Genomic DNA, 56,476 nt, shown 5'->3' with positions numbered 1-56,476 from the left:
CAGATAGGGCCCGTTGACCTTGGACGAGGGCGCGTACGCGATGACGTCCCGCACCAGTTCGGGACGCCGCTGCCCGAGCAACTGGGCGACCTCGCTGCCGCGCGAGTTGCCCATCACGGCCAGCTTGCCGGGATCGGCCGAGGGCTGCTTGTTCAGCGTCTTCATGGCGCGGGTGAAGTAGTCGAGGTCGATCTTGTTGAGCGCGTCGGGGCGCCCCGAGCCCTCGCCGCAGCGGAAGTAGCAGAGGGACAGCGTCGGATGGCCGTGCGCGGCCAGCAGCGCCGCCGCGTATTCGCCCGCGTTGCCGCCTTCGGAGCCGCCGAAGACGAGCACGGGCGCCTTCCGCTTCTCGCCCTTGCCGCGCGCGGGCGAGTACAGCTCGCCGTCGACCCCGTCCTCGTCGACGGTCAGCTTCCGGTGCTGGACGTCGCCGTGCAGCCACTGGCGGCTGAGCACCCGGGTGGCCAGCTTCTTGCCCTCGCCGCCGCTCTTGCCGCGCTCGGCGACGGTCAGCCGCACCTGGTAGCCGGACTGCTTGTCGGGGGTGGCCGGGTGGTAGGAGAACGCCTTGCCGCTGCCGATCATCTTCTTCACGGTGCCGTTCCGCGGCAGCATGCTGCTCAGCAGGCCCATGCTGTCCGCGCCCTCGTACGGCTCGCCGCCCTGCGGCGCCCGCTCGCCGAGGTCGAGTACCCCGTCGCCGTCGGCCGTATAGGCACCGCGTGCCGCCCAGGACGCGTCGCGCTGGTCCTTCGCGTCGGCGGCGACGGTGACCCGCTGGCCGGGTTCAAGTCCTGTGACCTTGATCTCCACGGCCTTGTCGGCCGTCGTGACGGGGTCGCTCACCTTGACCTGGACGCCGTCCCGCGACGTCTTCTTCTGGGGTGCCGAAGCACCGTCGCCGCCGGAGCACGCCGCCGCACCGGCGAGAACGGCCAGTGCCACGGGTGCCGCGACGGCTGCCCGTACGTTCCGCTTACGTCCCATCCGCCGCACCCTACGCATGCACCGGGTGCCACCGCGAACGACCCCCGGGTGGAAATCGAACCGATTTTCCGTCACTCTGGCCTCCATGCTGCCCGCAGAGCGTGACTTCTATTTGACGCAGAGCGTCCAGGACGAGCCCGGTGCCATGGCGGACAAGCTGGCGCAACTCCCCACGGGCCCGGACGAACTGGCGCTGCTCGTGCGGCGGTTGCTCATGCACCGTGAGGAGACGGGCAGCTTCGGGTGCGCCCTCCCCGACTCCCGGCACCGCGCGGAGGCGGAGGCCCGCTGCGTCGACGGCATCCTGGAGATCGTGGCCGGGCTCGGCGGCGTGCGGCCGACGGCCCCGCGCCGTCCCGCCGACCGGTTCGCGGGCACCTGCCGGGACTTCGCGCTCCTGCACTGCGCCCTGCTGCGGCATTCGGGTACGCCCGCGCGCGTGCGCTGCGGCTACGCCACCTACTTCGCCCCCGGTTTCCACGACGACCACTGGGTCACCGAGTACGCGCACCCGGAGCGCGGCTGGACCCTCTGCGATCCGCAGGTGGTCCCGGACCGCGCGGAGAAGGGGTACGAGCTGGACTTTGACCCGCTGGACGTGCCCCGCGAGCGCTTCCTCGTCGCGGGCGAGGCATGGCGCCTGTGCCGTACGGGGGCGGCCGACGCGGCGACGTTCGGGGTCAGCGTCCTCGGGCTCACCGGCCTGTGGACGGTGCGCGCCAACGTCGTACGGGATCTCGCGGCGCTCAACAGGGCCGAGGTGCTGCCCTGGGACACGTGGGGCGTGGGTGACAGCGAGCCCGCCTCCGCGCCCGACGACGAGGAGCTGACGGTGCTCGACGAGGCGGCCCGGATCATGGCCGAGGGCGGCTTCGCCGATCTGCGCGAGCTGTACCTCACCACTCCGTCCCTGCGCGTCCCGCGCACCCTCACAGCGCACGCGGCCTTCGCGGGCGACGCGGGCCCCGGCTCCCGCGAGAACGCCGGAGCGTGACGGGGCCCGGCTCCCTGATTCCCCTGCCGTCTTCCCTGACGCCGTGTGCGGGTCACGTCCCGCTCGGCGACGGCGTCTTCGGCACCGTGAAGCGCCGCACTCCGGGAACGGCGGCCGTCGCGAGACAGGCAGCCCCCACCAGCGCCGCCGAGGCCGCGAGCGGGGTGCCCGCGCCCCAGGCGTCGGCGGCGAGCGGGGCGAGGGCGTATCCGAGCGGCATGGCGCCCAGGGAGACGAGCCAGTCGTAGGACGTGACGCGGGCCAGGACGTGCTCGGGCACGGCGTTCTGGACCGTCGTGCGCCAGAGCGGATTGAGGAAGCCGAGCCCGGCCATGGCCAGCGCGTACGCGCCCACCACCACGGGTGCCGGTGCGGGGACGGCGAAGAGCGCGAGCGGGAGGACGTAGAGCAGCCCGGCCAGGTTGGCGGCCAGCACCGGGCGGCGCGGGTGCGCACGGGCCGCGATCAGCGAGCCGACGAGCAGCCCGACGGCCCCCGCCTGGAGCACCGCGATCCAGACGCCCTCCCCGCCCAGTTCCTCGACGGCGAGCGCCGGGCCGAGGGTCATCAGCACGCTGGCGGTGAAGTTCCATATGGCGTGGACGACGAGGCTGCTCCAGTACCAGTCACGTGCGCGCACCTCGGCCCAGCCCTCGGCCAGGTCGGCGCGCAGCGACCGCTTCGGCAGCGCGACCCGGCGCACGCGCACGAGCAGGAGCGTGACCGCGCTGACGGCGAAGGTGGCCGCGTCCAGGAGGAACGCCCAGCCGGGGCCCGCCGCCCAGATGGTCAGCCCCGCCAGCGCGGGCCCGCCCAGCCGCGCGGCGCTCTCCGCCGTGCCCAGCAGCCCGTTGGCGCGCGCCCTGCCCTCCTTGGCGACGGTTCCGGTGATCAGCGGCGAGAGTGTGGGGACGGAGAAGGCCGAGGCCGCGCCGCCCGCCGCCTCGGCGCCCGCGATGAGGGCGAGCGAGGGGTCCCCGCCCAGTAACTGGACGCCGACGAAGAGCTGCGACGCGCAGCGCACCACGTCGGTGACGAGCGCGACCCGGCGGGCACCGACCCGGTCGGCGACCACCCCGCCGAGCGGCAGCAGCACCAGCTTCGGCACCATCGCGCAGGCCAGGACGAGGGCGAGCGCGGACGCTGACCCCGTGGCGCGCAGCACGGCGAGGGCGAGCGCGGCCGGGATGACGGCGTCGCCGAGCAGGGTGAGGGAGCGGCCGAGGAAGAGCAGCCGGAAGTCGCGGGTGCGCAGGGGGTGTTGGGGGCGCTGGAGACGCTGGGTGTGTTCGGGGTGCGGCATGGCCGGAATGTATTTCGGCGCCGAAGTATTCGTCAACGAAATATCGCGATGGGCGGACGTACGATCGGCGCATGGGTGCCACGCGGAAGCCGGACGACGACAGCCTTGACCGAGGGGAGCCGGACCCCGGGGTGCGGGACTGGACGGACGGGCACATCGCGCGCTGGTCGCCCGTCCTCCCCCTCGACCCCGACATCGAGGGCGCGGCCACCCGCATGTACCGCTTCACCAAGCATCTGCGCCGCGTCAAGGAGCGCGGGCTTTCCGACTACGGGCTCCAGCAGTACGAGTACGACACGCTCCAGGCCCTCGCGGGCCGCGAGGGCCGGGCCACACCCTCGGCGCTGGCCGCCGATCTCGACATGGCCCCCGCCTCCATCACGGGCCGCCTCGACGCGCTGGAGCGGCGCGGCTATGTGCGCCGTACGCCCTCGTCCACGGACCGCCGCCGGGTCGACGTCGAGCTGACGGAGGAGGGCCGCGCCGCCTGGCTGGGTGCGATGGGCACCGTCGGGCACGAGGAGTACCGGCTGCTGGGCGCCCTCAGCGAGGAGGAGCGGCGCACGCTGTCCGGTCTGCTGCGCCGCGTCATGTACGAGGCGGAGGCGGGCGGGGAGGAGTGACGGCGGGACGGGCACACCGAACCGCGCCGCGCCGCACCGGAGCCCGGCGACGGGCGTGGCCGTCGCCGGGCTCTGTGGGTGTGGGGGGTGGGGCTGTGCGGCGGAGTCGGTCTAACCCGGCTGCGTCGTCTGCGCCGTCTCGTAGAGGTTCTGCGCGTCGGCGCCGAAGTAGGGGCCGAACATCGTGCCGGGGAGGAACGTGTAGCCGAAGCTGTTGACGGAGGACTGGAGTCCCGTGCCCGCCGTCTCGTCGAACTCCGTGAACCACGGGCCGCCGCTGGAGCCGCCCGTCATGTCGCAGCCGAGGCCGTGGTCGTCCGAGAGCAGGAAGTCGCGGAACGTCGTGCCGGAGCAGTAGATCAACTGCTCACCGTCGTACGGCGCCGCTGCGGGGAAGCCGAACGCGTACATGTCCTTGTTGTAGCCCGTGTTGAAGGCCAGGCCCTGGGCGCCGACGACGTCGGTCAGCCGCTGCCCGTCCAGGGGTGCGACGACGGCCGCGCCCACGTCGTAGTTGATGTCCTCACTGGCCTCCCACTGCGGGGTGGTCAGCGTCTCGGCGGCCGTCCACTTGCCGTAGGGGGCCTGTCCGTCGTGGTAGCCGGGGACGAACACCCAGTCGGTGTGCCAGGCGCCGTCCAGCTTGACGCAGTGGCCCGCGGTGATCACCGTGCTGTCGTTCTCGCTGGTCACCGCGTTGCCCGAGCAGGAGGCCGTGCGGCCCTGGTAGGTGAAGAAGACGCGGCCAGAGGTCTGCTCGACCGCGCCGCCGCCCGTCCAGGGGCCGCCGCCCTCGGGGAAGGCCAGGGGGCCTGCCGCGCGTCGCTCGGCGCGCTCGCCGGGGACCTTCAGCTCCGGGCCCCTGGGAACGGCCCTCTCCGGGGAGCCCGTACCCGTTCCGGAACCGGAGCCTCCGCCGGGCCCGAGCAGGTCCAGGGGCTCGGCCTCCCGCATCCGCTCCGGGGTCCAGAAGCGTGCCGTGTCCTCGCGCGCCGTGCTCCCGGGGCCGCCGGGGCCCGCGCCGCCCGTCTCGGCGCCCGCCGGAACGGTCTGCGCGACGAGCCCGAGCAGGGCGCCGACGGCGACCAGGGCCCCGGCTGCCGCACGGCAGTGCTGTCCTGTGTGTCTCACGCGTACTCCTTCTGCGGTGGGGGTGGCAGATGAGTGGTGCGAGGTGAACCGGGCAGGGCGTCGGTGTCGCCCGGTGCGTAGAGAGGGTGCCCTCAATTCGCGCGCCGCGAACGGGAGTTGACGCCTCATGGTGTGAACCCGTCGCGCGTTACGGGGCGCCGGGTGACGCGGCGACGGGGGAGGAGGAAGGGGCACGGACCCGGGACCCGGACACACGCGAGGGCCCCTCCCGCACGGCGGAAGGGGCCCTCGTCGCGAGGCGAGCGTGACCGGGGCTCAGAAGCGCCGGGTGATCAGCGCCTTCTTGACCTCCTGGATCGCCTTGGTGACCTCGATGCCGCGCGGGCAGGCGTCCGTGCAGTTGAAGGTGGTGCGGCAGCGCCACACACCGTCACGGTCGTTGAGGATCTCCAGCCGCTGCTCCCCGGCCTCGTCGCGCGAGTCGAAGATGAAGCGGTGCGCGTTGACGATCGCCGCCGGGCCGAAGTACTGCCCGTCGTTCCAGAACACCGGGCACGAGGACGTGCACGCGGCGCACAGGATGCACTTGGTGGTGTCGTCGAAGCGCTCGCGGTCCTCGGCGGACTGGAGGCGCTCGCGCGTCGGCTCGTTCCCCGTGGTGACCAGGAACGGCATGACGTCCCGGTACGCCTGGAAGAACGGGTCCATGTCCACCACGAGGTCCTTGAGGACCGTGAGGCCCTTGATGGCCTCGATCGTGATCGGCTTCTCGGGGTTGATGTCCTTGATCAGCGTCTTGCACGCCAGCCGGTTACGGCCGTTGATGCGCATGGCGTCCGAACCGCAGATGCCGTGCGCGCAGGAGCGGCGGAACGTGAGCGTCCCGTCGATCTCCCACTTGATCTTGTGCAGGACGTCGAGGACACGGTCCTTCGGGTCCACGTCCACGGCGAAGTCTTCCCACCGGGACTCGTCCGAGATCTCCGAGTTGAACCGGCGGATCCGGAAGGTGACCGTGATCAGGTGCGAGGCGGCGGCCTTGTCGTCCGCCTCGGCCTTGTCCATGACAGCGGTGCTCATCAGTACTTACGCTCCATCGGCTGGTAGCGGGTCTGCACGACCGGCTTGTAGTCCAGCCGGATCGACTCGGTGCCGTCGTCGCCCACCTCGCGGTACGCCATCGTGTGGCGCATGAAGTTGACGTCGTCGCGGTTCGGGTAGTCCTCGCGGTAGTGACCGCCGCGGGACTCCTTGCGGGCCAGCGCGGACGTCGCCGTGACCTCGGCCAGATCGAGCAGGTTGCCCAGCTCAAGGGCCTCCAGCAGGTCGGTGTTGAACCGCTTGCCCTTGTCCTGGACGCTGATGTTGCGGTAGCGCTTGCGCAGCGCCGCGATCTCCTCGACCGCTTCCTTCAGCGTCTGCTCCGTGCGGAAGACCATGACGTTCTTGTCCATGCACTCCTGGAGCGCCTTGCGGATCTCGGTGACCCGCTCGTTGCCCGTCGCGTCCCGCAGGTTCTCGACCTCGCCCTCGACGAACGCCGTCGGATTCTCCGGCAGCTCGACGAAGTCCGCCGTCGCCGCGTACTCGGCGGCCGCGATACCGGCTCGCCGCCCGAAGACGTTGATGTCCAGCAGCGAGTTGGTGCCCAGGCGGTTCGCGCCGTGCACGGACACGCAGGCGACCTCGCCCGCCGCGTACAGGCCCGGCACCACCGTGGTGTTGTCGAGCAGCGCCTCGCCCTGGACGTTCGTCGGGATGCCGCCCATCGCGTAGTGCGCGGTCGGCTGGATCGGCACCGGGTCGGTGTACGGCTCGATGCCCAGGTACGTCCGCGCGAACTCGGTGATGTCCGGGAGCTTGGCGTCGAGCTGCTCCGGCGGCAGGTGGGTGAGGTCCAGGTAGACGTGGTCGGCGTCGGGGCCGCAGCCGCGTCCCTCCCGGATCTCGGTGTAGATCGAGCGCGAGACGACGTCGCGCGAGGCGAGGTCCTTCATGACCGGCGCGTACTTCTCCATGAAGCGCTCGCCGTCCTTGTTCCGGAGGATGCCGCCCTCACCGCGGGCGCCCTCCGTGAGCAGGATGCCCATCTTGTAGATGCCGGTCGGGTGGAACTGGAAGAACTCCATGTCCTCCAGCGGCAGCCCGCGCCGGAAGGCCGCCGCCTGCCCGTCACCGGTGAGGGTGTGGGCGTTGGAGGTGACCTTGAAGAACTTGCCGTTGCCGCCCGAGGCGAAGACGACCGCCTTGGCCTGGAAGACGTGGATCTCGCCGGTGGTCAGCTCGTACGCGACGACGCCCGCGGTCTTCTTGACCCCGTCGACGTCGTTGAGCAGCAGGTCCAGGACGTAGAACTCGTTGTAGAACTCCACGCCCTCCTTGACGCAGTTCTGGTACAGCGTCTGGAGGATCATGTGCCCTGTGCGGTCGGCTGCGTAGCAGGACCGGCGCACCGGGGCCTCGCCGTGGTTGCGCGAGTGCCCGCCGAACCGCCGCTGGTCGATCTTGCCCTGCGGGGTGCGGTTGAAGGGCAGGCCCATCTTCTCCAGGTCGAGGACCGAGTCGATGGCCTCCTTCGCCAGGATCTCGGCGGCGTCCTGGTCGACCAGGTAGTCGCCGCCCTTGATCGTGTCGAAGGTGTGCCACTCCCAGTTGTCCTCCTCGACGTTGGCCAGGGCCGCGGCCATGCCGCCCTGCGCCGCGCCGGTGTGGGAGCGGGTCGGGTAGAGCTTCGTCAGCACGGCGGTGCGGCTGCGCTTGGTCGACTCGATGGCCGCGCGCATGCCCGCGCCGCCGGCGCCGACGATGACGGTGTCGTACTTGTGAATCTTCATGGGGGTTACCTCAGCCTCAGCCCGTTACGTCTGCCCGTTACGTCAGCCACGTCAGCGAATGTTCGGGTCGAAGGTGAAGATCACCAGCGTGCCCAGCAGGACGGTGAACACCGTGGCGGTGTACAGCAGCATCTTCAGCCAGAAGCGGGTGTTGTCCCGCTCCGCGTAGTCGTTGATGACGGTGCGCAGGCCGTTGGCGCCGTGCAGCATGGCGAGCCACAGCATGGCCAGGTCCCAGATCTGCCAGAACGGGGAGGCCCAGCGGCCCGCGACGAACGCGAAGCCGATCTTGCTGACGCCGCCGTCCAGCACGAGCTGGATCAGCAGGTGCCCGATGACCAGCACCACGAGCACGATCCCGGACAGCCGCATGAACAGCCATCCGTACATCTCGAAGTTGGTCTTCGACGCCTTGGGCGTCTTCGCGGTACGGGCGCGAGGGGGCTCGATGTAGGGAGCCGGGTTGTCCACGTCGTAGAGGCGGACACCCTCGGTGCCCTGGCCCTCGGCGGTCCCGGTGGCCTCGGCGGTGGCCTTGGCGTTGGCGGTCTCGGTCGACATCATGCATCAGCTCCCGAACAGCGAACGCAGCGTGTGCTGAAGGACGGGGTAGAAGGCGCCGACCATGAGGACGAGCCAGATCCCCATCACGGTCCACAGCATCTGCTTCTGGTACCTCGCGCCCTTCGACCAGAAGTCCACGGCGATGACCCGCAGGCCGTTGAGCGCGTGGAAGAGGATGGCGGCCACGAGGCCGTACTCCATCAGATTGACGAGCGGAGTCTTGTAGATCGCGACAGTGTCGTCGTACGCCTCGGGCGAGACGCGGACGAGCGCGGTGTCCAGGACGTGCACGAACAGGAAGAAGAAGATGAGGACGCCGGTGACTCGATGAGCCACCCATGACCACATTCCTTCCCGGCCGCGGTACAGCGTTCCAGCCGGCACGGAAAAACCCTCCGGGAGCGGATATCGGGGCCTGCCGGCTTCGGTGTCGGTCGGCCCGGCCGGGTACGGTCCACCGGCCGCGGCCATCGTAGCGACGCTTTGTCGGCACACTGGTGCCGGGTGCGGTGGTGTGATCAATCAGGCACGGACGGCCCAGTCTCTTCCCAGTCCCGGACCGGCCTCTCCGGGGTCCGTCAGGACCGCAGGAGATGGGTGAGGCGGGCGCGGGTGAGGGCGCGGAGTTCGTCCGCCGTCACGTCCCACTCCCGCTCCACCTCGTTCCCCAGCCGCACCCGCACCGAGGCCAGCGCCTGGTCCATCCGCTCCTCCGCCGCGTACCCGTCGAGGCAGACGAGGAACGCGTGTCCGAACCTGCTCTCGTACGCCGCGTGCGCCGCCCGCAGGGCCATGTGCGCGGCCGGCGTCCCGGGCTGGTCGCTGAGCGGATGGTGCGCCGTCTCCTCGGCCAGCGCCTCGGCGAGGTCGGCGAAGGTGAGGTCGTAGCACGCCTCGTCGGACGCGGCGAGCAGCGCCTCGTGGTCCGGGTACGGGCGGTGCGCCGCGACACGCGCCGCCCACCTGCGGCTGCCGCAGCAGCGCAGCAGCACCTCCTCCGCCTCGGCCGCGGGGACCGTGTTGAGCCACGCCAGCTTCGGCCCGGCGGACCGGGGCTCGTGCTCGCTTCGCTCGGGCGTCAGGCGCATGGCTCCTCGTAACGGGGCGGGACGGGATGGGATGGGGCGGGGACACCATGGTCCACGCATCCGGGGTGGCTCGGATGTGACGTCGGATACAGCAGTGGTGGGAGATTGGCCGTCACCGTAGCGACGAGTGTGATCAACGGTCCGACGGATGCGCGAATTTCACCCGTACGGGACCGGATTGTCACGCATGACTGACGACGGTAGGCAGGAAGGGGGCCATACCGTATCGGTATGGGACGTATGTGGCCAAAAAAGCTGGCTGTTTCGAGAGTGTCGAAGGCGTCGAAGGCGTCGAGGGCTGCGCGGGGTCCGCGGGCTTCGCGGGCTTCGCGTGCCGTGCTCGGCGCGAGCGCCTGCGCCGTGCTCGCGCTGAGCGCCTGTTCCGGCGGCGGTGACGAGCCGGGCGGCTCAGCGAGCAGTGCGGGGGGCCACCGGACATCGTCGTCGCCCACGTCCGACGCCCCCTCGCCCACGGCTCCCGCCAAGATCGGCCCGGCGCCCTCCGCCGTTCCGGCCGTGCGCGAGTGGAAGGCCGTGCGCGGTCCTGGCTGGGAGCCGGCCGACGGCACCCGGGTCGTGGCCCGCGACGAAGCCGTCGCCGATGAGGCCAGGCTGCTGGCCGGCGAGATGAAGGTGCCCTACGGGAAGGGCTACGGCAAGGGAGGGGAGAAGGCCCGCACCGGGGACATCGAGCTGGGCCTGGACAAGGGCGCTGAGGCGAAGAAGGCCGGGCGCGAGGCGTACGTCCTCAACAGCCGCGACGGCAAGGTGACCATCACGGGCGCCTCGGACGCCGGGGTCTTCTACGGGACCCGCACGCTGCTCCAGACCGTCCGCGACAAGGGGCGTTTCTCGGACGGCGTGGTCGAGGACCGGCCCGACCGCGCCCAGCGCGGCTTCATGCTCGACATCGCCCGCAAGCACTTCGACGCGGAGTGGATCGAGCAGCGGATCAAGGAGATGGGCGACCTCAAGCTCAACCAGCTCCAGCTCCACCTCTCGGACGACCAGGCGTTCCGCGTCGAGAGCGAGTCCCACCCCGAGGTGGTCTCCGAGCCGCACCTGACCAAGGACCAGCTCCGCCGCATCATCGAGCTGGCCAAGGCCCGGCACATCGAGGTCATCCCCGAGATCGACTCGCCGGGCCACCTCGGCGCGGTCATCAAGGCGCACCCTGGCCTCCAGCTCAAGAACGCCTCAGGCCAGGCGACCAGGGGAGCCGTGGACATCTCGGACCCGAAGGCGGCGAAGATCGTCGACGATCTGCTGCGCGAGTACGCCAAGCTCTTCCCCGGCACGTACGCGCACCTCGGCGGCGACGAGTACCGCGCTCTGACGGTGAAGGACCCGGCCGCCTCGTACCCCCAGCTGGCCTCGGCCGCGCGTAAGAAGTACGGGAAGGGCGCGGACGTCCAGGATCTGGCGACGGCCTGGCTCAACGACCGCGCCGACACCCTGCGCAAGGCGGGGAAGACCCCGCAGGTGTGGAACGACGGCATCCACAAGGGCGGCAGCGTGCGCGCGGACAAGGACCGCCAGGTGACGTACTGGACGGGCAAGGAGATCGGCGCCCGCGAGCCCGTGGAGTACCTGAAGGAGGGCTGGAAGGTCGTCAACCTGAACGACGAGTACCTCTACTACGTCCTGGGCGAGCCGAACGACTTCACGTATCCGACGGGCGAGCGGATCTACGAGGAGTGGACGCCCGCCGTGCTGCGCGGCAAGAAGGCGGTGCCCTCGTCGCTGTCGGGCCCCGACCGCATCCTGGGCGGGCGCTTCGCGGTGTGGTGCGACATCGCCGACGCGCAGTCGACGGACCAGATCGCGAAGGCCGTCAAGGCGCCGCTGGCGGCGACGTCGCAGAAGCTGTGGAACCCGGAGAAGCCGAAGATGGGCTGGGCGGAGTTCAAGGCGCTCTCGGAGCGGGTGGGCTGACGGCGCGGAGAGGCTAGCGGACGGGTGTGAGGGCGGGCGCGGCCGGGATCAGCCGGTACGCGCCCGCCTCGCGTCGCACGTGCCCCGCGGTCGGCGCCGCGAAGTGGCTGCCGAGCAGGAGCGTCGGCGTACCGGCGAGCGAGCCGAGCAGTTCGTGCCGGGTCCTGGCGGCGACGTCGGGCGCGATGTCCACGCAGCTGCACAGCGCCGGGTGCGACATCTGGACCGGGTGGTGGATGCTGTCCCCTGTGATCAGTGCGCTCTCGCCCCGGCTGCTGAGGCGGACGGCCACCTGGCCCGGTGTGTGCCCCGGCGTGGGCAGCAGGCGGATGCCCGGGGCGATGTCCGTGCCGCCGTCCACGCCGCCGTCCGCGACGTCGACGAGGTCGAACAGCCCCGCTTCCCGTACCGGGTGCACCGAGTCGCGGAACATCTGACGGCGCGCCTCCTCCATCTCGACACCGGCCCAGTAGTCCCATTCGGTGCGGGTGGTGACGTAGCGCGCGTTCGGGAAGGTGGGCACCCAGTCGTCGCCTTCGGCCCGCGTGTTCCATCCGACGTGGTCGGCGTGGAGATGGGTCAGGACGACGAGGTCCACGCTCTCCGGCGCGAAGCCCGTGGCGCGGAGCCGCGACGCGTAGTCGCTGTCCAGGTTGTGCCAGGCGGGGTTGGCGCGCCGCTTCCCGTTGCCGATGCCGGTGTCGATCAGCACGCGCATGCCGTCCGCCTCGAAGGCGAAGCTGTGGCTCGCGAGGCGCAGGACGCCCTGTTCGTCGGCGAAGTCGGGGTGCAGCCAGGGGGTGCCTGTCACGAGCTCTGCGGTCGCTTCCGGGAGCAGCCACGGGCCGGTCTGCGGGGGCAGGGCGACCTCGTCGACGCGGTGGACGGTGAGGTCGCCCACGGCCCAGGCGGGGGCGGGGGTGGGGGTTGTCGTGTGCATGGAGGTTCCTCCTGGATCGAGGCGGCTAAAAGCTATTGGTTTGCGTTAAGTCAGCGTAGGCCCTACTGTCGGCTAAAGCAAACAATTAGCTTTTAACTCGGAAGGGGCACCATGACCAGCGAACTCACTCCCCAGGAGGCGGCCCGAGTGGCGCTCCGGGCGGGGCTGCCTCTCGGGGGAGACCGCCACGAAGGAGTGGCCATGACCGCCAACCACATCCACTCCGTCATCACCACACTGCGCGAGCTGGACTTCGGCGACATCGCGCCCGCGGCCTCCTACCGGCCCGTACACGGACAGGAGCACGCCGATGCGACCGTTTGAGCCGTTTGAGCTGTCGCTCACCGAAGCGTCCAGGGCACTGCGCGCACGCGAACTGTCCCCCGTCGAACTCACCGCGTCCGTGCTGGACCGCATCGGCGCGGTCGAAGGACGGCTCGGCGCCTACGTCACCGTCGCCGCCGACGCGGCACGCGCCGCCGCAGCCCGCGCCGAACGCGAGATCGCGCGAGGCGGCCCGCGCGGGCCGCTGCACGGAATCCCCATGGGGCTGAAGGACCTGATCGACGCCGAGGGGCTTCCCACTACGGCGAGTTCGGACGTCCGGGCCGGACATGTGGCGGAGCGCGACAGCGCGGTCGCCGAACGGCTCGCCGCCGCCGGTGCCGTCCTGCTGGGCAAGACGCACACGCACGAGTTCGCCTACGGCCTGACCACGCCGCAGACGCGCAACGCCTGGGACCACAGCCGGGTCGCGGGAGGGTCGAGCGGCGGCTCGGCGGTGGCCGTCGCGGCGGGCGGGGCCACCTTCGCCATGGGCACGGACACGGGCGGCTCCATCCGGGTCCCGGCGGCGCTGAACGGCGTGGTGGGCCTCAAGCCGACGTACGGCCTCGTCCCGCGCTACGGCGTGACCTCGCTGTCCTGGTCCCTGGACCACGTGGGCCCGCTCACCCGCACCGTCGAGGACGCGGCACTGGTCCTCGCGGCGACGGCCGGTCACGACCCGCGCGACCCGGCGAGCGTCATGCGGGCCCCGTCGGCGGACCTCGCCGACGGAGACGGCCTCGGCGGCCTCGACGACCTCAAGGGGCTGCGGGTCGGGGTGCCCCGCAACCACTACTTCGAGCGGGTCATGCCCGAGGTGGAGGAGGCCGTACGCCGGGCGATCGGGCGGCTCGCGGAACTCGGGGCGACGCTCGTCGACGTCGAGATCCCGATGGCGCGCTACGTCCAGGCCGTGCAGTGGGGGCTGATGGTGCCCGAGGCCACGGCGTACCACGAGCGGTCGCTGCGGGCCGCCGCAGACCTGTACGCGCCGGACGTCCGCATCCTCCTGGAGGCCGGCGAACTCACCTCGGCGGGCGACTACCTCCGCGCCCAGCGGGCCCGCACGATGATGCGCGACGCCTGGGCCCGCATGTTCGACGGGGCCGACGGGGCAGGCAGGACCGGCGGCATCGACGTCCTCGCCGCGCCGACGGTGCCGATGACCGCCGCGGCGGCGGGCCAGGAAACGGTCGAGTGGCCCGACGGCACGACCGAGGCCGTCTCCGACAGCTACGTCCGCCTCTCGGCCCCGGCCAACATCACCGGCGTCCCGTCCCTCACCCTGCCGGTCGGCCACGACCGGTCCGGGCTGCCGATCGGCATGCAGCTCATGGCCCGCGCCTTCCACGACACGACGGCACTCCGGGTGGGCCGGGCCTACGAGAGGTCCACCGTCGGCCTCGGAACCCTGGCCCCGGTCGCGGCTTGACGGCCCCTTCGCGGGGTGCGGAAGGAAACGGGGGGTCACCGCTTCACCGGGGTGTCGCGCGGGACGGTTCGCCCGTGAAGGGGTTGCCGTAGGGTCCCGCGCTGGGTTTTGTGCCGCGGCACGTGGTGCGGGGCGGGTCGGTGCCGTGCCGGAGAGGGCCCAGCGGGACGCTAGACGCAACGGATTCGCATTAAGGTGGGCACATGAGCCGCAAGCCCATGACCCGACCCGGCGGACGCAGCGCACGCGTGCAGGAAGCCGTCCACGCCGCGGTCCGTGAGCTTCTCGGCGAAGTGGGCCGTGACGCGCTCACCGTCCCCATGGTCGCGGCTCGCGCGGGCGTGACACCGTCCACCGTCTACCGCCGCTGGGGGGACCTTCAGGAACTCCTCTCCGACGTCGCGGTGGAGCGGCTGCGGCCGGAGACGGACCCCGCCGACCTCGGCAGCCTCCGGGACGACCTCGACGCCTGGGCGGAACAGTTCCTCGACGAGATGGCCTCCCCGTCCGGGCGCGCCTACATCAGGGACGCGCTCCTCGGAGACCCGGACGGCACCAACGCGGGCCAGTGCTCCGCCTACGCGGCCGAGCAGATCGACACGGTGCTGGACCGCGCGGCCCGGCGCGGTGAGCGGGTGCCGGACACGGAGCTGATGCTGGACGACATCGTGGCCCCGATCATGTACCGCATCCTCTTCCGCCCCGACGGCCTGAACGCCGCCTACGCCCGCGACCTGGTGTCCCACGCCCTGGACCGGCTCTGACCGGCTGATGTGACTGGTGACCGACGAGTTGCCGTACGGCGCCCGGCACCGCCTAACCGGTCCTGGGAGGTGTCAGCTCGTCGAGGGCGAGGCTGATCTCGAAGGGCACCAAGCGCTGAAGGGAGCCCCGGAAGATACCGGCAGGCGCGTAGGCGCCCGTCGGTTCGTCCAGCTCGTACACGTGGACGGCGGGTGCGCCGTCCTCGTCCTCGACGCACCAGTAATGCGGGATACCGGCCTCCGCGTATTTGCGGAGCTTGACCGTGCGGTCACGGTGGGCGGACTCCGGAGAGACGACTTCCACGACGAGCTGTACGTCATCGGGCGCGTACCACGTGCGGTCGGGATCGTAGGGCACGGTCGTCAGCAGGAGGTCCGGCTCGGGACGGTTGCGGGCGTCGAGGCGGATCGTGATTTCGCGCTCGACCTCGACGCCGACCGGTACCTGCGCCATGAGCGTGGTGGTCAGAGCGGTGATGAGGCGGCTGTGCCAGGACCGCTGGGGGGACATCATGAATACGAGGGCTCCGTCGATCAGCTCGGTGTGGCGCGGTGCCTCGGGGAGATGATCCAGATCCTCCGCGAACCAGCCTTCCGCGCGGGGAGGGCGCATCCAGTCGGGCAGTGCGGTCATGGCTTCACGGTAGCGGCTGCGGCCGAAACGGGCCCGGAACTCCCCGGAGCCTCGGCTGCGGCTCTCGCCGTCACCGCCGTGAGTGCCTACCGCGCGGGGACGATGCCCCCAGCCAGCGCGTCATGACGGATGCGTTGCGTCAGGGCAAGCTGTTCACGCAGGAGGCGCTCGTGCTCGTCCAGCTGCTTCATCGTTTCGGCGACCGTCAACTGTGTCGCGAGGCCGGGCAGCGCCACGGGCAGATCGCCGAGCACGTCAAGGGAGATGGTCTTCATCTTCATGCTCCCCGTGGAATGAGCTTCCAGCCACGCACGTGCCTCCGGGCCGCGCAGGTACGCGGCGAAGTAGTCGGCGTCGAGCCCGGTGGGGGGCCGCAGCAGAAAGCAGCCTGTGCCGCACACCCAGCCGGACTGCTCCTCGCGGACGACGGCGGCTCGTCCCAGCTCTCCGCGGCGCGCGAGAACGACATCGCCGGGGTGGAGGTGAAAGCGCTCCAGCCCCCTGGCCTGTCGCTCGCTGATGCGCCGGATGCTCGCCGTGCTGAAGCCGCTTCCCGACAGGTCCTTGGGCATTACGACGGGGACGCCGCCGTCATCGACGTAGTGGTCGGCACGGATCAGACTTCCCGACGGGCCCGCGAGCAGCAGGCCCGGCGTCTCGAACAGTCCTTCCGCGGTGCCCTTCAACATGTGCCGGAGCGGCACACGCGGGATGCTGGTCTCGCCGCGCGCCACTCGTTCGCTCCGTTCGAAGCTCTTGGAGAGGAGACTCGTCGCGCTGGCTGTTGCTCCGGCCCGCTCGGCCAACTCGGCGAGCAGGTGGCGGGTGTCCAGTGCTGCGGTCGGCTGCTCCTGGGCAGGAGCTACGTACATCTGGGGGGCAAGGGGGCAGCCGTCGTTCTCCAGGATCTCGTCGTACGAGACCGAGCAGGAGAACCCGGATTCGTCGGGGGTGGCGCGGGGAGACCGCAGCCAGTCGTGGAACCGGCCGTTGATGCGGTCTCTGTCCGCCGGGCCGAGGACAAGAGCGCGGCGCGGAGTCCGAGTGCCGAGCCGGCTCGCGTCGACGAAGAGGACGGACCTGGTTTCTCCGGCGGGGAGGTGGCGGGTTTTGTCCCGAGCGAGAAGCCAGACGTGCACAGGGACAGACGTGCCGGGGAATAGATCGGCAGGCAACGCGACCACGGCGAGAAGCGCCCCTTTGGCCAGCATCGCCTTGCGGGTCTCCGCGCCGTGGCGTGCGTAGGCGGCGCCCGTCGGCATGATCAGGGCCGCCTTCCCCTTCTCGCTGAGCCTGGTCCATACGAGCTGTATCCAGGCGAAGTTCGCGTTCGCCTCGGGGGGCAGTCCGAAGGGCCAGGCCAGATGCTCAAGGCCCTGGACGCGCTGGTTGAACGGCGGGTTGCACAGCACGAACTCGGCCTTGCCGTCGCCCGGGCTCCGGAAGAGTGACCCGGGATCGGAGGCTCGTACCAAGGGCCGGTCGATCCCGTGCAGGGCCAGGTTCAGCTTGGCCAGGTGGAGATTGCGGTGATCCATGGCGTAGCCCTCGAACGAGACGCCGCCGACGTGTCCCTGCTGTGCGATGTGCTGCGCTGCTGCGGCGAGGAGCCCCCCGGTTCCGCATGCGGGGTCGAGCACCCGATCGCCGGGCTGGGGGGACAGGGATTCCGCGAGCAGCCGCGTAAGCGTGTGCGGAGTATTGTGTTCGCCCATCTGAGCGCCGCTCTCCGCGAAGGACCGTTCCAGGAGCAGGCCGGTGACCTCTTCGAGCCCGGCCTCGACGGCTGTAGGGGGCTGCTGGAGCGCCATGAGGAACGCCGCCGTCCAGGGCAGATCGTTCGCCTCGCCCTTGTCGGCGAACGGGCTCTCCGGTTCCCAGGGTGTGAGCACGGGGAACTGGTCGTGCTGGGAAGCGAGGAGGAACGCGTCCTTGAGATCCCTCAGCGGTGGATGACCGGTTCCTGCCTCAGCGACGGCTCTGGACCACCGTTTGACCAGCTCGTCACCCGGGTCGTCCGCGGATTCGATGAACTTCGCGAGCAAGAGGATGGCGAGCATCGCGACGAGGTCGCGGTCCGTGCTCCGGCCTCGCTGAAAGGGCGCATACGCCCGCCACAGCCGGTCCACGACCTCTGCCGCGTGGCCATTCGTGTCCTTGCTCTCCACTGGGGGCTCCTCGCTCGCGGGTTCCACTTGGGTCGATTGACCACATACTTGACTGCCGGTATGTAGGTGCGCAGTAGGTCTGCGCAGAATATGAGAGGGGGAGAACGAATCGACCGATCTCCCTTCTCTCTGCGGAAGTGCCAGAAAGATAGCAGTGCCCGCTTGTTGATAAGGGAGGAGTGGGGGGCGCCCGCAGGACCGAAAACGGGATGCGCAGCTTGACTGCGCGAAGTTCCCTTTAGGTTCGCGCAGCTTGCGGGCCGGGGGAGGAGTCGTGGCGTGGGGAGAGGTGGCCGCACGGAAACCCTGGCGAGTGGCGCACGTCACTACCGTGTCGGCGTTCCAGGCCCCGCGAGGCGTTGGCGCCGAGGGTGTGAACAGCCTGGGGCCGATGCGGAGTTGCGGGAAGACGCCCGCGAACCGGCCGTCGGCGCGGCTCGGGTCATCGGCCGGAAGGGCATCGCGTGAGGCGTCCGGCCGGTTGGTCAGCACTGGTCGCGCTGGTCACGGAAATCCGCGCATCGCCCCAGCACGGAGCCGGAAAAGGCGAAGACGACCGGGGTCGCCACCCCCCACAGGAGAGACCCCGGCCGCCGTCGAGTACGGGCACACCACGCCAGGGTGGGCCCGTACTCTCCTCAGCGCCTCGGCCGCGCATTCTGTTACGCGGTGCACTACCCGCTGGTCCGGCATGGACGAGGGCGCACACTTGGCCTTAGCGTGCTGCATCGCATCGACGTTGGTCGATGCACCGGAAGGACACCGGAGACACGGTGGGAGAAGCGCCCGACCAGGGGCGCGGCCAGATCCGTCGCGACATCGCGGAGTGGGGCGAGACACGAGCGTGCAGGGGGACGACGCGGAGCTGACCGCCGCCGTGCGCGCGGCACAGGAGGGCGACGAGGGCGCCTTCCGTACTGTGTACCGCGCGGTGCACCCGCGGCTGCTCGGCTATGTGCGGACGCTGGTCGCCGACCCGGACGCGGAGGACGTCGCGTCCGAGGCGTGGCTCCAGATAGCCAGGGACCTCTCCCGCTTCCGCGGCGACGCCGACCGCTTCCGCGGCTGGGCCGCGCGGATAGCCAGGAACCGTGCCCTGGATCACATCAGGATGCGGGGCCGCCGCCCCGCCGTCGGCGGGGACGAGAGCGAACTGGCCGTGCTGCCGGGCGGCGCCGACACGGCGGACGAGGCGCTGGAGGCGCTGGGCACGAACCGGACGATGGCCCTCATCTCCCGGTTGCCGCACGACCAGGCCGAGGCCGTGGTGCTGAGGGTGGTCGTGGGGCTGGACGCGAAGAGCGCGGCGCAGGTGCTGGGCAAGCGGCCCGGCGCGGTCCGTACGGCGGCGCACCGGGGCTTGCGGAAGCTCGCGGAATGGCTGGACGAGCCCTCCGAAGAACCCCAGGAGGGGCGCGGCGCGGCGCAGCGGGACATGGCGCGCGGTGTGACGCATAAAGCCTCGCGAACGCTGAGGGAAACGTGATGGCGGACGACCGGTACAAGTGGCTGGACGGAGAAGCCGCGGAGCGCCTGCTCCGTGGCATGCCGGTCGATGCGCGTAGCGCCGCGCGCGACGGAGCGGACATCGGGGGCGCTACCAGGACCGATCCGGCCTCGGCGCCCTCCGCCGAATCGGCCGACACGCTGGCGGCGGCGCTCGAAGCACTCGCCGCCGAGTACGCGCCGTCCCCCGCGGCCCGGCCCGGCGAACTTCCCGGGGAGGCCGCGGCGCTGGACGCCTTCCGTTCCGTGTACGCCGGGGTGCTGCGCAGCGGCTCGGTCGGCGTGCCGGGCGCCGGGGAAGGCGCCGACGGCGGCGGCGAAGGAAACGGAACCGGAGCCGGGAGCCCCGCCGCGCAGCCGCACGGTGCGCCGGGCCTGCCCGGTGGCGTCCCTGGTGCCCCTGGCGCCGTGGGCGCGGCGGGCGTCGGGCCGCGCGGCAGACCCGGCAGGGGTCGGGGCCGCATGGCGGCCCGCCGCACCCCGATGGGGGGCCTGGCGGGGAGACCACTGCGCGCCGGTTTCGCGATGGCGGTGGCCGGATGCGCGCTGGGCGGGGTCGCGGTGGCGGCAGGAACGGGCGTGCTGCACATGCCGTTCGGCGACGGCGGAACCCCGGCGTCCAGCGTGTCGCCCCTGATCAGCCCGACGGGCCCCGACGGCGAGGCGGCGCAGGGCGGCACGAGCGCCACGCCGGGCGAGGGGCGGGGGCACGACCGGGACGCGGACGGCGGCCACGGGGACAAGGACCGCTCGGCCTCCCCGGACGACGAGAGCGCGGACTCCGGCAGGAACGACGAGAGCGCGGGCCGCCACGGCTCGACGGACTCGGCGGGCCGTGAGGGCTCGCAGCGGGATCAGAAGTGGGACGGCCGGGGGCAGGGCTCCTCCGCCGACAAGAAGGCGATGGCCCGGGAGCTGTGCGAGGCGTACAGCGGGAACAAGCTCCCGGCCGACGACCGCAGGAAGCTGGAGCGCGCGGCCGGAGGCGCCGCGACGGTGCAGAAGTTCTGCGCGAAGTACGGGTTCGGCTCGGGCTCCAACAGCGGCTCGGGCGGCTCGGGCAGCAACAGTTCGGGCAGCGGCTCGGGCAGCGGCGGTTCGAGCGGTGGCTCGCACGGCGGCAACTCCGGCGGGGACTCCGAGGACGGCGGTTCCAGCGGTTCGGGGGGCTCGGGCGGCTCCGACGGCGACGAAGGTGACGGCTCAGGCGGGTCGGGCGGCTCCATGCCAAGCGCACCGGGCGACGACGGCTCCCTCGCGGGCCCGGACGACGGCTCCGGCGCCGAGAAGGACGCGGGCTCGGGCGCCGAGAAGGGCGCGGGCTCGGACACCGACGACGAAGCCCCTGTGACGAGCGCCACCCCCACCCCCTGAACAGGTGGTGTGACACTTTCGCGCGGCCCGGCGCAGTGAGAAGTGAGCCGACTGGTCATCGGCTGCGCGATATACCCGAGGTTCCCCCCGTACCTCAGGGTTCGCGCGAATGGCGCGGGCGGGACACGTTCCCCCGGTCCCGCCCGCGCCCCCTCTCCTTCACGCGCCCCGCCGTCACTTGTAGACGACGACCTTGTCGCCCTTGCGCACCTGCTCGAAGAGGGCCGCGATCTTCTTCTTGTCCCGGACGTTGACGCACCCGTGCGAGGCCCCGCCGTAGCCGTTGGCCGCGAAGTCCGCCGAGTAGTGCACCGCTTGGCCGCCGCTGAAGAACATCGCGTACGGCATGGGCGTGTCGTAGATCGTCGAGTGGTGGTTCCGGCTCTTGAAGTCCACCTTGAACTCGCCCTCACGGGTCGGCGTGTACGCGGACCCGAAGCGCACGTCCATCGCCGAGCGCACCTTCCCGTCCACCATCCACGCCAGCGTCCTGCTCTTCTTGCTGACGCACAGCGCCCGCCCCGTCAGACAGCGCGGGTCGGGGTCGTCCAGCGGCCTGGTGGTCGGCGGGTACAGCTCGGAGCGCGTCGGCTCGTGGGTACGGGCGCCGAGCGCCGTCCACGCCCGCTGGGTCACGGTGCCGGTGCGGTCCATGCCCTGCTGCCGCTGGAAGCCCTTGACGGAGGCGGCGGTGACGGTGCCGTAGTAGCCCGTCGGGTTGAGGTCGAAGAGGCCGAGCTGGCGCAGCCGCGCCTGGAGTTCGCGCACCTTGCGGCCCTCGGCGCCCGGGCTCAGCACGACCGGGTCTGCGGGCGCCGACGTCGCGGGCTTCGGGGCCGCGGGTGCCGGGGCCTTCGAGGTGTTGGCCGCCGGGCTCTCGCGCCCGGCGGGCGCGGAGGGCGTGGCCCTCGTCGCCTCCTCGGGCAGCTTGGAGACGCGTATGGGAGCGTCTCCCGCCGCGCCCGCGCCGCCCTTGCACCCCGTGAGGGCCGTGACGCCCATGACCAGCGACGCAGCGACGAGCGCCGCGCGCCGTGTGTTTCTCCGTACCCCCGCCATCCGAACCCCCGGACAGTCCGCGGAAATCAACTCCCCATCACTGCCCAGCGTGCCCCGTGCACGAACCTTGGCCGCCATGGGCATGCTGTGAGCAAGGTCCCAGTCCGTGGACCTCCACCGCACGCACGACGGTCGCTACAGTCCGTCGCAACTGGTCAGTAACAAAGCCGTTCTCCCGGCTGCGAGGTACGGAGGCACGACCATGGCACGCGACGAGCACGGCGCGCGGACGGACGGCGCCGCGCGCACGAACGAGAGCGGGCTGCCCGTCGAGCCGGTCTACGGCCCCGACGACCTGCGCGACTGGGACCCGGCCGAGCGGCTCGGCGAGCCCGGCGGCTACCCGTACACGCGGGGCGTCTACCCCTCGATGTACACCGGGCGCCCCTGGACGATGCGCCAGTACGCGGGCTTCGGCACCGCCACCGAGTCCAACGCGCGCTACAAGCAGCTCATCGCCAACGGCACCATGGGCCTCTCCGTCGCCTTCGACCTGCCGACGCAGATGGGCCACGACTCGGACGCCGTCATCGCCTCGGGCGAGGTCGGTAAGGTCGGCGTCGCCATCGACTCCATCGACGACATGCGGGTGCTCTTCGACGGCATCCCGCTGGAGCGGGTCTCCACGTCGATGACGATCAACGCGCCCGCCGCGCTGCTCCTGCTGCTCTACCAACTCGTCGCCGAGGAGCAGGGCGCCGACCCCGCGAAACTCACCGGGACCATCCAGAACGACGTGCTCAAGGAGTACATCGCGCGGGGCACGTACATCTTCCCGCCCAAGCCGTCGCTGCGGCTGATCGCGGACATCTTCAAATACTGCAAGGCCGAGATCCCGAAGTGGAACACCATCTCGATCTCCGGCTACCACATGGCGGAGGCGGGCGCGACGCCCGCGCAGGAGATCGCGTTCACGCTGGCCGACGGCATCGAGTACGTGCGCACGGCCGTCGCCGCCGGTATGGACGTGGACGACTTCGCGCCCCGGCTCTCGTTCTTCTTCGTCGCGCGCACGACGATCCTGGAGGAGGTCGCCAAGTTCCGCGCGGCACGCAGGATCTGGGCGCGGGTGATGCGTGAGGAGTTCGGCGCGAAGAACCCCAAGTCGCTGATGCTGCGCTTCCACACCCAGACGGCGGGCGTCCAGCTCACCGCACAGCAGCCCGAGGTCAACCTCGCGCGCGTCACGGTGCAGGCGCTCGGCGCGGTGCTGGGCGGCACCCAGTCGCTGCACACCAACTCCTACGACGAGGCCATCGCGCTGCCCACCGACAAGTCCGCGCGCCTGGCCCTGCGCACCCAGCAGGTCCTCGCCTACGAGACGGACGTGACGGCGACCGTCGACCCGTTCGCCGGTTCCTACGCCGTCGAGGCGATGACGGACGACGTGGAGGCCGCGGCCGTCGAGCTGATGCGGCAGGTGGAGGAGCGGGGCGGCGCCGTCGAGGCGATCGAGCAGGGCTACCAGAAGGGCGAGATCGAGCGCAGCGCGTACGCCGTCGCGCGGGAGACGGACGAGGGCGAGCGCGTCGTCGTCGGCGTCAACCGCTACCAGCTCGACGAGGAGGAGCCGTACGAGCCGCTGCGCGTCGACCCCGCGATCGAGCGCCAGCAGGCCGACCGCCTCGCCCGCCTGCGCGCCGAACGCGACCAGGGCGCGGTGAACTCCGCGCTGGTCACGCTGCGCAAGGCGGCCGAGGGCAGCACGGACAACGTCCTCTACCCGATGAAGGAAGCGCTGCGCGCCCGCGCGACGGTGGGTGAGGTCTGCGACACGCTCCGCGAGGTGTGGGGCGCGTACGTGCCGACGGACGCGTTCTGACGCGTCCGCGGTACGCGTGCCCCCCCGGCCCCGGGCCTTCGTCCGGGCCCTTGCCCCGGTTTGGGCTCGCGTCCGGGGTCGGCTCACGCCCCGGGCCGGGCTTGCGTCCGGGTTCGGCTCGCGCCTGGGTTTGGGCTCGTGCCCCGGGCTCGGGCTCGCGCCTGGGTTTGGGCTCGCGCTCGGGTTCGGGTCATGTCCGGGTTCGGGCTCGCGCCCCGGTTTGGGCTCGCGCTCGGGTTCGGGTCACGCCTGGGTTCGGGTTCGCGCCTGGGTTTGGGCTCACGCCCGGGTTCGGGTCACGCCTGGGTTTGGGCTCGCGCCTGGGTTCGGCTCACGCCCCGGTCCGGGCTCACGTTCGGGTTCGGGCTCGGGTTTGGGCTCGCGCCCCGGTTCCGGTTCGGGTGCGGGTCACGCCCCGGGTCCGAGTGCGGCCTCGGGGGCCGACTCGGCGGCGCGCGGTTCCGGCGCGGGACGTGCGGCGCTCCCTGCACGGGGCGGCCGTCCCGCGCGACGCCCATGTCAACGGGGCGGCATCGCGTGCCCCTTGCCGTCAGGTGAGGCCGCGTTGTCGGGGCGGGCGGGGGCGCGGAGTAGGCGTCTGCGGGGCTCACTGCGCCGGGCCGGGCCCGGCCGTCGTGAGGCCACGTTGCCGGGACGGGCGGGGGCGCGGAGGATGGGTGGAGTGCTTACCCGCGAGTACAGGGGGTGTTCGTGATCACCGAGGACGACACGGCGGGACCGCGCGGCCTCGCGGCCCAGGCCAGGGCGCTGGCCGACGGCGAGGCCACCTCGCGCGCGCTCACGGAACGCGCGCTCGCCAGGATCGAGGAGACCAGGACCACGCTGAACGCCTTCCGCCGGGTGTGCACCGACGCCGCGCTCGCCGAGGCGGACGCGGCCGACGCGGCGCTGGCACGTGGCGAGCGGCTGCCGCTGCTCGGGGTGCCGGTCGCCGTGAAGGACGACACGGACGTGTGCGGCGAGCCCACCGCGTTCGGCTGCCCAGGCGAGTTCCCCGTCAAGGAGGCCGACGCGGAGGCCGTACGCAGACTCCGGGCGGCCGGCGCCGTGGTGGTCGGCAAGACGAACAGCCCCGAGCTGGGCCAGTGGCCCTTCACGGAGGGCCCCGCCTTCGGCGACACCCGCAACGCGTGGAGCCCGGACCACACGCCCGGCGGTTCCTCCGGGGGCTCGGCGACGGCCGTGGCCGCCGGGCTGGTCGCGGGGGCGCTGGGCTCCGACGGCGCCGGGTCGATCCGTATCCCCGCGGCGTGGAGCCACCTCGTGGGCATCAAGCCGCAGCGCGGGCGCGTCTCGACATGGCCGGACGCGGAGGCGTTCAACGGGATCACGGTCATCGGCCCGCTCGCGCGCACCGTCGAGGACGCGGCGCTGCTGCTGGACGTGGCGGCGGGCAACGTCGAGGGCGATCTGCACAGGCCGCCGCGCGTGGACGTGCGCGGCGCTGTCGGACGGGACCCGGGGCGGCTGCGGATCGCGCTGTCGACCCGTACCGCGTTCACGGCGACGTCCAAGCGGCTCGATCCTGTCGTCGGGTCCGCCGTGCGGGCGCTCGCGGAGCGGCTCGCCGGGCTCGGGCACGAGGTGACGGAGGCCGATCCTCCGTACGGGCCGATAGGGCTCACCTTCGTGCCGCGTGCCACGGCGGGCATCGCCGCGTGGAGCGCACGCGCCCCCGACCCGGCCCTGCTGGACCCGCGCACCCGGGGCGCAGCGCGCACCGGGAAGCTGCTGGGCGGGCGGGTGCTGCGCGCGGCGCGGGCCGCCGAGGCGCCGCTCCAGCGCCGGATCGGCCGGATCTTCCGGGACTACGACGTGGTGCTCGCGCCCACGACGGCCACCCCGCCCCCGCGCGTCGGCGATCTGGCCGCGCTCTCGGGCTGGCAGACGGACCGGGCGATGATCGCGCACTGCCCGTACGCCTGGCCGTGGAACGTGCTGGGCTGGCCGGGCGTCAACGTGCCCGCGGGCTTCACGCCGGACGGGCTGCCGCTCGGCGCCCAGTTGCTCGGCCCGGCCAACAGCGAACCCCTCCTCGTCGCGCTCGCCTCCCAGTTGGAGGCTGACCGGCGCTGGTACGAGCACTGGCCGTCCTCGGCTTGGCCAACAGTGAACCCCTCCTCGGCGCGCTGAGCCCACCGAGTCCCGCTGCGGTGCTCTGAGTGAGGCGTGACGCTTTTCGTGCCCCCGGCGCAGTGGAACGTGCGCCGACTGGTCACAGCGCCGTACGGAGAACTCACTCGACGCCGAGGGGGGCGCCATGGGACGGGAATTCTGGCGGACGGTCCAGCTGGCGGTGGAGAAGGACAACTGGACGGCCCGCCTCGTCGTGCTCTTCTGCGGTGCGGGCGCCGTGCTGCTGGGCACCTGCGTGAGCGGGCTCGTGCGGTGACGGTGACGGTGACCTGGCGCGCCGCTCAGTCGCACCGGGTGCCCGGGGCGAGCCCGAACCGCTCCAGTGCTCCGGACGGCAGTGCGGTGTCGCCCGTCGCGCCGAGGTAGCCGTCGGGGCGGATCAAGAAGAGGCCGGGTGCCGTGCCGTAGGCGGCGGCGCCGTGTTCGTCCAGCTCGGCGAGGGTGTGGGCGTGGACGAGGTGGGCGTCGGCGTCGATGCGGGGGAGCGTCGCGCCGCCGCGGGCCAGCAGGGTGAAGTGGGGTCCGCGCAGCAGGTCGAAGAGGCGCACCTGCTCGCCCCCGCCCGTCACGCACCGTGCGTCGGGCACGCGGTCTCCCGCGCGCAGGGTGCCGTCGGGCGCGGTGCGGCCCTCGAAGGCGAGGGGGCCCTCGCGGTAGCCGAGCGCGAGCTGGTTCGTCTCCTTGCCGCGTCGCGCGCCCTCCGTCGCGCCGCCGTGCCCGGCCCGGTGGATGCGGGTGCTGAGGCCGAGCACACCGGCGGCCACGGGGGCGCGCTCCTCCTCGTAGGAGTCGAGCAGCGCGTCGGGCGCGCCGTGCCGCAGCACCTGGCCCAGCTTCCAGCCGAGGTTGTAGGCGTCCTGGACGCTGGTGTTGAGGCCCTGGCCGCCCGCGGGGGAGTGGACGTGGGCCGCGTCGCCGGTGAGGAAGACCCGGCCCTGGCGGAAGCGGTCGGCCATGGCGGCGCGGGCGCGGAATCCGGAGGCCCACAGGACCTCGGTGACCTGGGCCGGGGCGAGGTGGGTGCGGGCCGCGATCAGGGCGCGTACGGCCTCGGGCGAGGTGTCCGCGTCGGGCGCCGGGGCGTCGGAGGCCGTCGCGGGGGCCGAGGGGGAGGCCGTCGCGGGGGAGCCGTCGCCCGTGAACCGGGCCGCGAGCTGGAAGTGGTCCGTCCCCGCGAGGGGGCACAGGGCGATCCCGCCGCCCGGCGCGTCGGGCCAGATGTGCCAGTTGTCCCGGTCCAGGTCCGTCAGCCGGACGTCGGCGACGAGCATGGGCGCCGGGTCAACCGTCTCGCCCGTCATGCCGACGCCCAGCGCGCGGCGCACGGTGCTGCGCCCGCCGTCGGCGCCGACGAGCCACCGCGCCCGCACGGCTATGGCTGCGCCGTCCGCGCCGGTGAGCCGGGCCGTGACGCCGTCCGCGTCCTGGTCCAGCCCTGTCAGCGCGGCGCCGAAGACGACCTCGCCGCCCAGCTCGCGCAGCCGCCCGTACAGCACCTCCTGGGTGCGCCACTGCGGCACCATCCACCCGTCGTGGTACGGCGCGCCGGGCTCGGGCCCGGTGCGCTCGGCCATGTCCCACTCCTCGCCGGGCTCGCCGTCGCGCCAGGTGCGCATGCGCGGGTACGGGCCGCCCGCTGCCTCGATCTCCTTGCCGACGCCCAGGTCGTCCAGTACCTCGCGGGTGCGCGGCTGGAGGCCCTTGCCGCGCGAGCCGGGGAAGAGTGCGGTGGCGCGCTCGACGAGCAGGACGCGTACCCCGCGTCGCAGCAGGTCGAGCGCGAGGGTGAGCCCGGCGGGGCCCGCGCCCGCCACGAGCACGTCGACAGTCCGTCCGTCCTTAACGCTGTTAAATTCCATGTCTGCGAGAGTGCGCTTATCGGTGTTAAGTTGTCAAGCATGGGAACGACCCGGCTGGATCGCGCACAGGTGGCCGAGGTGGCGCTGCGGCTGCTGAACGAGGTGGGCCTGGAGGCGCTGAGCCTGCGCCGCATCGCCAAGGAGCTGAACGTGCAGGCGCCCGCGCTCTACTGGCACTTCAAGAGCAAGCAGGCGCTGCTCGACGAGATGGCCACCCTGATGACGGCCCGGCTCACCGAGGAGGCGCCCGCGCCCTCGCCGGGCGAGAGCTGGCAGGAGTCGCTGACCGGCGTGGCGCGGCTGCTGCGCCGGGGGCTGCTGGCCTACCGCGACGGCGCGAAGGTCTACAGCGGCACCCGGCTCACCAGCACGGGGCACGCGCGGCGCCAGGAGGAGTTCCTGCGCAAGCTCGTCGACTCGGGCTTCACGCCGAGTGCGGCGGCCCGCGCCTTCTCCATCGTGTTCACCTTCACCCTCGGCTTCGTGACCGAGGAGCAGGCGGTGCACCCCATGCCGGGCGAGCGTGCGCCCGGCTACGACGTCGAGGAGCGCAGGGCCGCGCTCGCCGCCGACCATCCGCTCGCGGCGCAGGTCAGCGCGGATCTCTTCGGCGACTACGAGGCACGCTTCGAGGAGGGCCTGGCCGCGGTGGTGGCGGGAGTGGGGGCGACGCTGCGGTGACGGCGTGGTGAGGGGTGCCGTGGCCCGCGTCCCGTAACGGGCGCTACGGCTTGGGCGCGAGCACGTCCAGCTCGGCCATCGCGTCGACGGTGATGGTCCGCATGATCTCCTCCGCGCGGGCACCGTCGCCCTCGCGCACCGCCTCCGCGACCCGCACATGCAGGGTGACGGCCTCCTGGCGGGGGTCGCTGAACATCACCTCGTGCTCGGTGCGTCCGGTGAGCACCGCGGCGACGACGTCCCCGAGCCGCGCGAACATCTCGTTGCGCGAGGCCCGCAGCACCACGCGGTGGAAGTTGATGTCGTGCACCAGGTAGTTGGCGAGCTGCTGGCCGCGCGAGGTGGCGACCATCCCGAGCGCGTGCTCCGTCAGCTCGGCGCACTCCTGCGGCGTGGCGTTCTCGGCGGCGAGCCGCGCCGCGACGGGCTCGACGGAGGAGCGCAGCACCGTGAGCGAACGCAACTGGCGCGGCCGGTCGGCGCCCGCGAGGCGCCAGGTGATGACCTGCGGGTCGTATACGTTCCACTCCTCGGTGGGACGGACCTTCACGCCCACCCTGCGCCGGGACTCGACCAGGTGCATGGACTCCAGGACCCGGACCGCCTCGCGGACGACGGTGCGCGAGACCTCGTAGCGCTCGGCCAGCTCGTCGGCCCGCAGCACCGTGCCCGGCGGGTACTCGCCCGCGGTGATCGCGAGGCCGAGCGCGCTGAGCAGCCGCGCGTGCAGCCCCGGCCCGCGGCTGTCCTCCGCCTGGCTGGTCATGGGTCTCCCGTTTTCGTTCTCCGCCCCCCGGCGTGACCAGCCTACGTGCTGACCGTCACATCGATTAAGTATGACTTTTTAATTGCGAACCATTGAATACGTGTGACCTATGAGGTTGAGTGTGCTCGTCGCCGGGGGTCGAAGAAGACAGCGAGGTGTGCGATGAGTGCCAGTGCCGTGCGGGCCACAGACGTGGTGGTCGTCATGGGAGTGGCCGGGACGGGAAAGTCCACGGTGGGTGAACTGCTCGCGCGGGAACTGGGCGTTCCGTACGCTGAGGCCGACGCCTTCCATCCCCCCGCCAACATCGCCAAGATGACCGCAGGAACCCCCCTCGACGACACCGACCGCGCCCCCTGGCTCGACGCCATCGGCGCGTGGGCCCGCGAGCGCGACGGACTCGGGGGAGTGGTGAGCTGCTCCGCGCTCAAGCGCGCCTACCGCGACCGGCTGCGGACCGCCGAGCCCGGCCTCTTCTTCCTCCACCTCACCGGTGACCGCGCCCTGATCGCGGACCGGATGGGCCAGCGGCAGGACCACTTCATGCCGCTGACCCTGCTGGACTCGCAGTTCGCCACCCTGGAACCCCTCCAGCCAGGCGAGGACGGCCTCACGGTTCCGATCACCGAGGACCCGTCGGCCATCGTCGGCAGCGCCGTGGCCGCGCTGGGCGCGCGGCGGACCGCGTCCGTCCACTCGTAGGACGGTCCGGGGGACCACCATGGCTGTGACGCCACAGCCGTCACAGCCGTACCCCCGTCCCCCCACTTCCGTAAAGAATCCCCACTTCCCCCACCCCCTCCGTACGAAGGAACAGCCGTGCGTCATCTCAGTGCCGAGATGCTGGCCGCGGGCCCGGAACCGGTCGATCCGATCACCTCCGCGGGCAGCGCCCAGCTCGGGATCGCCGTTCTGGTCGGCATCGCCGTCATCGTCCTCCTCATCACCCGGTTCAAGCTCCACGCCTTCCTGGCGCTGACCATCGGCTCCCTGGCCCTCGGCGCTGCCGCGTCGGCGCCCCTGGACAAGGTGATCGAGAGCTTCTCCGCCGGACTCGGCGACACGGTCTCCGGCGTCGGCGTCCTCATCGCGCTCGGCGCGATCCTCGGCAAGCTGCTCGCCGACTCGGGCGGCGCCGACCAGATCGTCGACACGATCCTGGCCAGGGCGGGCAAGCGCAGCATGCCGTGGGCGATGGCGCTGATCGCGGGCATCATCGGGCTGCCGCTCTTCTTCGAGGTCGGCATCGTGCTGCTGATCCCGGTCGTCCTGCTGGTCGCCAAGCGCGGCAACTACTCGCTGATGCGCATCGGCATCCCGGCCCTCGCGGGCCTGTCCGTGATGCACGGCCTCGTGCCCCCGCACCCCGGGCCGCTCGCCGCGATCGACGCCATCGGCGCCAACCTGGGCGTCACGCTCGCCTTCGGCGTACTCGTCGGCATCCCGACCCTGGTCATCGCGGGGCCGCTGTTCGGGCGGATCGCCGGGCGCTGGGTGGACACCGAGCCGCCCGAGGGCCTGATCCCGCAGCGCCCGTCCGAGGACCTGGACAAGCGCCCCAGCTTCGGGGCCACCCTGACCACGGTGCTGCTGCCCGTCGTGCTGATGCTGGCCAAGGCGCTCTCCGACATCGTGATCGACGACGCGGACAACCACGTCCAGCGCGTCCTGGACGTCATCGGCTCCCCGATGATCGCCCTGCTGGTCGCCGTCATCGTCGGCATGTTCACGCTGGGCAGGGCTGCCGGGTTCGGCAAGGACCGGATCACCAAGACCGTCGAGAAGTCGCTGCTGCCGATCGCGGGCATCCTGCTGATCGTCGGCGCGGGCGGCGGGTTCAAGCAGACGCTGATCGACATCGGCGTCGGCGAGATGATCCTCGACTTCTCCAAGGACTGGTCCATCCCGACGCTGCTGCTCGCCTGGCTGATCGCGGTCGCCATCCGCCTCGCGACCGGCTCCGCGACGGTGGCCACCATCTCGGCCGCGGGACTCGTCGCCCCGCTCGCCGCCGACATGGGCACCGCGGAGGCGGCACTGCTGGTCCTGGCGGTCGGCGCGGGGTCGCTCTTCTTCAGCCACGTCAACGACGCGGGTTTCTGGCTGGTGAAGGAGTACTTCGGCATGGACGTCGGCCAGACCGTCAAGACCTGGTCGCTGATGGAGACGATCATCTCCGTCGTCTCGCTGATCTTCCTGCTGCTGCTCTCGCTGGTCGTCTAGACGAGTTATTCCGATGTCGGTGGTCGTAGGCGATCAGGGATCGTATGACCGGCTGTCCGATCTTGTGGGTGTGCCAGATCGCTGCGGCCATCGCGAGGATGTGTTGGGTGACGCGGACAGCGACGCCTTCGAAGGTGCGGCCACCGTGCTGTTCCAGGTCGAGCTGGCCTTTGAGGGTGTCGTTGACCGACTCGATCAGATGCCGCACCGACTTCAGGAGACTCTCGCCCTTGCGCTTCTTCTCGCGCTTGAACAAAGGACGCGGCAACTCCGCGCCACGGAAGGGCAGGCCGGCCTCGAACTCCTTGGACGTGAAACCCTTGTCCGCGATCACCAGCAGCCCGGGCCGGTCGCAGACCATCTCCGGTTCGCGATCGAGTATCGCGGTCAGTACCTCGCGCTCGTCGAGCTTCGGATTCGCCAGGGTCCACAGGATCGGCATGCCCGTCGGGGTGCACACCAGGTACAGGCGCAGGCCCCAGAAGAACCGGCTGTGGCTGGCGCGGTACCCGTAGCCGGCCCATCCGGCCATGTCCGACCGTTTCACCGTGGGACGCGAGCGACCGCACTCCACCGGCGTGGAATCGAGGATCCAGTGGCTGTCGAACCAGAAGTCCGTATCGACGTCGGCGTGCAGTTGGTTGATCGGGTCGGTCTGCCGTCCAGCGTTTTCGCGCTCTCCCGAGGAGGAGACGTAGACGAGGCGGCGGGCGCGTCCCGCGATCGCCTTCAGCACGGCGGGTGCACCCTCGGCCGTGAGGAACGGCCAGATCAGGAACACCGTATCGGCCCCCGTCAGGGCCTCGTCCAGCGTGTCCGGGGCCGCCAGATCTCCGCCGTCGGCCTTGGCCCCCTCCGGCAGTACGGCCGTTCCGGGGTCGCGCACGAGGGCCCGCACGGAGGCGCCCGCCGCCAGAAGCTGATGGACGACCTGGCTGCCCACGTGGCCGGTCGCACCGGTCACAAGGATCTCGTTCATGCCGGCTCAAGCGCCGGACGTGCGCCCATATTCCCGCCAACGGACGGCACCCTGGACGAGGTCGACGGCTCCACGCCGCCGTCCGCTCAGCGGACGGGCGGACGGGGTGGCAACTACGGCGACCGGCCCGGCACCCGCGCGGCCCTCCGCACGCGCGGCCCGCTCAGCAGTCCCGGCCCGTGAGCCCTCGGTAGACGAAGCGGGTCATGATCTCGACCACCTCCTCCTCGCTGAGGTCCAGCGACTGCTGCTGCCACATCTGGAGGAAGGTGTCGCTCAGCGCGTACATCATCCGGATGCTGACCCGGGGTGAGGCGGGCAGCTCGTACCCGGCATCCGTGAGGAACTGGACGTGGCTCAAGAGGTCGGCCATCTCGGCGGTGTTGAAGTCGGCCAGCTTCCGCGCGAAGCCCTCGCTGACCAGCGCCGCCTGCTGGACGGCCCGCATCGTCACCGCGTGCTCCCGGTAGAAGCGCACGTAGTAGGCGAGGTGCCAGCGGACCGCTTCCGGGTCGGTGAAGTCCTCCAAGTGGTCGGTGGCCGTCGCCGCCTCTTCGCTGTACGCCGCGAGGTCCGTCAGGAGCGCTTCGAGCAGCTCCTCCTTGCCCGTGAAGTGGTTGTAGAAGGAGCCCGCCGAGCGGCCGGCCTCGGCGGTGATGTCGGTGATCTTCGCGTTCAGGTAGCCGCGCTCCGCGAAGACCCGCTTGGCCGCTTCCTTCAGCGCGGCCTCGGTCTCCGCCGCCCTCTCCTTGCGCTTCACGGCACCTCCTTGACGCGAACGGTATCAAGACAACATGATGAATATAGATTCAGTGAATGGAGATTCAGGCATGACTGTGCTCATCACGGGCGCCGGGCCGACCGGCCTGACCCTGGCCATCGACCTCGCCCGGCGCGGGTGTGACGTGCGCATCGTCGACAAGGCGGCCAAGTGCTTCGCCGGTTCACGGGGCGACTCGCTACAGCCCCGCACGCTGGAGGTCTTCGAAGACCTCGGCGTCCTGGAAACGGTGCTCGGCCGGGGCAGGTCCCTGCCGGTGACCCACGTGTACCTCGACGGGGAGTTCACGATGGAGCGGCGGATTGCCGAGCCGCTCCGGCCGACCCCGGATGTGCCCTACCCGAACGGGTGGGTCCTGGGTCAGTCCCAGACCGAGGCCGTGCTCCGTGACCGGCTCGCGGAGTTCGGGGTGCGGGTGGAACAGGCCACCGAACTGGTCGGCTTCGAGCAGGACGCGGATCGGATCACGGCCCGCCTGTCCACCGGCGAGAGCGTGCGCGCCGCCTACCTGGTGGGGGCCGACGGCGGGCGCAGCATCGTCCGCAAGACGCTGGGCATCGCGTTCGAGGGGAGGACGGACGACTCCCTGCGCGTGCTGCTCGGGGATGTGGCGGCGGACGGACTCGACCACGAGTACGGCTACTGGTTCGCCCGTGCCTCCGCTCCGATGTCCGGGGTCCATCTCAGCCCGCTGCCGGACACGGACGGGCTGTTCCAGTTCGTCGCGCCCCTGACCGGCCAGGAGAGCGAGGCCTCGCTGGACACCTTGCAGAGCAAGCTCGACGCGCTCCACGCGGGCGTGCGGCTGAACAGGCTGACGTGGTCGACGGTGTGGCGGCCGAACGTCCGGCTGGCCGAGCGCTTCCGCGTCGGCCGCGTCTTCCTCGCGGGCGACGCCGCGCACGTGCACCCCCCGACCGGCGGGCAGGGGCTGAACACCGGCGTGCAGGACGCCTACAACCTGGGCTGGAAGCTGGCCGACGGCTCCCCTGACCTGCTCGACACGTACGAGACCGAGCGGCGCACGGTCGCGGCCAGGGTGCTCGGCATCAGCGAGGAACTGATGCGGCGGCACAGGGACGGCGCCGAGGACGCGCACGAGCGCGGCGAGAACACCCGGCAGCTTGACGTGAGTTACCGTACGGAAGAGGGTCGGCTCGTCCCGGGGGACCGCGCCCCGGACGCCCCGGTGGCGGACGCGGACGGCAAGCCGGTCCGGCTGTTCGACCTCTACCGGGGTCCGCACGCGACCCGCCTGGTGTTCGGCGCGCCCGCCCCGGACGAGCCGCACACCTACGCGGTGCTCCGGCCCGGCCAGACCGCACCGGGGCCCTACGTCGTCGACGCCGAGGGGCACGCGTTCGCCGCGTACGACGCCTCGGACGGCACCGTCGTCCTCATCCGCCCGGACGGCTACCTCGGCCGGGCCCCGGCCGTCCCGTCCGCACGCGCCCTGGCGGAGGCACCGTCGGGACGGAACACCGCTCGGCGGCCTGCCGGGGACCTCGCTTAGAGGTCATCTCATTTGGTTTGTTCGATAGCTGCAGAAGTGGGGATCGTTGAACGGCTGGTGCCGGATGAGTTGTGGGAGTTGTTCCAGCGGGTGGTGCCGGAGGTGCCAACACGTCCGCAGGGCGGTGGCCGCCGTCGGCGCCACCGCTGGACAATCAAATGCAGCATGGCCTGGCTCGCCGGCTGCCGCCGACTCCATCGCCGCTACGAGCGCAAAGCTGCCCGCCGTCGCGTCACATCAGGCCGAGCCTGGTCGCCAGCACCGCGACCAGGACGGTCAGGGTCCAGCCCGCGATCTGTTCGATCAGTTTGCGGCGCTCCTCGTCGGAGGGGCCGCCGGTGCCGGTGCGGGCCTGGGTGAGCCTCAGTGCCATGGACTGTGCGGTCGTGGTGGCGGTCATCGTGCTGCTCCGTGCGTCAGGGTGCGTGCTTCCATGGCCGGTCACAGGCGTCGGCCGGTCACCGGCGTACGAGGTCCCCCCGCAGTCACACCCTGCGGGGGACCACCCCGTTCTGGCTAGGGAGTGTGGCGCGTCCCCCATGTGGCGAAGGACCGTTTCAGCAGAGGCGTCAGAGGCCGCTCGACCAGGCGATACAGCAGCCAGGCCAGCACCAGCATCGCCCCCGTCGTGAGAAGGAACACGCTCCACGACGGCAGCCCCAGCCACCGGTGCAGCGCGCGGATGGCGACCCAGCCCAGGTGCTCGTGCACCAGGTAGAAGGGGTACGTCAGCGCCCCGGCCGTCGTCAGCCAGCGCCAGTCCGCCCAGCGCAGCGTGCCCAGGGCCACGGCAGCGACGGCGGCGAAACCGAGCGTGACGAAGGCGATGATCCCCAGCGACGGGCGGTACGAGAAGCCCTCGCCGCCCGAGTGCCACAGCTCGGCCACCGCGTAGTGCTGCCCCAGCAGCCAGCTCACGCCGACGATCGCCCAGGCCGTCACGTCGTGCCCGAAGCGGTGCACCAGATAGAGGCCGACGCCGCCGATGAAGAACGGCGCGTACTCCGGCATCAGCACGAGGTCGAGCAGCGGCTCGTCCGCCGCCTCCGCGATCACCGAGGCCAGCGTCCACGCCGCGCAGAACCGCACCACGCGCCCCCTCGTGGCGCCCGGCAGGACGACGAGCAGCGCGAACAGCGCGTAGAAGCGCAGCTCAGCCCACAGCGTCCAGCACACGCCCAGCACCCGGTCGGCGCCCAGCGGCTCCTGGAGCATCGTGAGGTTGACCAGCGCGTCGCTGGGCGAGACCGCCTCGTAGACCACCCAGGGCAGCGCGAAGACGAGGGTGACCAGCAGGACCGCCGCCCAGTAGGCGGGCATCAGCCGCGAGATCCGGGAGGCGGCGAAGGCGCGCAGGGAGCGCCCCCAGCCGCTCATGCAGATCACGAAGCCGCTGATGACGAAGAAGATCTGCACGCCCAGGCAGCCGTAGGCGAACAGCGGGGAGAGGAAGGGGAACTGCTGCGCGGGGGAGGTGCCCCACGCCTGGCTGATCTCGCCGTCCCGGCCGCCGTAGTGGTACGCGGCGACGAGCAGCGCGGCGAGCAGCCGCAGGCCGTCGAGGGCCCGGAGCCGGGAGCGGGGTCTCGGCGGCGCCCCCTCCGTGGTCCCCGAGGGGGAGGAGGCGGCGGCCGACGTGGGGGAAGTGGGGGGCGTGGGGGAGGACGGGGGGAGGAGTGCGGTGCTCACGTGCCTGCCCCGGTCAGCCGAGCGCGGCCCGCTTCAGGGCCCTGGCACGCCGGGCGACTCTTCGTACGGTCCGGTTGCGCGGGACGAAGGCGAGCTGCTGCGGCACGGCGCCCGGCAGGGCCAGCGCGGTGAGGCGTCGCCGCTTGAAGTAGCGCCAGGTGGAGGCGTCCAGATGGTGCCTCAGATAGCGCTCGGCGTCGGCCCGCAGGTTCGGGTAGATCTGCGACTGCATGCAGAAGCCCACGGCACGCACCAGCCCCGTCAGCTCCCGCTCCACCGTCTTCGCGTCCGGGGTGCTCCAGTCGCCGACGGCCACCGCGTCCTCCAGGTCGGGCAGCACGGCGTCCACGAGCGTGACCGGGACGCGGTTGCTGTTCTGGTACGGGGCGACCCGCTCCAGCAGCAGCCCCGTGCCGGTGCGCGCTACGCGCAGCCCGTAGAAGGCGGAGGCGGTCAGCAGCGCGGTGGAGAAGCAGCCGATCACGAGCGCAGGGCGCACCCGCTCGTAGAGCACCTCGGCCAGCACCGGGGCCTCCAGGACGGTCAGCTCGACGCCCAGCTCGCCCGCCTCCTTCTCCAGCGCGCGCGAGAAGCGGGCCGGGGCGACGGGGTGCGGCTTGAAGACCACGTCGCGGTGGCCGAGCGCGGCGGCGCCGCGCAGCATCCGCACGTGGAGCTGCTCCTCCTCCTCCGCGGTGAGGATGTCGAGCGCCGACATGTACTGGCCCAGCAGCAGCGCCGCCTCACGGGGCGCGGCCGACACGCTCGGCGGCACGTCCAGCGACAGCTCGGACAGCACGGAGCGGAACGCGTCCGTGGGCACGACCTCGCCCCGCACGCCGAACTCCGTGAGCAGCAGCGGCTCCAGCCCTGGCAGCAGGTCCAGGTGGAGCAGCCGCCGCACGCGCGTGCCGACGAGCGGGTCGAGCTTGTTGCGGGTGGGGCCGTAGCTCATGAGGCCGTCGGCGTAGACGTCGATCGGCGCGTCGGGGAAGAGCCGGGCGACGGCGAGTGCGGGCTCCACCTGGATCGACTCCAGGACGATCTCGACGTCGTCGTCCCCCAGGCCCCACAGCATCCGCGCGTAGCGCTCCCACATGGGCACGTCGTCCGTGCGCGGGGACCAGCCGCCGGGGTGGAAGGGGGCGATGGCCTCGTTCCACGACAGCACCCGGTCGAAGCGCGGGCGCAGCCGCTCGAAGCCCGGCATGGCGTCCAGCGAGGGCGTGGTCTCCGGGTTGGCCGCGTTGTTGCTGACCAGCAGCAGCCGACGGTCCGCGTGCTCGAAGCACCTGGCGTCCAGTGCGGCGGCGAGGGTGGCCGCGCCGTAGAGAGTGGAGGCGAAGAAGATCTGCGTACGCATCGTGCCCTGTCCTCGTCCTCGGTCTCGTTCTCGTCGGTCTCGTCGTTGTTGGTCGGCGGCGGTGTCCGGTGTTTCGTGCGGGGTGCTCACGCCGCCTCCGCCGCTGAGACGGGACGGCGGCGCAGCCTGCGCAGGCGGGAGGCGCGCTCGGCGTCCATGGAGTCCAGGGCCTCGTCGAGGACGCCGGAGGGCAGCCGCTTGAGCGCGGCGGCGCTGAGCGAGCGCAGCTTGCGGGCCACCTGGGGCTCGAACCTGCCGCTGGTCAGGTGGTGCGAGATGATCGCACAGTAGGTGCGCACGGCCTTCGGCAGCAGCGTCTCCGCGTCCTTGTCCCGCGAGGTCTCCTCGACGACCTGGTCGAAGGCGCGCAGGAAGTCGAGCTGGCGCACGTCGCCGATCTGCGTCAGTGAGGAGGCGACGCCGCGCCGGTAGAAGACGCCGAGCAGGCCCACGGCGGCGAAGGACTCCGCCTCGCGGTGCAGCCGCCAGATCCACGGCCGGTCCTCGGCCGTGCGCAGTCCGTCCCTGAAGTGCAGCACGCCGTCGTCCAGCAGCCTGCGGTGGTAGATACCGGCCCAGGCGTACGCGTAGTCGACGGAGGTCGTGCGGTCGGCGGGCAGGATCGCCTCCCGGGGGTCCATGACCACGCCGCGTCGCCCGTGCGGCACCCGCGAGAGCGTGCGGGCCCGCGCGGTGCACTGGACGTGGTCGGTGCGGACGAAGTCGCAGCCCAGGCGCTGAATGGTCCCGAGGAGTTCCTCGTAGTAGCCGGGCGCCAGCCAGTCGTCACCGTCGAGAAAGGTGAGGAATTCGCCGTTGGCCGCGTCGAGACCGGTGTTACGGGCTGTCGCCAGACCGCCATTCTGTTCGTGCCGTACGAGAACGGCACCCGGGAGTTCGCGCTCGGCGCGTTCCAGAATCTCTGGTGTCCCATCGGTCGAGCAGTCGTCGACCAGAATGAACTCGAAATCCTCCCGCGCGTTCGCGCGGAGGCTTCTCAGGGTGTCCGGCGCATAGGACTGCACGTTGTAGAACGGCACGATGACGGAGAGCTTAACCACCCGGGTGACGTTAGGTGTCCGCCCGGCATTCGTCTTGACCTGGGGCGTACGCAGCGGTGAACGCCACATGGCGGAATGGTTAACGCGCACTCGGATCGGGCCGGTTAGCCGTTCGTCGGTGCGCTGTTAACCGTCTGTTGTATTTGAGTTGGGCCGGGAATCGGAATGCCTTCCTAGCGTCATCGACGTGCCATCACGTACTTCTGGTTCCGCTTCCGGTACCACCGATTCCGGTTCCCCGGGCCCGGCGCGGGTAGCCGTGCTCGCCGATTCCGACACGCGTTGGAAATGGGGGGCGCTGACCGCCCGCAGGCTGGCCCCCGAGGCCCGCATCGACGGGCTGCTGCTGCGTGGCCGCGCGACCCCGACCCCCCGGCAGCTCGCCGAGGTCGGCGTCACCGTGGACACGCTGCGCGAGGTCAGCGGCGTGGGGTTCGTGCGGGAGGCGGCGCACCGGGACGCGTACGACATGGTGGTGCTCGCCTGTGTGGGTGGAGCCGTACAGGCGATGCTGCACGGACTGGCCCGCGCCTCGGTATCCGGCACCCACGGCGCGGGCCCTTCCGGCGACGACGCGGGCCCCGGTACCGGTACCGGCACCGATGCGGACGCCGATTCCGTGGACGTCACCGTCGCGGACCCAGCGGACCCCGCCGCGCCCGTCCGCCGCCCCGTCTACGTCACCGGCTACGTCGGCGTCGTCTACGAGAAGCTCGCCGACGGCCTCCTGCTGCGGCACGGCGCGGACGTCGTGCTGGCCAACTCCCGCTACGACGCCGAGCGCTTCCGGGCCGTCTACGCGGGCGTCGGCGCCGACGACTCCGCCGTCACCGAGTGCGCGCTGCCCTTCCTGGGCGGCGCCGCCTACGCGGGGCCCACGGCTGACCGGCCCTTCACCGTCACCTTCGCGGCCCAGCCCTCGGTGCCCGCCTCGCGGGGCGACCGGACGTACCTGCTGCGGCGCGCCGCCGAGCACGCCCGCAGGCACCCGGACCGCGAGGTCCTCATCAAGCTCCGCAGCAGACCGGGTGAGCACACCACCCACATCGAGGAGCAGCCCTACCAGAAGCTCTCGGGCCGCGTCCCCGGCGGACTGCCCGCCAACTGCCGCCTCGTCTACGGGAACATGGGCGAGGTACTGGACCGTACGGACCTGCTCGTCACCGTCAGCTCGACGGCGGCCCTGGAGTCCCTGCACCGCTCGGTGCCCACCGCGATCCTGACCGACCTCGGCGTCCGCGAGGCACTGGGCAACCACCACTTCCTCGGCTCCGGCTGCCTCGCCTCCTGGGACGAGCTGGACGCGGGCCACCTGCCCGAGGCCGACCCCGTCTGGACGGCGCGCCAGGGCGTTTGCGCGGCGGGCAAGGGCGGCGCGGACGGCGGCACCGACAGCACCGGCGGCGACTCCTACGCGCACGCCTTCGACGCGGCCCGCGACCGCGTCACCGAGCTGGCCTCCCGCGCGGGGCTCCCCCCGGTGGCGCCGTACTACACGCCCCGCACGGCCCCCGGCTACCTCCCCGGCGTCCTGGCCCGCTACGGCTTCGACCCCCACGGCACCCCCCTCCCCGGCGCGGCCACGACAGCCGCCGCCGAACCCTCCGGCCTGCGCGGAGCCGTCCGCGGCGCTGTGCGCGACGCGGCACGCGGCGCCTACCGGCACGGCGTCCAGCGCGTGGCCCCGGTCATCCGCCGCATGGGGGAGCTGTGACGGGCGGCGGCCCCCGCGAAGCGCGCACGCCGCGCCGGGCGCGCACGTCCACCTCTCCTTCCTCCACCCCTCCTCTAGGAGCCGACATGGCGAATTCGCGGCCCGACAGCGGGCAGAACGGGGCCGGCCCTTCGCAGGCGCCGGGTGCCGTGGGCAGCGCGGGGCAGCTCGCGGGGGCCCACCCGGCGGCGCGGCACGTCCTCGCCGTGATCCCCGCACGCGGGGGGTCCAAGGGCGTGCCCGCGAAGAACCTCGCCCCCGTGGGCGGCGTGCCCCTCGTGGCGCGGGCCGCACGCGAGTGCCTCGCGGCGCGCCTCGTCACCGGGGTCGTCGTCTCCACCGACGACACGGCCATCTCGGCCGCGGCGCGCGCCACGGGCGCCGAGGTCGTCGAGCGCCCCGTCGACATCGCGGGCGACACCGCCACCAGCGAGGCGGCCGTGCTGCACGCGATGGACGCGTACGAGGCCAGGCACGGGCACGCCGTGGACGTGGTCCTGCTCGTCCAGTGCACGAGCCCCTTCGTCACGGCGGCCGACGTCGACGGCGTGGCCCGCGCGGTCGTGGACGGCGCGGACAGCGCGCTCACCGTCGCCGAGTTCCACGGCTTCGTGTGGCGCGACGCCACCGACCAGCCGGCCGGGGACGGGCACGGGGCCGGGCACGGGGCCGGGCACGAGGGCGGACACGGGGCCGGGCACGAGGGCGGCGGGCACGGCGTCAACCACGACAAGTCCTTCCGCCCGCGCCGCCAGGACCGCCCGCAGGACCTGCTGGAGACCGGCGCCGCCTACGCGATGGACGCGCCCGGCTTCCGCAAGGCGGGCCACCGCTTCTTCGGCCGCACCGAACTGGTGCGCACCGACCCGGCGCGTGTGCTGGAGGTCGACGATCCGCACGACCTCGCCCGCGCCCGCGCGCTCGCGCCGCTGCTGGACGTGGCGGGCCCCGGCGCGCTGCCGACCCGCGCCGACATCGACGCGGTCGTACTCGACTTCGACGGCACCCAGACGGACGACCGGGTGCTCGTCGACTCCGACGGACGGGAGACCGTCGCCGTGCACCGCGGCGACGGGCTCGGGATCGCCGCGCTCCGGCGCGCCGAGCTGGAGCTGCTGATCCTGTCCACGGAACAGAACCCGGTCGTCGCCGCACGGGCCACCAAGCTCAAGGTCCCCGTGCTGCACGGCATCGACCGGAAAGACCTCGCCCTGAAGCAGTGGTGCGAGGAGCGGGGAATCGCGCCCGAGCGCGTGCTCTACGTCGGCAACGACGTCAACGACCTCCCGTGCTTCGGCCTCGTCGGCTGGCCCGTCGCGGTCGCGGGAGCCCACGACGTGGTGCGCGGCGCCGCCCGCGCCGTCACCTCCGCACCCGGCGGTGCGGGCGCGATCCGGGAGATCGCCGCGTGGATCCTCGGCCCCTCCCTGCAACCCTCCCTCTAGCAGAAAGAACACCGTCACCATGAGCACCAACCGTCTGCGCACCCTCGGCGACAAGACCGTCGGCCCCGGCCACCCCGTCTACGTGACCGGCGAGATCGGCATCAACCACAACGGCGACATCGAGAACGCCTTCGCCCTGATCGACGCCGCGGCCGACGCGGGCTGCGACGCCGTCAAGTTCCAGAAGCGCACCCCCGAGGTCTGCACCCCGCGCGACCAGTGGGAGATCGAGCGCGACACCCCCTGGGGCCGGATGACCTACATCGACTACCGCCACCGCGTGGAGTTCGACGAGGAGGGCTACCGCGCCATCTCCGAGTACTGCAAGAAGCGCGGCATCGACTGGTTCGCCTCCCCGTGGGACGTCGAGTCCGTCGCCTTCCTGGAGAAGTTCGACGTGCCCTGCTACAAGGTCGCCTCCGCCTCGCTCACCGACGACGAGCTGCTGCGCGCCATGCGCGCCACAGGCCGCACCGTCATCCTCTCGACGGGCATGTCCACCCCGAAGCAGATCCGCCACGCGGTCGAGGTCCTGGGCAGCGAGAACATCGTGCTCTGCCACGCCACCTCGACGTACCCGGCCAAGGCCGAGGAACTGAACCTGCGGATGATCCACACCCTCCAGGGCGAGTTCCCGAACGTCCCGATCGGCTACAGCGGCCACGAGACCGGCCTCCAGACCACCCTGGCCGCCGTCGCGCTCGGCGCCGTCTTCGTCGAGCGGCACATCACCCTCGACCGCGCCATGTGGGGCTCGGACCAGGCCGCCTCCGTCGAGCCGCAGGGCCTCCAGCGCCTGGTGCGCGACATCCGCACCATCGAGGAGTCGCTGGGCGACGGCGTCAAGAAGGTCTACGACAGCGAGCTGAAGCCGATGGAGAAGCTGCGCCGCGTCAAGGGTGTCGTCGCGGAGGCCGAGGAGGCCAACGACGGCGAGCCGGTCGCGGTCTGACCGCCGAAGGATCAACCGGACCATGGAGCAGCCGAGTTGAGCCACACCCACGGGCCCGTCGGCCCGACCCCGGAGACGGCGGACACTCCCATCCGCCGTCTCCGGGGCGTGCCTTGGGCGACGACGCCCTCTGACGCGGACGGGGCAGCCGAGGCGTACGGGGCGGACGGGACAGCCAGGGCGGACGACGTGGCGGCCAAGGCGGCCAAGGCAGCCAAGGCGGACGGGGAAGCGGTGGAAGCGCGCACCCTCGCCTTCGTCGAGAGCCCCGTCCAGCTCCTCAACGTCCTCGAATGGGCCCACACGAGCGGTGCCTCGCGCCTCACCCTCGTCGTGCTGCCGCCCCACGACCCGATGACCCGGGGCCAGTTGCGCCGCATGGTGGAGCTGGCACGCGACGAGGGCATCGCCGTTCAGTGGGAGGAGGCGCGCGAGGGCGCCCTCGCACCCGTCAAGACCGTCGGCTCGCTGCTGGGGGAGCTGCGCAGGGCGCGCCGGGTCGTGATCGGCGACCCCTTCTCGCGCTACGTGCAGCTCCTGCTCACGCTCACCGCCGCACGCAGCGTCGTCGTGGTGGACGACGGCACCGCCACCATGGAGTTCGTCTCACAGCTCGCCCGCGGCGAGCGCTTCGTCCGCTGGCACCGCAAGGGCGCGGGCGGCCCCCGCGCCCTGCTCTTCGCCCCCTTCGCGCACCGCGCGCGCCGCCGCCTCACTCCTTCTTCTGGTTCCTCCGGTCCTTCCGGCTCCTCCGGGCGCCGCGTGGAGATCTTCAGCTCCATGCCCGTCGAGGCACCCCCCGGGGTGACCGTCACGGCCAACGACTTCGCCTGGACCCGCGCCCGCTTCGGCCCGCCCCGGCTGACCAAGGGCACCGATCTGGTGGGCACCTCGCTCGTGGAGACGGGGGTCGTGGACATGGAGCGCTATCTGGAGGCGGTCGCCTCCCTCGCCCGTACGCACGGCGCCACCCGCTACTTCGCGCACCGCCGCGAGAGCAGCGACAAGCTCCAGCGGGTCACGGCGGCCACGGGGCTGGAGATCGTGCGGCCCGACCTGCCGCTGGAACTCGTCGCCAGGCGCGGGCCGATCGGGCGCACCATCCTCAGCTTCCCCTCGACGGTCGTGCACACCCTCCCGCTCGCCCTCGCCGGTACGCCCGTGACGGTCGCGGTCTGCGAGGTGGACCCCGCGTGGCTGACGGCGAACGCCTCGCCGCGCGCCGAGGGCTTCCTGTCCGGGGTGACGGGCAGCGCGCGAGGGGCACGGCGGCTGGATTCCGTACCCGCTACGCCAGGAGCGGGCGCGGCGGGCGCATAGGTATACCCAACGGCGTCGGCGCACAACCGCCGGAAGGGCTAGTTTCTGGTCCCCTGTGGGGCTGAACTTCGCGTGATCCATTGCCGGTTGGGGGTCCTGAACGCGTATTCTCCGCCCCATGAACGAACTCCTGTCCCCTGAGCCGGAGGTGGGCCGACCCGGCGAACCAGCGAGGCTGGGCACGCTCTCCGAAACCCCGGAGAGGATGCCCGGCAGACTGCCCGACGCGCTCCGGCACGAGCTGATCGCCTTCCGCCGGGACCTGCACATGCACCCCGAGCTGGGCAACCAGGAGTTCCGCACCACCCAGGCCCTCAAGGCCCGACTGGAACGGGCCGGGCTCGCCCCCCGCGTCCTGCCCCTGGGAACGGGCCTGATCTGCGACGTCGTGCCGGGCGAAGGCTCCGGCGAGGCCGGGGCGGCCGAAGAACACCGTGCGGCGCGCCCGATGCTCGCACTGCGCGCCGACATCGACGCGCTGCCCATCCCGGACACGAAGTCCGTCCCGTACCGCTCCACCGTCCCGGACCGCGCGCACGCGTGCGGGCACGACGTGCACACCACCGTCGTCCTCGGCGCCGGGCTCGTGCTCGCGGAGCTGGCCCGTGCGGGCCAACTGCCGTGCGCCGTAAGGCTGTTGTTCCAGCCCGCTGAGGAGGTGCTGCCCGGCGGAGCGACCGACGCCATCGACGGCGGGGCGCTCGAAGGGGTCGGCAGAATCATCGCGGCGCACTGCGATCCGCGCGTGGACGCGGGCCGTGTCGGGCTCCGCTCGGGCCCCATCACCTCGGCCTGCGACCGCATCGAGGTGGCGCTGAACGGCGCGGGCGGCCACACGGCCCGCCCCCACCTCACCACCGATCTGATCACGGCAGCGGCCCGGCTGGTGACGGATGTGCCCGCGCTGCTGGCCCGTCGCGTCGACGCCCGTTCCGGGATGGCGCTGACGTGGGGACGCATCGAGTCGGGCCACGCGCCCAACGTCATCCCCCAGCGCGCCGAGCTGTCCGGCACCCTGCGCTGCCTGGACCTCCCGGCCTGGCGGGACGCGCCCGATGTCGTCCACGCCGCCATCGACGAGGTGGCCGCGATGCACCGCGCGAAGACCGAGATCACCTATGTGCGGGGCGTCCCGCCCGTCGTCAACGAGCCGGGGACCACGGAACTGCTGCGCGAGGCGATGACAGCCCGCCGCGGCCCCGCCTCCGTCGAGTCGACGGAGCAGAGCCTGGGCGGCGAGGACTTCTCCTGGTACCTGGAGCGGGTGCCGGGCGCGATGGTCCGCCTCGGCGTCCGCCCGCCAGGGGACCGCCACCCCCGCGATCTCCACCAGGGCGACTTCGACGCGGACGAGGACGCGATCGCCGTCGGCGTCGAGCTGTTCACGGCCGCGGCACTGCTGGACGCGGAGGAGCGGTCGTAGGGGGTGAGCGGGCCGGCGTACGGGGCGGGCCCGGGCGCGGAGCTGGACAGGAGACGAAGAAGGGGGAAGTGATCGCCCACCGCGGATCACGCTTATGGCAACAAGGCACCGTTCTGACCGGAGGAACGGGCCGGGTCTGACTACGCTGGTGCCTGCCCGTCCAGTGAAGGGGACTCTGCGATGTTCGTGATCCGCCGGGCGACAGCGGCCGACCGGGAAGAGGTCGAGGAACTGACGCGAGCACGCGCCCGCTGGATGGCGGAGCGGGGCGTCAGGGGTGCCCTGGGCTGGGAACGGTTCACTGTGGAATCGGGCCGCCAGGCAGCCGCCCCGGAGACGCCCGTGTGGGTCGTCGCGACCGAGACGGGCCGCGTGGTCGGCCGGACGACGCTCGGCGAACAGACACCGTTGTGGGGCTGGACCGAAGAAGAGCAGGCGCAGCCTTCGTACTTCCTCAGCACCACCGTGACGCACCCGGAGTTCGCCGGTCGGCGAGTGGGATCCCTGCTCGCCTGGTGGGCGGTGGACCGGGCCGCCGCGACCGGCCGGGACTGGGTCCGTCGTGCGGTCGGTCCGGACCCGGGGTTGCTGCGGTACTACTGCGACGTTCAGGGCTGGCGAATCATCCACCGGACCGAGCGCTACGGGGAAGACGCGTACATGCTGGGGCGCGAGGCGGAGTCCCTTCCGGGGCTCGCGCATCATCTACTCGCCCGCGCCTGACATCCCGCGTAATCCGACCTCGGTGGACGCGATGTGAAACAGCGTCCGATCCATCTCCCCGTGCGGTCCTTTCAGGGATTCCGATTCCACAGTTCTCGCGAGTCCGTTTCCGTCCACGAACCCGGTGTCGATCAACACGCTGCCCTCCCGAACCATGGATTCCAGAAACGGAGCGACGTAGCGACGCATCGCGACGTTCATCGCGTGGACGAAATTCTCCGGAATCGGCGCGTGCACACCTTCTGGGGACAGGCCGAGCCTGGCAAGGCGGAGCCTGTTCAATGCCTTGTGCTCTCGCCAGGGGCGGGGCAGCCACTCTGCGAACCGGATCAGCTCCGGGTCCGCGAGCGGCGATACGGGCCACAGTCCGTTCCGCATGAACTGTGGGGTTCGGCAGGCGAAGGCGAGAAGTGTGCTGTCGTAGAGGACCGGGGACGGAGCGATGCCGTCGTTGATGTGGTCCATGACGGCCAGTGTCCGTTTTCCGGTCCAAGGCCCTGGGAGCGGGACTTCCCCAGGAGGTGGGCGTTCGTCATCGCGCAGGGAGGTAAGTTCGTCCCCGCCCGTACCCCCGAACGACCACCCAATGCCCACCCGTGTCAGGGCACGCATCATGACTTCTTCCGCCTCGGTCCAGGGGTCGTCATACGGGCTGACCGGCTGGCCGCTCGCACGTCGTCCGGTGGGGTTGAGCGGCAGGTGCGCCATCACGTCCGTACACGTGTCCCTCGTGATCCCGAAGGCGCTGATCATCTCCCTGCGGCGGCGGATCTGCTGCTCGCGTGCCTCGCCGCCGAGGAGCATGGCTGCTGCTGCGAACTCGGGCTGGCCGAGGGCGGCGAGTCCTGCTGCGACGTTCGCCGAGTCCATCCCGCCGGACAGTTCCACAGCGGAGCGGCCCGGGCTGAAATGCCGCTGTGTGATCGCCTGCGCGAGGAGCTGTTCGTAGGCGTCGAGCACGTCGGCACCCGGTCGCAGAGCACGAGGCTCGGTGTGTGGAGCACCCGGCGGGTAGGCCAGCGCGAGGCCGTCAGCGGTCCACGACGCTGTGGAGCGTTCCGTGAGCCGGTAGACCCCCTGCCAAAGGGTGTCGTGGGTATAACGATGCTGGAGTCGCAGCAGTCGGGCAATCTCACGGTCCACGAGGGCGTCGGCCCGGCAGTGTTCGTGGAGATCGGCCAGGTCCCACGAGCCGTCCAACTTGCTGTCGCTGCGGGCGAGATAGAGCGGTGCCACGGCCCATGTTCCCGCGCGAACCGTCGCGGTACCGGGTGTCAGTTCGACGGTCGTCCAGTCCAATGCCCCGTGACAGGCGTCCCACAGACGTGCGCGATAGGCGTCTGGGGCCACGCGGACCGGCGGCCCGCCAGGCGACGCGTCGATTCCGCGCCCGCGTTCCGTCGAGATCACCGCTACAGTCGCGCCGTCGCTGATCATTTCGTGACAGACGGCCGGATGCCCGTACGGCTCAATGCGGGATGCGCCGTGCCGCCACTCGTGGCCGGTCCATGTCCACTCGGCCGGACCGCTCTCCAAGCTGGCCCAAGTGATGCTGAACTTGAGCAAGAGAATCCCCCTCCTCGGAACGGAACAGCCCACCGTCAGCGAGGACGGTGGGCTGTGGGAGTGCGGATTATTCGTGTTCGTCCCGCTCGGTGTTCGTGTCGCTGTTGCCGGAGAACTTCTTGGTCTCCAGGCGCTCGCGGAGCGTCGGCACGGTGAAGACCGGCATTCCCGAGAACACGTCATCCAGGTTCACGGGCTGTCCCTCCCTTCCGCTGTCGTCGCGCAGATCCTTCCGAGGCAACTGTCCTGCTGGAAAAGGAATCCGGCTTCCCGCCGATGGGTATCCCCACGATGGGGAGGCTGGGCATCAGGCCGATGCCACACGCTGTCCCCCACAGGCGCGACGGGGCACCTCATGACCGCATACGAACCGCCGACAGCGCTGCCGCCTGCCCTCTTGAACCGGGCGGACATGCGAGCAGCCATCACAGCCCACGACTTCGGCACAGTGTTTCTGCTCGCTCGGGCAGAGGCCAGGATCAGTTACTCGAAGATCGCGGCTGAGTGTGGCATCAAGCCGGAGCGCGTAGGCGCCCTGGCCCGCGGGGACGGCAGCGTGACGACGTTCGAGAAGATCGCCGTCATTGCCGACGCCTTACGCATCCCCGGGCACATGCTCGGCCTCGCCCCCCGCGCGTGGGAAGCGGCGCGGCAGCCACTCCGGCATCCCGCTGTGCCCGCAGTCACTGCCGGCATGACCCGGAACGGAGACAGCGCAGTGCGCCGAAGAGCGTTCTTCAGAGGGTCGGCCACAGCCGGACTGGTAGTCGGCCTGCCCGAACTCACTCAGTTCACCACCGGCCGCCGCATCGGCCGTGACGTTCCAGAACGGCTACGCGGGCGCACCGCCCGTCTGCGCCGCCTTGATGACGTTCTCGGCGGAGGAGACACCTACCGCGTCTATCTCGGCGAATACCAAGCCACCAAGACCCTGATCCGCGAGGCCGACTGCACCGAGCAGACCGGTCGCGCTCTGCTCTCCGTGCTGGCCGAACAGGCACAGCAAGCGGGGTGGGCCGCATTCGACGCGGGCAAGCACGTCGACGCCCGCAGTCTGTACGAGGCGAGTCTTCGGACCGCCACAGAAGCCGGAGACGCAGCCCTCGCCGGAAACGCCCTGGCTTTCCTTGCCTACCAGCGGATCGACAGCGACCGAGGCGCCGGAGTCGAGACAGCCGAACAGTCCTGCCGTACCGCAGGCCCCGATGCCCCGTCCGGAGTCCGGGCTCTGCTCCACGAGCGTCTGGCGTGGGCCTACGCGGTCGCCGGGCGGGTCAGCGAGACGGAGCGGGCACTGAGCACCGCCGAAGCCGCCCTCTGCGACGCTGACGATGTACCGCAGCCGGACTGGGCCGCGTGGGTGGACCAAGATGAACTCCGGATCATGACCGGTCGGTGCTGGACCGAGCTGCGCCGCCCGCTCCGCGCGGTCCCTGTGCTGGAAGACGTGCTGGCCCACTACGACGATGCCCACGCCCGGGACAAGAGCCTGTATCTTTCGTGGCTGGCCGAGTCCTGTCTGGCCGCCCGCGAAGTGGAGCAGGCGGCGACGGTCGTCGGCCGGGCACTGGACCTGTCCGCCGGAGTCGCCTCCGTACGTCCTCGTCGGCGCCTCGAACCCATGTTGCGGCAGCTCGGCCCGCACCGGGATCTACCGGCGGTTGCCGCAGTCCTGGAACGGGCCAAGGCGTGACGGTCAGTCCCCGTCCTGCTGGGTGGTCCTGGCGATCCAGCGCAGGTAACCCTCTGCCCCGGTCAGCGGCACCGCCGAGACCTCCGGGTTCTTCCAGGGGTGCCGCTCCAAGAGATGCGCTTCCAGAGCGGCGTACCGGTCAGCGCGGGTCTTGAGCAGGAGCTGCCACTCTTCGCCGGTACCGAACTCCCCTTGGTGCCAGAACACCGAGGCCACCGGGCCGACGATCTGCGCACCGGCCGCCAGCCGGGCGGCCACTACCGACTGTGCCAGCTTCACGGCGTCGTCACGGGTCTCCGTGGCCGTGGCCACCTGTAGGTACTCAGCCATACGGCCGAGACTAGCCCCGGACCGCCCCCGCACATCCCGTTCGGCCCCGGGTAGACACCGATCCGATAACAGCGATCCGGGAAGCCTTTACCTGAAATCTACGCGCGTTAATCTTTGCCGGAAGCCAGCGCCGGACGAGGCGCTTCCAAGCAGCCGAAGGGGACGTCCTCTTGCGTCGGGTAACGAAGCTTGCTGCCGCGGTCAGCACCACCGCGGTCCTCGCACTGACTGCCACCGCGTGCGGTGAGAGCTCCACCGAGTCCGCCGGTAAGAAGGACATGGGCGTGGGCCTGGCCTTCGACGTCGGCGGGCGTGATGACCACTCCTTCAACGAGGCCGCAGCCCGTGGCGTGGACAAGGCCGAGAAGGAACTCGGCGTCAAGTCCAAGGAGATGACGGCGGGCAACGACGAGACCGAGGCCACCCGCGAGCAGCGGCTGACCTCCCTTGCCGAAGCAGGCTACAACCCCGTCATCGGGGTCGGCTTCGACTACGGCAAGTCGATCAACAAGGTCGCCAAGGACTTCCCCGACACCACCTTCGGCGTGGTCGACTCGGACTCCAAGGGCAAGAACGTGGCCGGGCTGGTCTTCGCCGAGCACGAGGCGTCCTACCTGGCCGGTGTCGCCGCCGCGAAGAAGTCCAAGTCCAAGGAGGTCGGCTTCATCGGCGGGGTCAACAACGCCCTGATCCAGAAGTTCCAGGCCGGGTTCGAGCAGGGCGTCAAGGAGACCGACCCCAAGGTCAAGGTCACCTCGCAGTATCTGTACCCGACGAACACCAAGGGCTTCAACGACCCCGCCGCGGCCAAGGACAAGGCCAAGGGCATGCTCGACTCCGACATCGACGTGATCTACTCCGCCGCCGGCCAGTCCGGCGCGGGCTCGATCGAGGAGGTCAGCAAGAAGAAGGGCACCTGGGCGATCGGCGTCGACTCCGACCAGTACGAGCAGCCGGGTCTCGCCAAGTACAAGGACTCGATCCTGACGTCGGCCGTCAAGAACGTGGACGTCGCCGTCTACGACCTCATCAAGAGCGTCAAGGACGACAAGCCGATCACGGGCACCCAGTCCTTCTCCCTCAAGGAGGACGGCGTCTCGCTGGCCACCTCCGGCGGCTTCATCGACGACATCCAGGACGACATCGACAAGGCCCGCAAGGACATCATCGACGGCAAGATCAAGGTCAAGGACACCCCCTGACCGACCCGACGTCGATGCCCCGACGTCGATGCCCCGGCGTCGGTGACCTGACGTCCAGGTGACCTGACCGCCGGTGACCTGACGGCCGGTCCGTCGTGTCCCGTCGTGCCCGAGGGGTCGCCTCCTTCCCGGAGGTGACCCCTCTCCGGGTGCCCGATCAGCGGCGCCAGCCGCGCCCCGCACCGAGGAGAGTGCGCCATGACAGCCTCCAGCAGCAGTCCCCCCTCCGAGCCCTCCGCGGCGTCCGAGGCGGCGGACACGGCGCGCGGCGACGCCGCGGTCGCACTCCGGGGGATCACCAAGCGGTTCCCCGGCGTCGTCGCCAACCACGACATCGACATCACGGTCCGGCGCGGCACTGTGCACGCCCTCGTGGGGGAGAACGGGGCGGGCAAGTCGACCCTGATGAAGATCCTCTACGGCATGCAGAAGCCGGACGAGGGCACCATCCACGTCGACGGCGAGCAGGTGTCCCTGCACAGTCCCGCCGACGCCATCGCGCGCGGCATCGGCATGGTGCACCAGCACTTCATGCTCGCGGACAACCTCACCGTCCTGGAGAACACGGTCCTGGGCGCGGAGAAGCTGCACGGGATCGGCGCGCGGGCCCGCACGCGGATCAGGGAGCTGTCGGACGCGTACCACCTGGGGATCAGGCCCGACGCGGTCGTCGAGGACCTGGGGGTCGCCGACCGGCAGCGCGTGGAGATCCTCAAGGTCCTCTACCGTGGCGCCCGCACCCTCATCCTCGACGAGCCCACGGCGGTCCTCGTGCCGCAGGAGGTCGACGCGCTCTTCGACAACCTGCGCGAGCTGAAGTCCGAGGGTCTGACCGTCATCTTCATCTCCCACAAGCTGGGCGAGGTCCTCTCCGTCGCTGACGACATCACCGTCGTGCGGCGCGGGACGACCGTGGCCTCCGTACGCCCGGAGGACACCACGTCGCAGCAACTGGCCGAGCTGATGGTCGGCAGCGAGCTGCCCTCGCCCGAGACCCGCGAGTCGACGGTCACCACGACGCCGATGCTGGCCGTGGAGGGGCTGAGCCTGTCCGCGACGGACACGGACGGCGTCGTACGCAGCGTCCTGGACGGCGTCTCCTTCACCATCCACAAGGGCGAGGTCCTGGGCGTGGCCGGTGTGGAGGGCAACGGGCAGGCCGAACTGGTCGAGGCCGTCATGGGCATGCGCGACCCCGACGGCGGCACCGTCACCCTCGACGGCGAGGACATCTCGCACGCACCCACGCGCCGCCGCCGCGAGGACGGCATCGGCTACATCCCCGAGGACCGGCACCGGCACGGGCTGCTGCTGGACGCGCCGCTGTGGGAGAACCGCATGCTCGGGCACGTCACGGAGCCGCCCAACAGCAAGGGCAGGCTGCTGGACCTCAAGCGCGCGCGGGCGGACACGCAGCGGATCGTCGCCGAGTACGACGTGCGCACGCCCGGCATCGAGGTGACGGCGGCCAGCCTGTCGGGCGGCAACCAGCAGAAGCTGATCGTCGGCCGCGAGATGAGCCACCACCCCAAGCTGCTGATCGCCGCGCATCCGACGCGCGGTGTGGACGTCGGCGCGCAGGCGCAGATCTGGGACCAGATACGCGCGGCGCGGCGCGAGGGTCTCGCGGTGCTGCTGATCTCCGCCGACCTGGACGAGCTGATCGGCCTCTCCGACACCCTGCGGGTGATGTACCGGGGCCGCCTGGTCGCCGACGCGGACCCCGCCACCATCACCCCCGAGGAGCTGGGCTCGGCCATGACCGGCGCCGCCACAGGGCACCTGGAGCACCAAGAGTCGCAGGAGCCGCAGGAGTCGCAGAACGACGACGCACCGGAAGGGGGCGGCTCCCGGTGAACCTGGTGAAGAGGTTCGACAAGGACAAGGTGATCCTGGCCGTCGCCGCGCCGCTCCTCGCGGTCGTCGCCGCGCTCGTGATCACCTCGGCGGTGATCGGCGTCACAGGCAAGGACCCGCTGCACGCCTTCGCTGTGATGCTCGACTTCGGCTCCAAGAGCGACAGCCAGGTCTGGATCATCAACGAGGCGATCCCGTACTACCTGGCAGCGGTCGCGGTCGCCGTCGGGTTCCGGATGAACCTGTTCAACATCGGCGTCGACGGCCAGTACCGCGTCGCGGCGTTCGTCGCGGCCGTCGTCGGCGGGGCGCTCACGCTGCCCGGCATCATCCAGATCCCGCTCGTCATCGTCGTCGCGATGCTGGTGGGCGCCCTCTGGTCCGGCATCGCGGGTCTGCTGAAGACCACGCGGGGCGTCAGTGAGGTCATCACCACGATCATGCTCAACTCGATCGCGGCCTCCGCGATCGGCTACTTCCTCCAGGAGGGCAGGCTCGCGGAGAAGGACGGCAACCTCTTCCACACGCCCAACCTCCCCGAGGCCAGCCGGTTCTTCACCATCCCGACCGAGCCCAAGCCGATCTACGGCACGATCGTCCTCGCCGTCCTCGTCGGCGTGGCCTACTGGTTCGTGCTGGGCCGCACCCGCTTCGGCTTCGACCTGCGCGCGGTGGGCCGCTCGCAGTCCGCGGCGTCGGCGAGCGGCGTCAGCGTCCGGCGCACGGTGCTCGTCTCGATGCTGCTGTCGGGCGCCGTCGCGGGCCTGGTGGGCATGTCGACGCTGCTGAACGTCTCCCACAACTACGGCACCGACTTCCCCGCGGGCATCGGCTTCACCGGCATCGCCCTCGCGCTGCTGGGCCGCAACCACCCCATCGGCATGGCCCTGGGCGCCCTGCTGTGGGGCTTCCTCGAACGGACCGGCACACAGTTGGAGTTCGAGGGGTACGCGCAGGAGGTCGTCGGCGTCATGCAGGGCGTCATCGTCCTGTGCGTCGTCATCGCCTACGAGCTGGTCCGCCGCTACGGGCTGCGGACACAGCAGCGCAAGGTCGGCGAGGAGCTGGCGGCGCAGGCCCGTACGTCCGACGACAAGGCGGAGGTGTCCGCGTGAGCACGAACATCGCCGCCAGGCCAGGCAGCAAGGGCGACGGCAACGGCAATGGGAACGGCGACGGCAAGGGTGCCGGGGCGGTGGCCGAGCGCGTGCGCCGTAAGCTCTCGTACCCCGTCGTCCTGCTGATCATCGCGGGAGCGCTCGTCCTGCTCTCCCTGCTGCGCGTCGTGACGGACGCCAACCAGCTCACCGCCTCCGGCCAGTACAGCAGCGCGCTCGCCGCCGCCGTCCCCATCGGCCTCGCGGGCCTCGGCGGCCTGTGGGCGGAACGCGCGGGCGTCATCAACATCGGCCTCGAAGGCATGATGATGCTCGGCGCGTTCGCGGCGGGCTGGGTGGGCTGGCAGTACGGGCCGTGGGCCGCGGCGCTCGCGGGCATCATCGGCGGCGCGCTCGGCGGCCTCCTGCACGCGGTGGCCACCGTCACCTTCGGCGTCGACCACATCGTCTCCGGTGTCGCCATCAACATCCTCGCGCTGGGCGTCGTGCAGTACCTCGCCAAGCTCTGGTTCGGGGCCGAGGGCAGCGCGGCGGCCGAGGCGGGCGGCAACGACAAGCAGTCGCCGCCCATGGACGACATGCCCACCTTCACCGTGCCGGGGCTCGCCGACGGGCTCCAGAGCATCGAGAAGCACCACTGGTTCCTGGTCTCCGACCTCGCGGGCATCCTGGGCGCCTTCGTGGACGAGGTCTCCTGGCTGACGGTGCTCGCCGTCGTCATCTTCGCCGCCAGCTTCTTCCTGCTGTGGCGCTCGCCCTTCGGGCTGCGGCTGCGCTCCTGCGGCGAGAGCCCGGTGGCGGCGGAGACGCTGGGCGTCAACGTCTACACGTACAAGTACGCGGCCGTCGTCGTCTCGGGCGCGCTGGCGGGGCTCGGCGGCGCGTTCCTCGCCATCGGCGTGCACATCTACCAGGACCAGCAGACCGGCGGACGCGGCTACATCGGCCTCGCCACCATGATCTTCGGCAACTGGCGCCCCGGCGGCGTCGCCATGGGCGCGGGCCTGTTCGGCTTCATGGACGCGCTCCAGCTGCGCGCGGGCGGCCCGACCGTGCACGCGCTCCTGCTGCTGGTGGCGGTGCTGCTGGTCGGGGTGGCGGTGTGGAAGCTGCGTGCGGGTACGCGCGCGGCGCGCGTGCAGGCGCTCGTCAGCGTGGTCGTCGCCGTCGGGCTGCTCGTGTGGTACTTCTCGACGGACACCGTCCCGCTGGAGTTCGTGGAGATGACCCCGTACGTCACCACCCTGCTGGTGCTCTCGCTGGCCGCCCAGCGGCTGCGGGCGCCGAAGGCCGTCGGCAAGCCGTACCGCAGAGGCCAGGGCACATGACGCGGGCGCAGCGGCCCGACGGCGTCCGCGCGGCGGCGGCCGACGTCGACTGGGAAGCGCTCAGGCGGGCGGCCCGGGACGCGATGTCCCGGGCCTACGCCCCCTACTCGCGCTTTCCCGTGGGCGTCGCGGGACTCGCCGACGACGGGCGCCTGCTGACGGGCTGCAACGTCGAGAACGCCTCCTACGGCGTGGCGCTCTGCGCCGAGTGCGGCCTGGTCTCCGCGCTGGCGGACAGCGGCGGTGGCCGCCTGACCGCCTTCACCTGCGCTGACCGCAACGGCGACATCCTGATGCCCTGCGGCCGGTGCCGCCAGCTCCTGTGGGAGCACGGCGGCCCTGAGCTGCTGATGGACACGGCGTCGGGCATCCGCACGCTGGCCGAGCTGCTGCCCGACGCGTTCGGCCCGTCGGACCTGTCCCGCTGAACGGCCGACGGGCCGATGGGCCGACGGGGCCGGTGCGCCGGTCCCGTCGAGCGGGTGCCCTGCGTCCAGCCGGGGCCCCGTACCGTCGAGAACCCCGTACCGCCGCACACATCGCCGTACCGTCGAGAACCGAGGAGAACCCCGCCCCATGGCCATGGACGCCATCTCCGTCATCCGCACGAAGCGTGACCGAGGCACCCTGACCCCCGAGCAGATCGACTGGGTCATCGACGCCTACACGCGTGGCGAGGTCGCCGACGAGCAGATGTCGGCGCTGGCCATGGCCGTCCTCCTGAACGGGATGTCCCGCGCCGAGATCGCGCGCTGGACCGGCGCGATGATCGCCTCCGGCGAGCGGATGGACTTCTCCTCGCTGGCCAGGCCCACGGCCGACAAGCACTCGACGGGCGGCGTCGGCGACAAGATCACCCTCCCGCTGGCCCCGCTCGTCGCCGCCTGCGGAGCGGCCGTGCCGCAGTTGTCTGGGCGCGGCCTCGGTCACACCGGCGGCACCCTCGACAAGCTGGAGGCCATCCCCGGCTGGCGGGCCACCCTCACCAACCCCGAACTGCTCGGCATCCTCGACGACGTCGGCGCCGTCATCTGCGCGGCGGGCGACGGGCTGGCACCGGCCGACAAGAAGCTGTACGCGCTGCGCGACGTCACCGGCACCGTCGAGTCCATTCCGCTCATCGCCAGCTCCATCATGAGCAAGAAGATCGCCGAGGGGACGGGTTCGCTCGTCCTGGACGTCAAGGTCGGCTCGGGCGCGTTCATGAAGAACCTGGACGACGCGCGCGAACTCGCCGCCACCATGGTCGAGCTGGGCAACGACCACGGCGTACGGACGACGGCCCTG

At 71.4% G+C, this 56,476-nt stretch carries 50 protein-coding genes and 1 pseudogene (2 of these 51 cut by a window edge); 28 read left to right on the top strand and 23 right to left on the bottom strand.

The genetic code is table 11. From position 1 onward, the window contains the following. Positions 1-987: the 5' portion of an acyl-CoA thioesterase/bile acid-CoA:amino acid N-acyltransferase family protein gene (locus tag ACYVOO_RS16690; protein WP_461016424.1), read on the bottom strand. Its footprint begins 348 nt before the window's first position; 987 of the gene's 1,335 nt are visible here — the first part of the coding sequence; the start codon lies at positions 985-987; its stop codon lies beyond the left edge, outside the window. 85 nt (positions 988-1,072) lie between these two features. Here ACYVOO_RS16690 and ACYVOO_RS16685 point away from each other — a divergent pair, with 85 nt between their 5' ends. Next, the gene (locus ACYVOO_RS16685; protein WP_461016423.1) at positions 1,073-1,981 is read left to right on the top strand and encodes a transglutaminase-like domain-containing protein; all 909 of its coding nucleotides are present in this window, start codon (positions 1,073-1,075) and stop codon (positions 1,979-1,981) included. Positions 1,982-2,033: 52 nt separating this feature from the next. On the opposite strand, the gene ACYVOO_RS16680 is transcribed toward ACYVOO_RS16685, so the two are convergent. Then, positions 2,034-3,284 carry an MFS transporter gene (locus ACYVOO_RS16680; protein WP_461016422.1) on the bottom strand — a complete coding sequence of 417 codons (1,251 nt, stop codon included), beginning with the start codon at positions 3,282-3,284 and terminating at the stop codon, positions 2,034-2,036. A 71-nt stretch (positions 3,285-3,355) separates the two neighbouring features. Between ACYVOO_RS16680 and ACYVOO_RS16675 the strand changes: the two genes are divergently transcribed. Then, entirely contained in the window at positions 3,356-3,907 is a 552-nt protein-coding gene (locus ACYVOO_RS16675; RefSeq protein WP_461016421.1) for a MarR family winged helix-turn-helix transcriptional regulator, read from the top strand. A gap of 111 nt (positions 3,908-4,018) precedes the next feature. On the opposite strand, the gene ACYVOO_RS16670 is transcribed toward ACYVOO_RS16675, so the two are convergent. The 6 genes from ACYVOO_RS16670 to ACYVOO_RS16645 form a co-directional block, all read right to left on the bottom strand. After that, positions 4,019-5,038 (bottom strand): trypsin-like serine peptidase, encoded by a 1,020-nt coding sequence (locus ACYVOO_RS16670; RefSeq protein WP_461016420.1) that lies wholly within the window; start codon positions 5,036-5,038, stop codon positions 4,019-4,021. 276 nt (positions 5,039-5,314) lie between these two features. Further along, positions 5,315-6,079 (bottom strand): succinate dehydrogenase iron-sulfur subunit, encoded by a 765-nt coding sequence (locus tag ACYVOO_RS16665; RefSeq protein ID WP_461016419.1) that lies wholly within the window; start codon positions 6,077-6,079, stop codon positions 5,315-5,317. Further along, positions 6,079-7,833, bottom strand: coding sequence for a succinate dehydrogenase flavoprotein subunit (sdhA, locus tag ACYVOO_RS16660; RefSeq protein ID WP_461016418.1), 1,755 nt, complete (start codon positions 7,831-7,833; stop codon positions 6,079-6,081). Before sdhA ends, ACYVOO_RS16665 begins: the two co-directional genes overlap by 1 nt. Positions 7,834-7,884: 51 nt before the next feature. Further along, entirely contained in the window at positions 7,885-8,394 is a 510-nt protein-coding gene (locus ACYVOO_RS16655; protein ID WP_461016439.1) for a succinate dehydrogenase hydrophobic membrane anchor subunit, read from the bottom strand. Positions 8,395-8,400: 6 nt separating this feature from the next. Next, a complete protein-coding gene (sdhC, locus tag ACYVOO_RS16650) occupies positions 8,401-8,781 on the bottom strand; it encodes a succinate dehydrogenase, cytochrome b556 subunit (protein WP_453349286.1) in 381 nt (126 codons plus the stop codon). 194 nt (positions 8,782-8,975) lie between these two features. Continuing rightward, on the bottom strand, positions 8,976-9,485 hold the full coding sequence (locus ACYVOO_RS16645; protein WP_461016417.1) for a 2-oxo-4-hydroxy-4-carboxy-5-ureidoimidazoline decarboxylase: 510 nt from the start codon (positions 9,483-9,485) through the stop codon (positions 8,976-8,978). Between the two features lie 240 nt (positions 9,486-9,725). Here ACYVOO_RS16645 and ACYVOO_RS16640 point away from each other — a divergent pair, with 240 nt between their 5' ends. After that, positions 9,726-11,420 carry a beta-N-acetylhexosaminidase gene (locus tag ACYVOO_RS16640; RefSeq protein ID WP_461016438.1) on the top strand — a complete coding sequence of 565 codons (1,695 nt, stop codon included), beginning with the start codon at positions 9,726-9,728 and terminating at the stop codon, positions 11,418-11,420. A 13-nt stretch (positions 11,421-11,433) separates the two neighbouring features. On the opposite strand, the gene ACYVOO_RS16635 is transcribed toward ACYVOO_RS16640, so the two are convergent. Then, entirely contained in the window at positions 11,434-12,360 is a 927-nt protein-coding gene (locus ACYVOO_RS16635) for an MBL fold metallo-hydrolase (protein WP_461016416.1), read from the bottom strand. A gap of 111 nt (positions 12,361-12,471) precedes the next feature. On the opposite strand from ACYVOO_RS16635, the gene ACYVOO_RS16630 reads away from it, so the two are divergent. From ACYVOO_RS16630 to ACYVOO_RS16620, 3 genes are all read left to right on the top strand, one after another. Then, positions 12,472-12,684: a hypothetical protein gene (locus ACYVOO_RS16630; RefSeq protein ID WP_461016415.1), complete on the top strand. Its 213-nt coding sequence runs from the start codon at positions 12,472-12,474 to the stop codon at positions 12,682-12,684. Further along, positions 12,671-14,119, top strand: coding sequence for an amidase (locus tag ACYVOO_RS16625; RefSeq protein ID WP_461016414.1), 1,449 nt, complete (start codon positions 12,671-12,673; stop codon positions 14,117-14,119). Before ACYVOO_RS16630 ends, ACYVOO_RS16625 begins: the two co-directional genes overlap by 14 nt. A gap of 203 nt (positions 14,120-14,322) precedes the next feature. After that, positions 14,323-14,883, top strand: a complete 561-nt coding sequence (locus ACYVOO_RS16620; protein WP_461016413.1) for a TetR/AcrR family transcriptional regulator — start codon at positions 14,323-14,325, stop codon at positions 14,881-14,883. Between the two features lie 52 nt (positions 14,884-14,935). On the opposite strand, the gene ACYVOO_RS16615 is transcribed toward ACYVOO_RS16620, so the two are convergent. Then, positions 14,936-15,517, bottom strand: a complete 582-nt coding sequence (locus tag ACYVOO_RS16615) for a Uma2 family endonuclease (RefSeq protein WP_461016412.1) — start codon at positions 15,515-15,517, stop codon at positions 14,936-14,938. Positions 15,518-15,603: 86 nt separating this feature from the next. Then, positions 15,604-17,685: a type I restriction-modification system subunit M/S gene (locus ACYVOO_RS16610; protein ID WP_461016411.1), complete on the bottom strand. Its 2,082-nt coding sequence runs from the start codon at positions 17,683-17,685 to the stop codon at positions 15,604-15,606. Between the two features lie 844 nt (positions 17,686-18,529). Between ACYVOO_RS16610 and ACYVOO_RS16605 the strand changes: the two genes are divergently transcribed. Both ACYVOO_RS16605 and ACYVOO_RS16600 read left to right on the top strand, forming a co-directional pair. After that, entirely contained in the window at positions 18,530-19,171 is a 642-nt protein-coding gene (locus ACYVOO_RS16605; protein ID WP_461016410.1) for an RNA polymerase sigma factor, read from the top strand. Beyond that, positions 19,171-20,565 carry a hypothetical protein gene (locus ACYVOO_RS16600; RefSeq protein WP_461016409.1) on the top strand — a complete coding sequence of 465 codons (1,395 nt, stop codon included), beginning with the start codon at positions 19,171-19,173 and terminating at the stop codon, positions 20,563-20,565. The genes ACYVOO_RS16605 and ACYVOO_RS16600 overlap by 1 nt, the downstream gene beginning before the upstream one ends. Before the next feature lie 174 nt (positions 20,566-20,739). Here the strand turns inward: ACYVOO_RS16600 and ACYVOO_RS16595 are convergent, their stop codons facing one another. Continuing rightward, positions 20,740-21,624 (bottom strand): L,D-transpeptidase family protein, encoded by an 885-nt coding sequence (locus ACYVOO_RS16595; RefSeq protein ID WP_461016408.1) that lies wholly within the window; start codon positions 21,622-21,624, stop codon positions 20,740-20,742. 202 nt (positions 21,625-21,826) lie between these two features. Between ACYVOO_RS16595 and ACYVOO_RS16590 the strand changes: the two genes are divergently transcribed. From ACYVOO_RS16590 to ACYVOO_RS16580, 3 genes are all read left to right on the top strand, one after another. Then, positions 21,827-23,446: an acyl-CoA mutase large subunit family protein gene (locus ACYVOO_RS16590; protein WP_461016407.1), complete on the top strand. Its 1,620-nt coding sequence runs from the start codon at positions 21,827-21,829 to the stop codon at positions 23,444-23,446. A 711-nt stretch (positions 23,447-24,157) separates the two neighbouring features. Then, positions 24,158-25,600, top strand: a complete 1,443-nt coding sequence (locus ACYVOO_RS16585) for an amidase (RefSeq protein ID WP_461016406.1) — start codon at positions 24,158-24,160, stop codon at positions 25,598-25,600. Between the two features lie 127 nt (positions 25,601-25,727). Further along, on the top strand, positions 25,728-25,859 hold the full coding sequence (locus ACYVOO_RS16580; protein WP_453349296.1) for a hypothetical protein: 132 nt from the start codon (positions 25,728-25,730) through the stop codon (positions 25,857-25,859). Positions 25,860-25,884: 25 nt separating this feature from the next. Here ACYVOO_RS16580 and ACYVOO_RS16575 read toward each other — a convergent pair whose 3' ends face one another. Then, positions 25,885-27,462, bottom strand: coding sequence for an FAD-dependent monooxygenase (locus ACYVOO_RS16575; RefSeq protein ID WP_461016405.1), 1,578 nt, complete (start codon positions 27,460-27,462; stop codon positions 25,885-25,887). Between the two features lie 39 nt (positions 27,463-27,501). On the opposite strand from ACYVOO_RS16575, the gene ACYVOO_RS16570 reads away from it, so the two are divergent. Then, the gene (locus tag ACYVOO_RS16570; protein WP_453349298.1) at positions 27,502-28,143 is read left to right on the top strand and encodes a TetR/AcrR family transcriptional regulator C-terminal domain-containing protein; all 642 of its coding nucleotides are present in this window, start codon (positions 27,502-27,504) and stop codon (positions 28,141-28,143) included. Between the two features lie 43 nt (positions 28,144-28,186). Here the strand turns inward: ACYVOO_RS16570 and ACYVOO_RS16565 are convergent, their stop codons facing one another. Further along, the gene (locus tag ACYVOO_RS16565) at positions 28,187-28,909 is read right to left on the bottom strand and encodes a FadR/GntR family transcriptional regulator (RefSeq protein WP_461016404.1); all 723 of its coding nucleotides are present in this window, start codon (positions 28,907-28,909) and stop codon (positions 28,187-28,189) included. 162 nt (positions 28,910-29,071) lie between these two features. Between ACYVOO_RS16565 and ACYVOO_RS16560 the strand changes: the two genes are divergently transcribed. After that, positions 29,072-29,611, top strand: coding sequence for a gluconokinase (locus ACYVOO_RS16560; RefSeq protein ID WP_461016403.1), 540 nt, complete (start codon positions 29,072-29,074; stop codon positions 29,609-29,611). Between the two features lie 117 nt (positions 29,612-29,728). After that, positions 29,729-31,132: a GntP family permease gene (locus ACYVOO_RS16555; protein WP_461016402.1), complete on the top strand. Its 1,404-nt coding sequence runs from the start codon at positions 29,729-29,731 to the stop codon at positions 31,130-31,132. A 19-nt stretch (positions 31,133-31,151) separates the two neighbouring features. Here the strand turns inward: ACYVOO_RS16555 and ACYVOO_RS16550 are convergent. Further along, a pseudogene (locus tag ACYVOO_RS16550) lies at positions 31,152-32,111 on the bottom strand (NAD(P)H-binding protein); the annotation flags it as partial. 163 nt (positions 32,112-32,274) lie between these two features. After that, a complete protein-coding gene (locus ACYVOO_RS16545; RefSeq protein ID WP_461016401.1) occupies positions 32,275-32,871 on the bottom strand; it encodes a TetR/AcrR family transcriptional regulator in 597 nt (198 codons plus the stop codon). A gap of 70 nt (positions 32,872-32,941) precedes the next feature. Here ACYVOO_RS16545 and ACYVOO_RS16540 point away from each other — a divergent pair, with 70 nt between their 5' ends. Next, positions 32,942-34,405 carry an FAD-dependent monooxygenase gene (locus tag ACYVOO_RS16540; RefSeq protein WP_461016400.1) on the top strand — a complete coding sequence of 488 codons (1,464 nt, stop codon included), beginning with the start codon at positions 32,942-32,944 and terminating at the stop codon, positions 34,403-34,405. A gap of 232 nt (positions 34,406-34,637) precedes the next feature. Here ACYVOO_RS16540 and ACYVOO_RS16535 read toward each other — a convergent pair whose 3' ends face one another. The 4 genes from ACYVOO_RS16535 to ACYVOO_RS16520 form a co-directional block, all read right to left on the bottom strand. Beyond that, complete coding sequence (locus ACYVOO_RS16535) at positions 34,638-34,805, bottom strand: SCO1431 family membrane protein (RefSeq protein ID WP_461016399.1); 168 nt, start codon at positions 34,803-34,805, stop codon at positions 34,638-34,640. 116 nt (positions 34,806-34,921) lie between these two features. Next, positions 34,922-36,094, bottom strand: a complete 1,173-nt coding sequence (locus ACYVOO_RS16530; protein ID WP_461016398.1) for an acyltransferase family protein — start codon at positions 36,092-36,094, stop codon at positions 34,922-34,924. 13 nt (positions 36,095-36,107) lie between these two features. Continuing rightward, complete coding sequence (locus tag ACYVOO_RS16525) at positions 36,108-37,457, bottom strand: polysialyltransferase family glycosyltransferase (RefSeq protein WP_461016397.1); 1,350 nt, start codon at positions 37,455-37,457, stop codon at positions 36,108-36,110. Positions 37,458-37,543: 86 nt separating this feature from the next. Beyond that, positions 37,544-38,518, bottom strand: coding sequence for a glycosyltransferase family 2 protein (locus ACYVOO_RS16520; RefSeq protein ID WP_461016396.1), 975 nt, complete (start codon positions 38,516-38,518; stop codon positions 37,544-37,546). A gap of 187 nt (positions 38,519-38,705) precedes the next feature. On the opposite strand from ACYVOO_RS16520, the gene ACYVOO_RS16515 reads away from it, so the two are divergent. From ACYVOO_RS16515 to ACYVOO_RS16490, 6 genes are all read left to right on the top strand, one after another. Beyond that, positions 38,706-40,232, top strand: a complete 1,527-nt coding sequence (locus ACYVOO_RS16515; protein ID WP_461016395.1) for a DUF6716 putative glycosyltransferase — start codon at positions 38,706-38,708, stop codon at positions 40,230-40,232. Between the two features lie 86 nt (positions 40,233-40,318). Beyond that, positions 40,319-41,677 (top strand): cytidylyltransferase domain-containing protein, encoded by a 1,359-nt coding sequence (locus ACYVOO_RS16510; RefSeq protein WP_461016394.1) that lies wholly within the window; start codon positions 40,319-40,321, stop codon positions 41,675-41,677. Positions 41,678-41,696: 19 nt separating this feature from the next. Beyond that, positions 41,697-42,629, top strand: a complete 933-nt coding sequence (locus ACYVOO_RS16505) for an N-acetylneuraminate synthase family protein (protein ID WP_453349313.1) — start codon at positions 41,697-41,699, stop codon at positions 42,627-42,629. A gap of 189 nt (positions 42,630-42,818) precedes the next feature. Beyond that, the gene (locus ACYVOO_RS16500) at positions 42,819-43,949 is read left to right on the top strand and encodes a hypothetical protein (RefSeq protein WP_461016437.1); all 1,131 of its coding nucleotides are present in this window, start codon (positions 42,819-42,821) and stop codon (positions 43,947-43,949) included. 118 nt (positions 43,950-44,067) lie between these two features. Continuing rightward, positions 44,068-45,372, top strand: coding sequence for an amidohydrolase (locus ACYVOO_RS16495; protein ID WP_461016393.1), 1,305 nt, complete (start codon positions 44,068-44,070; stop codon positions 45,370-45,372). Positions 45,373-45,552: 180 nt separating this feature from the next. After that, a complete protein-coding gene (locus tag ACYVOO_RS16490; protein ID WP_461016392.1) occupies positions 45,553-46,095 on the top strand; it encodes a GNAT family N-acetyltransferase in 543 nt (180 codons plus the stop codon). Here the strand turns inward: ACYVOO_RS16490 and ACYVOO_RS16485 are convergent. Together ACYVOO_RS16485 and ACYVOO_RS16480 are read right to left on the bottom strand one after the other, a co-directional pair. Next, positions 46,078-47,661, bottom strand: a complete 1,584-nt coding sequence (locus ACYVOO_RS16485; protein ID WP_461016391.1) for an asparagine synthase-related protein — start codon at positions 47,659-47,661, stop codon at positions 46,078-46,080. The genes ACYVOO_RS16490 and ACYVOO_RS16485 overlap by 18 nt on opposite strands. 67 nt (positions 47,662-47,728) lie before the next feature. Beyond that, positions 47,729-47,854 carry a hypothetical protein gene (locus ACYVOO_RS16480; protein ID WP_461016390.1) on the bottom strand — a complete coding sequence of 42 codons (126 nt, stop codon included), beginning with the start codon at positions 47,852-47,854 and terminating at the stop codon, positions 47,729-47,731. A gap of 162 nt (positions 47,855-48,016) precedes the next feature. On the opposite strand from ACYVOO_RS16480, the gene ACYVOO_RS16475 reads away from it, so the two are divergent. Continuing rightward, positions 48,017-49,354, top strand: a complete 1,338-nt coding sequence (locus ACYVOO_RS16475) for an XRE family transcriptional regulator (protein WP_461016389.1) — start codon at positions 48,017-48,019, stop codon at positions 49,352-49,354. Positions 49,355-49,357: 3 nt separating this feature from the next. On the opposite strand, the gene cutA is transcribed toward ACYVOO_RS16475, so the two are convergent. Next, positions 49,358-49,684, bottom strand: a complete 327-nt coding sequence (gene cutA / locus ACYVOO_RS16470) for a divalent-cation tolerance protein CutA (protein WP_461016388.1) — start codon at positions 49,682-49,684, stop codon at positions 49,358-49,360. A 170-nt stretch (positions 49,685-49,854) separates the two neighbouring features. Here cutA and ACYVOO_RS16465 point away from each other — a divergent pair, with 170 nt between their 5' ends. The 6 genes from ACYVOO_RS16465 to ACYVOO_RS16440 all read left to right on the top strand — a co-directional run. After that, positions 49,855-50,886, top strand: a complete 1,032-nt coding sequence (locus ACYVOO_RS16465; protein ID WP_461016387.1) for a BMP family lipoprotein — start codon at positions 49,855-49,857, stop codon at positions 50,884-50,886. Positions 50,887-51,084: 198 nt separating this feature from the next. Then, positions 51,085-52,743 carry an ABC transporter ATP-binding protein gene (locus ACYVOO_RS16460; RefSeq protein WP_461016386.1) on the top strand — a complete coding sequence of 553 codons (1,659 nt, stop codon included), beginning with the start codon at positions 51,085-51,087 and terminating at the stop codon, positions 52,741-52,743. 5 nt (positions 52,744-52,748) lie between these two features. Further along, complete coding sequence (locus tag ACYVOO_RS16455) at positions 52,749-53,858, top strand: ABC transporter permease (RefSeq protein ID WP_461016436.1); 1,110 nt, start codon at positions 52,749-52,751, stop codon at positions 53,856-53,858. Continuing rightward, entirely contained in the window at positions 53,855-55,189 is a 1,335-nt protein-coding gene (locus tag ACYVOO_RS16450) for an ABC transporter permease (RefSeq protein WP_461016385.1), read from the top strand. The genes ACYVOO_RS16455 and ACYVOO_RS16450 overlap by 4 nt, the downstream gene beginning before the upstream one ends. Next, on the top strand, positions 55,186-55,617 hold the full coding sequence (locus tag ACYVOO_RS16445; protein WP_461016384.1) for a cytidine deaminase: 432 nt from the start codon (positions 55,186-55,188) through the stop codon (positions 55,615-55,617). Before ACYVOO_RS16450 ends, ACYVOO_RS16445 begins: the two co-directional genes overlap by 4 nt. A gap of 154 nt (positions 55,618-55,771) precedes the next feature. After that, a protein-coding gene (locus ACYVOO_RS16440) for a thymidine phosphorylase (protein ID WP_461016435.1) crosses the window boundary here: on the top strand, positions 55,772-56,476 show its 5' portion. 573 nt of this gene lie beyond the right edge of the window; the window shows 705 of its 1,278 coding nt (coding positions 1-705); its start codon is at positions 55,772-55,774; its stop codon lies beyond the right edge, outside the window.

It is taken from the genome of Streptomyces daliensis (genome assembly GCF_054782395.1).
This window is presented reverse-complemented; position numbering and strand designations above follow the sequence as displayed.

Excerpts from the sequence above, each read along its gene's own strand:
- ACYVOO_RS16685 (WP_461016423.1), top strand. The coding sequence starts at position 1,073 with ATGCTGCCCGCAGAGCGTGACTTCTATTTGACGCAGAGCGTCCAGGAC.
- ACYVOO_RS16680 (WP_461016422.1), bottom strand. The coding sequence starts at position 3,284 with ATGCCGCACCCCGAACACACCCAGCGTCTCCAGCGCCCCCAACACCCC.
- ACYVOO_RS16675 (WP_461016421.1), top strand. The coding sequence starts at position 3,356 with ATGGGTGCCACGCGGAAGCCGGACGACGACAGCCTTGACCGAGGGGAG.
- ACYVOO_RS16665 (WP_461016419.1), bottom strand. The coding sequence starts at position 6,079 with ATGAGCACCGCTGTCATGGACAAGGCCGAGGCGGACGACAAGGCCGCC.
- sdhA (WP_461016418.1), bottom strand. The coding sequence starts at position 7,833 with ATGAAGATTCACAAGTACGACACCGTCATCGTCGGCGCCGGCGGCGCG.
- ACYVOO_RS16655 (WP_461016439.1), bottom strand. The coding sequence starts at position 8,394 with ATGTCGACCGAGACCGCCAACGCCAAGGCCACCGCCGAGGCCACCGGG.
- ACYVOO_RS16645 (WP_461016417.1), bottom strand. The coding sequence starts at position 9,485 with ATGCGCCTGACGCCCGAGCGAAGCGAGCACGAGCCCCGGTCCGCCGGG.
- ACYVOO_RS16640 (WP_461016438.1), top strand. The coding sequence starts at position 9,726 with ATGTGGCCAAAAAAGCTGGCTGTTTCGAGAGTGTCGAAGGCGTCGAAG.
- ACYVOO_RS16635 (WP_461016416.1), bottom strand. The coding sequence starts at position 12,360 with ATGCACACGACAACCCCCACCCCCGCCCCCGCCTGGGCCGTGGGCGAC.
- ACYVOO_RS16630 (WP_461016415.1), top strand. The coding sequence starts at position 12,472 with ATGACCAGCGAACTCACTCCCCAGGAGGCGGCCCGAGTGGCGCTCCGG.
- ACYVOO_RS16625 (WP_461016414.1), top strand. The coding sequence starts at position 12,671 with ATGCGACCGTTTGAGCCGTTTGAGCTGTCGCTCACCGAAGCGTCCAGG.
- ACYVOO_RS16620 (WP_461016413.1), top strand. The coding sequence starts at position 14,323 with ATGAGCCGCAAGCCCATGACCCGACCCGGCGGACGCAGCGCACGCGTG.
- ACYVOO_RS16615 (WP_461016412.1), bottom strand. The coding sequence starts at position 15,517 with ATGACCGCACTGCCCGACTGGATGCGCCCTCCCCGCGCGGAAGGCTGG.
- ACYVOO_RS16600 (WP_461016409.1), top strand. The coding sequence starts at position 19,171 with ATGGCGGACGACCGGTACAAGTGGCTGGACGGAGAAGCCGCGGAGCGC.
- ACYVOO_RS16595 (WP_461016408.1), bottom strand. The coding sequence starts at position 21,624 with ATGGCGGGGGTACGGAGAAACACACGGCGCGCGGCGCTCGTCGCTGCG.
- ACYVOO_RS16590 (WP_461016407.1), top strand. The coding sequence starts at position 21,827 with ATGGCACGCGACGAGCACGGCGCGCGGACGGACGGCGCCGCGCGCACG.
- ACYVOO_RS16580 (WP_453349296.1), top strand. The coding sequence starts at position 25,728 with ATGGGACGGGAATTCTGGCGGACGGTCCAGCTGGCGGTGGAGAAGGAC.
- ACYVOO_RS16575 (WP_461016405.1), bottom strand. The coding sequence starts at position 27,462 with ATGGAATTTAACAGCGTTAAGGACGGACGGACTGTCGACGTGCTCGTG.
- ACYVOO_RS16570 (WP_453349298.1), top strand. The coding sequence starts at position 27,502 with ATGGGAACGACCCGGCTGGATCGCGCACAGGTGGCCGAGGTGGCGCTG.
- ACYVOO_RS16565 (WP_461016404.1), bottom strand. The coding sequence starts at position 28,909 with ATGACCAGCCAGGCGGAGGACAGCCGCGGGCCGGGGCTGCACGCGCGG.
- ACYVOO_RS16560 (WP_461016403.1), top strand. The coding sequence starts at position 29,072 with ATGAGTGCCAGTGCCGTGCGGGCCACAGACGTGGTGGTCGTCATGGGA.
- ACYVOO_RS16540 (WP_461016400.1), top strand. The coding sequence starts at position 32,942 with ATGACTGTGCTCATCACGGGCGCCGGGCCGACCGGCCTGACCCTGGCC.
- ACYVOO_RS16535 (WP_461016399.1), bottom strand. The coding sequence starts at position 34,805 with ATGACCGCCACCACGACCGCACAGTCCATGGCACTGAGGCTCACCCAG.
- ACYVOO_RS16525 (WP_461016397.1), bottom strand. The coding sequence starts at position 37,457 with ATGCGTACGCAGATCTTCTTCGCCTCCACTCTCTACGGCGCGGCCACC.
- ACYVOO_RS16510 (WP_461016394.1), top strand. The coding sequence starts at position 40,319 with ATGGCGAATTCGCGGCCCGACAGCGGGCAGAACGGGGCCGGCCCTTCG.
- ACYVOO_RS16505 (WP_453349313.1), top strand. The coding sequence starts at position 41,697 with ATGAGCACCAACCGTCTGCGCACCCTCGGCGACAAGACCGTCGGCCCC.
- ACYVOO_RS16495 (WP_461016393.1), top strand. The coding sequence starts at position 44,068 with ATGAACGAACTCCTGTCCCCTGAGCCGGAGGTGGGCCGACCCGGCGAA.
- ACYVOO_RS16490 (WP_461016392.1), top strand. The coding sequence starts at position 45,553 with ATGTTCGTGATCCGCCGGGCGACAGCGGCCGACCGGGAAGAGGTCGAG.
- ACYVOO_RS16475 (WP_461016389.1), top strand. The coding sequence starts at position 48,017 with ATGACCGCATACGAACCGCCGACAGCGCTGCCGCCTGCCCTCTTGAAC.
- cutA (WP_461016388.1), bottom strand. The coding sequence starts at position 49,684 with ATGGCTGAGTACCTACAGGTGGCCACGGCCACGGAGACCCGTGACGAC.
- ACYVOO_RS16460 (WP_461016386.1), top strand. The coding sequence starts at position 51,085 with ATGACAGCCTCCAGCAGCAGTCCCCCCTCCGAGCCCTCCGCGGCGTCC.
- ACYVOO_RS16445 (WP_461016384.1), top strand. The coding sequence starts at position 55,186 with ATGACGCGGGCGCAGCGGCCCGACGGCGTCCGCGCGGCGGCGGCCGAC.